The sequence below is a fragment of the Streptomyces albiflavescens genome (genome assembly GCF_014645835.1).
GTDB classification, from domain to species: domain Bacteria; phylum Actinomycetota; class Actinomycetes; order Streptomycetales; family Streptomycetaceae; genus Streptomyces; species Streptomyces albiflavescens.
Map to the genome: position 1 here is coordinate 341,162 of NZ_BMMM01000010.1, position 48,341 is coordinate 389,502.

At 70.2% G+C, this 48,341-nt stretch carries 45 protein-coding genes (1 of these 45 cut by a window edge); 17 read left to right on the top strand and 28 right to left on the bottom strand.

The window, feature by feature from the left end:
- Positions 1 to 354, top strand: the 3' portion of a protein-coding gene (locus IEY95_RS27125; protein ID WP_189188736.1) for a TetR/AcrR family transcriptional regulator. 273 nt of this gene lie to the left of the window's left edge; only the last 354 of its 627 coding nucleotides appear in the window; the start codon falls outside the window, past its left edge; its stop codon occupies positions 352 to 354.
- A 420-nt stretch (positions 355 to 774) separates the two neighbouring features.
- On the opposite strand, the gene kynU is transcribed toward IEY95_RS27125, so the two are convergent.
- The 13 genes from kynU to IEY95_RS27190 form a co-directional block, all read right to left on the bottom strand.
- Entirely contained in the window at positions 775 to 1,959 is a 1,185-nt protein-coding gene (kynU, locus tag IEY95_RS27130; RefSeq protein ID WP_189188737.1) for a kynureninase, read from the bottom strand.
- Positions 1,952 to 2,800, bottom strand: a complete 849-nt coding sequence (locus tag IEY95_RS27135; protein ID WP_189188738.1) for a tryptophan 2,3-dioxygenase family protein — start codon at positions 2,798 to 2,800, stop codon at positions 1,952 to 1,954. Before IEY95_RS27135 ends, kynU begins: the two co-directional genes overlap by 8 nt.
- Positions 2,801 to 3,051: 251 nt before the next feature.
- A complete protein-coding gene (locus IEY95_RS27140; protein ID WP_189188739.1) occupies positions 3,052 to 3,465 on the bottom strand; it encodes a DUF3151 domain-containing protein in 414 nt (137 codons plus the stop codon).
- A 152-nt stretch (positions 3,466 to 3,617) separates the two neighbouring features.
- Positions 3,618 to 5,156, bottom strand: coding sequence for an MFS transporter (locus tag IEY95_RS27145; protein ID WP_189188740.1), 1,539 nt, complete (start codon positions 5,154 to 5,156; stop codon positions 3,618 to 3,620).
- Positions 5,157 to 5,226: 70 nt separating this feature from the next.
- Entirely contained in the window at positions 5,227 to 6,249 is a 1,023-nt protein-coding gene (fbaA, locus tag IEY95_RS27150) for a class II fructose-bisphosphate aldolase (protein WP_189188741.1), read from the bottom strand.
- A 193-nt stretch (positions 6,250 to 6,442) separates the two neighbouring features.
- Positions 6,443 to 6,991, bottom strand: a complete 549-nt coding sequence (gene pyrE, locus IEY95_RS27155; protein ID WP_189188742.1) for an orotate phosphoribosyltransferase — start codon at positions 6,989 to 6,991, stop codon at positions 6,443 to 6,445.
- 10 nt (positions 6,992 to 7,001) lie between these two features.
- Entirely contained in the window at positions 7,002 to 7,796 is a 795-nt protein-coding gene (locus IEY95_RS27160) for an aldose epimerase family protein (protein ID WP_189188743.1), read from the bottom strand.
- Between the two features lie 172 nt (positions 7,797 to 7,968).
- Positions 7,969 to 8,874 carry an SRPBCC domain-containing protein gene (locus IEY95_RS27165; protein WP_189188744.1) on the bottom strand — a complete coding sequence of 302 codons (906 nt, stop codon included), beginning with the start codon at positions 8,872 to 8,874 and terminating at the stop codon, positions 7,969 to 7,971.
- 67 nt (positions 8,875 to 8,941) lie between these two features.
- Entirely contained in the window at positions 8,942 to 10,597 is a 1,656-nt protein-coding gene (locus IEY95_RS27170; RefSeq protein WP_189188745.1) for a polyamine aminopropyltransferase, read from the bottom strand.
- A 197-nt stretch (positions 10,598 to 10,794) separates the two neighbouring features.
- Positions 10,795 to 11,337, bottom strand: a complete 543-nt coding sequence (locus IEY95_RS27175; protein WP_189188746.1) for a DUF2617 family protein — start codon at positions 11,335 to 11,337, stop codon at positions 10,795 to 10,797.
- A 345-nt stretch (positions 11,338 to 11,682) separates the two neighbouring features.
- The gene (locus IEY95_RS27180) at positions 11,683 to 11,979 is read right to left on the bottom strand and encodes a hypothetical protein (RefSeq protein ID WP_189188747.1); all 297 of its coding nucleotides are present in this window, start codon (positions 11,977 to 11,979) and stop codon (positions 11,683 to 11,685) included.
- A gap of 170 nt (positions 11,980 to 12,149) precedes the next feature.
- On the bottom strand, positions 12,150 to 12,413 hold the full coding sequence (locus IEY95_RS27185) for a hypothetical protein (protein ID WP_189188748.1): 264 nt from the start codon (positions 12,411 to 12,413) through the stop codon (positions 12,150 to 12,152).
- 76 nt (positions 12,414 to 12,489) lie between these two features.
- Positions 12,490 to 13,605, bottom strand: coding sequence for an SMI1/KNR4 family protein (locus IEY95_RS27190; RefSeq protein ID WP_189188749.1), 1,116 nt, complete (start codon positions 13,603 to 13,605; stop codon positions 12,490 to 12,492).
- 284 nt (positions 13,606 to 13,889) lie between these two features.
- Here IEY95_RS27190 and IEY95_RS27195 point away from each other — a divergent pair, with 284 nt between their 5' ends.
- Positions 13,890 to 15,077: a pyridoxal phosphate-dependent aminotransferase gene (locus tag IEY95_RS27195; RefSeq protein ID WP_189188750.1), complete on the top strand. Its 1,188-nt coding sequence runs from the start codon at positions 13,890 to 13,892 to the stop codon at positions 15,075 to 15,077.
- A 282-nt stretch (positions 15,078 to 15,359) separates the two neighbouring features.
- Positions 15,360 to 16,562 (top strand): putative hexosyltransferase, encoded by a 1,203-nt coding sequence (locus tag IEY95_RS27200; RefSeq protein WP_189188751.1) that lies wholly within the window; start codon positions 15,360 to 15,362, stop codon positions 16,560 to 16,562.
- A gap of 12 nt (positions 16,563 to 16,574) precedes the next feature.
- Here IEY95_RS27200 and IEY95_RS27205 read toward each other — a convergent pair whose 3' ends face one another.
- Both IEY95_RS27205 and clpB read right to left on the bottom strand, forming a co-directional pair.
- Positions 16,575 to 17,105 (bottom strand): YbjN domain-containing protein, encoded by a 531-nt coding sequence (locus IEY95_RS27205; RefSeq protein ID WP_189188752.1) that lies wholly within the window; start codon positions 17,103 to 17,105, stop codon positions 16,575 to 16,577.
- Between the two features lie 240 nt (positions 17,106 to 17,345).
- On the bottom strand, positions 17,346 to 19,955 hold the full coding sequence (gene clpB / locus IEY95_RS27210; RefSeq protein ID WP_189188753.1) for an ATP-dependent chaperone ClpB: 2,610 nt from the start codon (positions 19,953 to 19,955) through the stop codon (positions 17,346 to 17,348).
- 135 nt (positions 19,956 to 20,090) lie between these two features.
- On the opposite strand from clpB, the gene IEY95_RS27215 reads away from it, so the two are divergent.
- On the top strand, positions 20,091 to 20,504 hold the full coding sequence (locus tag IEY95_RS27215) for a pyridoxamine 5'-phosphate oxidase family protein (protein WP_189188754.1): 414 nt from the start codon (positions 20,091 to 20,093) through the stop codon (positions 20,502 to 20,504).
- A gap of 134 nt (positions 20,505 to 20,638) precedes the next feature.
- Here IEY95_RS27215 and IEY95_RS27220 read toward each other — a convergent pair whose 3' ends face one another.
- On the bottom strand, positions 20,639 to 20,935 hold the full coding sequence (locus tag IEY95_RS27220; protein WP_189188812.1) for a Rieske (2Fe-2S) protein: 297 nt from the start codon (positions 20,933 to 20,935) through the stop codon (positions 20,639 to 20,641).
- 363 nt (positions 20,936 to 21,298) lie between these two features.
- Between IEY95_RS27220 and IEY95_RS27225 the strand changes: the two genes are divergently transcribed.
- Positions 21,299 to 22,282 (top strand): helix-turn-helix domain-containing protein, encoded by a 984-nt coding sequence (locus tag IEY95_RS27225; RefSeq protein WP_189188755.1) that lies wholly within the window; start codon positions 21,299 to 21,301, stop codon positions 22,280 to 22,282.
- Between the two features lie 99 nt (positions 22,283 to 22,381).
- Here the strand turns inward: IEY95_RS27225 and IEY95_RS27230 are convergent, their stop codons facing one another.
- Positions 22,382 to 23,425: a helix-turn-helix transcriptional regulator gene (locus IEY95_RS27230; RefSeq protein ID WP_189188756.1), complete on the bottom strand. Its 1,044-nt coding sequence runs from the start codon at positions 23,423 to 23,425 to the stop codon at positions 22,382 to 22,384.
- A gap of 404 nt (positions 23,426 to 23,829) precedes the next feature.
- On the opposite strand from IEY95_RS27230, the gene IEY95_RS27235 reads away from it, so the two are divergent.
- Positions 23,830 to 24,015 carry a hypothetical protein gene (locus IEY95_RS27235; protein WP_189188819.1) on the top strand — a complete coding sequence of 62 codons (186 nt, stop codon included), beginning with the start codon at positions 23,830 to 23,832 and terminating at the stop codon, positions 24,013 to 24,015.
- On the opposite strand, the gene IEY95_RS27240 is transcribed toward IEY95_RS27235, so the two are convergent.
- Both IEY95_RS27240 and IEY95_RS27245 read right to left on the bottom strand, forming a co-directional pair.
- Positions 23,985 to 24,644, bottom strand: a complete 660-nt coding sequence (locus IEY95_RS27240) for a M15 family metallopeptidase (protein ID WP_189188757.1) — start codon at positions 24,642 to 24,644, stop codon at positions 23,985 to 23,987. The genes IEY95_RS27235 and IEY95_RS27240 overlap by 31 nt on opposite strands.
- Complete coding sequence (locus tag IEY95_RS27245; protein ID WP_229703408.1) at positions 24,641 to 25,825, bottom strand: MFS transporter; 1,185 nt, start codon at positions 25,823 to 25,825, stop codon at positions 24,641 to 24,643. Before IEY95_RS27245 ends, IEY95_RS27240 begins: the two co-directional genes overlap by 4 nt.
- Before the next feature lie 83 nt (positions 25,826 to 25,908).
- Between IEY95_RS27245 and IEY95_RS27250 the strand changes: the two genes are divergently transcribed.
- Complete coding sequence (locus tag IEY95_RS27250) at positions 25,909 to 26,862, top strand: AraC family transcriptional regulator (RefSeq protein ID WP_229703409.1); 954 nt, start codon at positions 25,909 to 25,911, stop codon at positions 26,860 to 26,862.
- Here the strand turns inward: IEY95_RS27250 and IEY95_RS27255 are convergent.
- Positions 26,840 to 27,331 carry a hypothetical protein gene (locus tag IEY95_RS27255; RefSeq protein ID WP_229703421.1) on the bottom strand — a complete coding sequence of 164 codons (492 nt, stop codon included), beginning with the start codon at positions 27,329 to 27,331 and terminating at the stop codon, positions 26,840 to 26,842. The two genes, IEY95_RS27250 and IEY95_RS27255, sit on opposite strands and share 23 nt — an antisense overlap.
- Before the next feature lie 113 nt (positions 27,332 to 27,444).
- Positions 27,445 to 28,572, bottom strand: a complete 1,128-nt coding sequence (locus IEY95_RS27260) for a sugar ABC transporter substrate-binding protein (protein WP_229703410.1) — start codon at positions 28,570 to 28,572, stop codon at positions 27,445 to 27,447.
- A 281-nt stretch (positions 28,573 to 28,853) separates the two neighbouring features.
- On the opposite strand from IEY95_RS27260, the gene IEY95_RS27265 reads away from it, so the two are divergent.
- A complete protein-coding gene (locus tag IEY95_RS27265) occupies positions 28,854 to 30,560 on the top strand; it encodes a fibronectin type III domain-containing protein (RefSeq protein WP_189188759.1) in 1,707 nt (568 codons plus the stop codon).
- 178 nt (positions 30,561 to 30,738) lie between these two features.
- On the opposite strand, the gene IEY95_RS27270 is transcribed toward IEY95_RS27265, so the two are convergent.
- From IEY95_RS27270 to IEY95_RS27290, 5 genes are all read right to left on the bottom strand, one after another.
- Positions 30,739 to 31,188: a heat shock protein transcriptional repressor HspR gene (locus IEY95_RS27270; protein WP_189188760.1), complete on the bottom strand. Its 450-nt coding sequence runs from the start codon at positions 31,186 to 31,188 to the stop codon at positions 30,739 to 30,741.
- 5 nt (positions 31,189 to 31,193) lie between these two features.
- On the bottom strand, positions 31,194 to 32,375 hold the full coding sequence (gene dnaJ / locus IEY95_RS27275; protein ID WP_189188761.1) for a molecular chaperone DnaJ: 1,182 nt from the start codon (positions 32,373 to 32,375) through the stop codon (positions 31,194 to 31,196).
- A 33-nt stretch (positions 32,376 to 32,408) separates the two neighbouring features.
- A complete protein-coding gene (grpE, locus tag IEY95_RS27280; protein WP_189188762.1) occupies positions 32,409 to 33,062 on the bottom strand; it encodes a nucleotide exchange factor GrpE in 654 nt (217 codons plus the stop codon).
- On the bottom strand, positions 33,059 to 34,903 hold the full coding sequence (gene dnaK / locus IEY95_RS27285; protein ID WP_189188763.1) for a molecular chaperone DnaK: 1,845 nt from the start codon (positions 34,901 to 34,903) through the stop codon (positions 33,059 to 33,061). Before dnaK ends, grpE begins: the two co-directional genes overlap by 4 nt.
- Positions 34,904 to 35,043: 140 nt before the next feature.
- Complete coding sequence (locus IEY95_RS27290; RefSeq protein ID WP_189188764.1) at positions 35,044 to 36,123, bottom strand: MraY family glycosyltransferase; 1,080 nt, start codon at positions 36,121 to 36,123, stop codon at positions 35,044 to 35,046.
- Between the two features lie 255 nt (positions 36,124 to 36,378).
- On the opposite strand from IEY95_RS27290, the gene IEY95_RS27295 reads away from it, so the two are divergent.
- The gene (locus tag IEY95_RS27295) at positions 36,379 to 38,646 is read left to right on the top strand and encodes a (Fe-S)-binding protein (protein WP_189188765.1); all 2,268 of its coding nucleotides are present in this window, start codon (positions 36,379 to 36,381) and stop codon (positions 38,644 to 38,646) included.
- 62 nt (positions 38,647 to 38,708) lie between these two features.
- Here IEY95_RS27295 and IEY95_RS27300 read toward each other — a convergent pair whose 3' ends face one another.
- The gene (locus tag IEY95_RS27300; RefSeq protein ID WP_189188766.1) at positions 38,709 to 38,999 is read right to left on the bottom strand and encodes a hypothetical protein; all 291 of its coding nucleotides are present in this window, start codon (positions 38,997 to 38,999) and stop codon (positions 38,709 to 38,711) included.
- Positions 38,999 to 39,301, bottom strand: coding sequence for a hypothetical protein (locus tag IEY95_RS27305; protein ID WP_189188767.1), 303 nt, complete (start codon positions 39,299 to 39,301; stop codon positions 38,999 to 39,001). Before IEY95_RS27305 ends, IEY95_RS27300 begins: the two co-directional genes overlap by 1 nt.
- Before the next feature lie 154 nt (positions 39,302 to 39,455).
- On the opposite strand from IEY95_RS27305, the gene IEY95_RS27310 reads away from it, so the two are divergent.
- The 8 genes from IEY95_RS27310 (at position 39,456) to IEY95_RS27345 (ending at position 48,169) form a co-directional block, all read left to right on the top strand.
- Positions 39,456 to 39,695 (top strand): GntR family transcriptional regulator, encoded by a 240-nt coding sequence (locus IEY95_RS27310; protein ID WP_189188816.1) that lies wholly within the window; start codon positions 39,456 to 39,458, stop codon positions 39,693 to 39,695.
- 10 nt (positions 39,696 to 39,705) lie between these two features.
- The gene (locus IEY95_RS27315; protein WP_189188768.1) at positions 39,706 to 39,969 is read left to right on the top strand and encodes a GntR family transcriptional regulator; all 264 of its coding nucleotides are present in this window, start codon (positions 39,706 to 39,708) and stop codon (positions 39,967 to 39,969) included.
- Positions 39,970 to 40,074: 105 nt separating this feature from the next.
- Entirely contained in the window at positions 40,075 to 41,376 is a 1,302-nt protein-coding gene (locus IEY95_RS27320) for an FG-GAP repeat domain-containing protein (protein ID WP_373294554.1), read from the top strand.
- 111 nt (positions 41,377 to 41,487) lie between these two features.
- Positions 41,488 to 42,948 (top strand): FG-GAP-like repeat-containing protein, encoded by a 1,461-nt coding sequence (locus IEY95_RS27325; protein ID WP_189188769.1) that lies wholly within the window; start codon positions 41,488 to 41,490, stop codon positions 42,946 to 42,948.
- A gap of 237 nt (positions 42,949 to 43,185) precedes the next feature.
- Entirely contained in the window at positions 43,186 to 44,691 is a 1,506-nt protein-coding gene (locus tag IEY95_RS27330) for an FG-GAP-like repeat-containing protein (RefSeq protein ID WP_189188770.1), read from the top strand.
- A gap of 66 nt (positions 44,692 to 44,757) precedes the next feature.
- Complete coding sequence (locus IEY95_RS27335) at positions 44,758 to 46,125, top strand: FG-GAP-like repeat-containing protein (RefSeq protein ID WP_189188771.1); 1,368 nt, start codon at positions 44,758 to 44,760, stop codon at positions 46,123 to 46,125.
- A 34-nt stretch (positions 46,126 to 46,159) separates the two neighbouring features.
- A complete protein-coding gene (locus tag IEY95_RS50415; protein ID WP_189188772.1) occupies positions 46,160 to 46,522 on the top strand; it encodes an integrin alpha in 363 nt (120 codons plus the stop codon).
- A 210-nt stretch (positions 46,523 to 46,732) separates the two neighbouring features.
- Positions 46,733 to 48,169 (top strand): FG-GAP-like repeat-containing protein, encoded by a 1,437-nt coding sequence (locus tag IEY95_RS27345; protein WP_189188773.1) that lies wholly within the window; start codon positions 46,733 to 46,735, stop codon positions 48,167 to 48,169.
- Positions 48,170 to 48,341 lie beyond the last annotated feature (172 nt).

A 48,341-nucleotide genomic window follows, 5' to 3' on the forward strand; every position in this document is an offset into this window, starting at 1 on the left:
GCCGCGCTGGTGCGGCGGACGCTGGCGGATCCTCGGCAGGGGGCGTTGTTTCGGGCGGTCATTGCTGCGGGGGCGTGCGACGTGCGTACGGCGGAGGCGTTGCGGAAGTTCTACGACGTGCGGGTTGCCGAGTGGGCGCCGTGTGTGGAGCAGGGGGTTGCTCGGGGGGAGTTGCCTGCGGGGACCGATCCCGCACTGGTCGTGCGGGCGGTGTCGGCGCCTCTCTACTACACCTTGCTCACCACTGGGGTGGCTCCCGACGACGCCGCGGCCGATCGGGCTGCCGAGGCCGCGGTTGCCGCTGCCGTGGCTGGGGTGTACGTGGTGACCCGCCGCGGTGATACGGGCGAGTAGGGTTTTCGCCCCCTCCGCCCCTACCCAACCCGTACCTGGGGCTCCGCCCCCGGACCCCCGCCAACGGCCTTGACGGCCCTCCAGGGCCGAAGGGATGAAGTGGGAGGCCGCACTGCCCACACACCCGCAGTCGCCAGACCACGGAAGGGGCCGTGCCGGTACATCACATGCCCCGTCGCTTACGCGGTTGCCAACAAGCAGGACCATGAAAGCCAACCGATCTGCCACCGGCGACGGGGCGGATGTACCGGCACGGCCCCGACCCGCCCACCGGCGGACACGCGGAACCACCCACCGGCAGAACCCGCCCCATCCACCGACCGCAGGCGCACCTACGCCGGCGCAGCCCCGACCCGCCCACCAGCCGTAGGTGCCCCTATGCCGGCACAGACCCGACCCACCCACCAGCCGTAGGCGCCCCTACGCCAGCACCTCCCCCAGCACCCGCGCCGCCCTCTCCACATCCCCGAACCCCACGTACAACGGCGTGAAACCGAAGCGCAGGACGTCGGGATGCCGGAAGTCGCCGACCACGCCCTGGTCGATCAGGCTCTTCATCACGGTGCCCGCTTCCGCGCAGCGCAGGGCGACCTGGCTGCCGCGTTCCGCGTGGGCGGACGGGGTCAGGGACTCCACCCGGCCCTCGGGGACGTACGCCGAGACGCACTCCAGGAAGAAGTCCGTGAGGGCGAGGGACTTGGCGCGGACGGAGTCGATCGAGACGCCGTCCCACACCTCCAGCGCCGCCTCCAGGGCCAGCATCGACAGGATGTCCGGCGTGCCGACCCGGCCGCGCAGCGCACCCGGAGCCGGGGCGTACGACGGGCTCATGCCGAACGGGTCCACGTGGGAGTTCCAGCCGGGCAGCGGGGAGTCGAAGCGGGACTGCAGGTCGCTGCATACGTACAAGTACGCCGGTGAACCAGGGCCGCCGTTCAGGTATTTGTACGTGCAGCCGACCGCCAGGTCGACCCCGTGCGCGTCCAGCCCGACCGGCAGGGCGCCCGCGCTGTGGCACAGGTCCCAGACCGCCAGCGCGCCCGCGTCATGGATCGCGGACGTGAGGGAAGGGAGGTCGTGCAACCTGCCCGTGCGGTAGTCGACGTGGTTCAGCAACACCGCCGCCGTACGGGGGCCCACCGCACCGGGGACCTCGGCCGGGTCGAGCGGCCGCAACTCGCACCCCGTCAGCCGCGCCGCCGACGCCGCGATATACCCGTCCGTCGGAAACGTCGTCGCGTCGACGACGATCTCATCGCGACCGTCCTCCGCCAGCCGCACCGCCCCGACCAGCGCCTTGAAGACGTTCACACTCGTGGAGTCACCGACCACGATCTGCCCGGCCGCCGCCCCGACCAGCGGAGCGATCAGGTCACCGATCCGCTCGGGCGCGGTCCACCAACCGCTCTCCTCCCAGGAGCGGATACGCAGCTCACCCCACTGCCGGCGCACGACGTCGTCGACCCGGCCGGGCACCCCCGCCGGCAGCGCGCCGAGCGAGTTCCCGTCCAGGTACACCACGTCGTCCAGCACGAACTGCGCACGCAGCCCCGCCAGTTCATCGGCCGAGTCCAGCTTCTCCGCCTTGAGGATCAGCTCAGACATGAGACCTCGCCGTCCACAGCTCGGGGAACACGTTCTTCTGCGCCCGCTTCTCCAGCCAGGCCACCCCGGCGGAGCCGCCCGTACCCGCCTTCGCGCCCATCGCGCGCCGGGTGGCGACCAGATGGTCGTTGCGCCAGCGCCACACCAGCTCGGCGACGTCCGTCAACGCCTCGCCGAGACGGGCGAGTTCGTCGTCCTCGGGGCCCGCGTACAGGGAGGTCCACGCCGCCTCCACCTCCCCCGAGGGCTCGTACCGACGCGAGACGTCCCGCTGAAGCACGGACGTCGGAATCGCGTGCCCGCGGCGCGCCAGCAGCCGCAGCACCTCGTCGTACAGGCTCGGCTCGTGCAGGGCCTTCTCCAGCTCGGCGTGCACGCGCGGCGCGCCCCGGTGCGGGACCAGCATGGAGGCGGACTTCTCGCCGAGCAGGAACTCCATGCGGCGGTACATGGCCGACTGGAAGCCGGAACCCTCGCCGAGGGCGGAGCGGTAGGAGTTGAACTGGGCGGGGGTGAGCTGCGAGAGCGGCCGCCACGACGCGTTCAGCGCCTCCAGCTCCCGTACGGACCGCTTCAGCGCGGCCACCGCGGTCGGGACGTCATCGGAGCGGAGCGCGTTCGCCGCCGTCTCCCACTCGTGGACGATGACCGTGAACCACAGCTCCATGACCTGGGTGGTCACCAGGAAGACCATCTCTCCGGGGTCGTCGGAGAGGGTGTGCTGGAGGTGGGTGAGCACATCCGCCTGTACGTAGTCCTCGTACGGGGTCGTGCCTTGGAAGTCGAGATGCGGGGTCTCGGGCTCCTGAGCCTCTGCGGGCTGAGCCGGATGGGACGACATCGCTGTCTCCTGATGCGTACTCCGGGTAGCGGTCCGCCCCTGCCGTTATCGACACGGGGGCCCCGGTCCCCACCGCGCATCCTCCACAATCGTCCCCCAAGTCCGCAAGGTCCGCCCGGTCACACCAGGCGGACCTGCACGCACACACGCGGAACCGGCGATCCGGCCGACCACCGAAACCCCCGAACCGGCCAACCAGCGGACCAGCGGACCAGCGGACAGGCGGACAGGCGGACCAACGGGCCGGCGGACTAGCCCAGCGTCTGCGCCGCCGTAGGCGAGGAGTCCTTCAGGAACTGGCTGCAGCGCTCGTACTCCTCCTGCTCACCGATCGCCTCCGCGGCGCGGGCGAGGGCGTGCAGGGCGCGCAGGAAACCGCGGTTCGGCTCGTGCTCCCAGGGCACCGGGCCGTGGCCCTTCCAGCCGTTGCGGCGCAGGGCGTCCAGGCCGCGGTGGTAGCCCGTACGGGCGTAGGCGTACGACTCGACGACGCTGCCACGCTCGTACGCGTCGTCGGCGAGCTGGGCCCAGGCGAGCGAGGAGGTGGGGTACTTGGCGGCGACGTCGGCGGGCGCCGTGCCATTCGCGAGGAGCTCACGCGGCTCCGGATCGTCGGGGAGGTGGGTCGGGGGCGGTCCCCCGAGGAGGTTCTCATGAATCGTCATGGGTTCCAGTCTGCTGCATTGTCCTTGATCGGTAACGGTTGCATACGGTCACTACGGAACGCACGCTTCCGGTGCAGACTTTTCCCCTTGAGCTCACCAGTCATGCTCACAACAACGGGCCTTCGCCTACAAGATCGACACCGTCGGCACCGTCACGAAGCTGGACCAGCGCTGGAAGCCTTAGGCGGTGCCGAGTCCGAAGGCGTGGTCGTGCGCGTCGGCTCCAGCGGCGGTGCCGTCACACACCCGTGCGTACGGCACTGGGGGCGTCGGCAGTCGGGCGCCGGGCGGCGTACGGTCGCGAAGGCCAGCGCCGCCCCGATCACCAGGACACCCGCGCACAGCGGCATCGCCCGCCGGAAGGCCGCGTTGAAGGCGTCCGCCGAGCGGTACGCCTCCGGGCCCATCCCGGCGAGCAGCGGCAGCGCGGCCACGGCGAGGAGCCCGGCCGCGCGGGCGGCCGCGTTGTTGATGCCGCTCGCCAGGCCCGCCCGCGCGGTCTCCACGGAGGCGAGGACGGTGGCGGTCAGGGGCGCGACAAGGACAACCATGCCCAGGCCCATCACGAGCAGCGCGGGCAGCACATCGACGACGTACGAGGCGCCCTTGCCGACGCGGAGCATCAGCAGCAGGCCCGTCGCGCACAGCAGTGGGCCCACCGTGAGCGGGATACGTGGCCCGATGCGCTGGGCGAGTTCACCCGAACGCGCCGAGAACAGCAGCATCAGGACGGTCGTCGGCAGCAGCGCCGTACCGGCTTCGAGCGCCGAGTAGCCCACCACGACCTGGAGCTGGAGCGCGGTGAGGAAGAAGTAGCCGCCGAAAGCCGCGTACACACACAGGGTGACGAGATTGACGGCCGTGAACTGGCGCGAGGCGAAGATGTCGAGCGGCATCATCGGATCGGGCCGCCGCCGCTCGACGACCACGAAGGCCACCCCTGCTGCCACGCCCGCGACGGCCGTGACGGCGACGACCACCGAGCCGCTGCGAGCCTCGATCAGGGCATACGTCACCAGGGCGAGCGCGAGTGCGCCGAGCGCGGCGCCGAGGACGTCGAAGCCGCGGTGCGCGCGCTCGTCGGACGACTCGGGGACGTGGCGCAGGGCGACCGGGGCACACACCAGTGCCACCGGGATGTTCAGCAGGAAGACCCAGCGCCAGCCGGGGCCGTCGACCAGCCAGCCGCCCAGGAACGGGCCGACAGCCGCGCCGACGCCCCCGAAGCCCGACCAGAGCCCGACGGCCCGGGCCCGGTCGTCCGGATGGAAGGACGCCTGGATGAGCGCGAGCGAACCGGGCGTGAGCAGGGCTCCGCCGATCCCCTGCAGGGCCCGGGCGGCGATCAGTACGCCTACGTTGGGCGCGAGCCCGCACAGCAGCGAGGCGGCGGCGAACCACACCACCCCCAGGACGAAGACCTTGCGCCGCCCGAAGCGGTCCCCGAGCGAGCCGCCCAGCAGGATCAGCCCGGCCAGCGTCACCATGTACGCGTTGACGGTCCACTGGAGGGCCGCGAGGCTCGCGTCCAGATCACGGCCGATGGTCGGCAGCGCGACGTTGACGACCGTCGAGTCCAGCATGGCCATGCCGGAGCCGAGGACGGTGGTCAGCAGGATCCATTTGCCCGTAGGGGTGGAGATCCGTACGGCCGGTTTCTCTCCTGATTTCTCCTGCGGAGGGGCAGCCATACCTCGGAGCATACGGAAGGGCTCGGCACCGCGGGGGTGCCGAGCCCGAACCGAACGTGATCGCTGCGCGCTACTTGAGCTTGGTGCCCGTGGAACGCAGCGCGGCGCAGGCCTCGGTGACGCGCTTGGCCATGCCGGCCTCGGCGAGCTTGCCCCAGGTGCGCGGGTCGTAGGTCTTCTTGGAGCCGACCTCGCCGTCGACCTTCAGGACACCGTCGTAGTTGCGGAACATGTGGTCCGCGACGGGGCGCGTGAAGGCGTACTGGGTGTCGGTGTCGAGGTTCATCTTCACGACGCCGTTCTCGAGCGCCGTGGCGATCTCCTCGGCCGTGGAGCCGGAGCCGCCGTGGAAGACGAAGTCGAACGGGTTCGCCTTGCCGTACTTGGCGGCGACGCCCTCCTGGAGGTCCTTGAGGAGCTCGGGGCGGAGGACGACGTTGCCCGGCTTGTAGACGCCGTGCACGTTGCCGAAGGACGCGGCGAGCAGGTAGCGGCCCTTGTCGCCCAGGCCGAGGGCCTCGGCGGTGCGCAGCGCGTCCTCGACGGTCGTGTACAGCTCGTCGTTGATCTCGTGGCTGACGCCGTCCTCCTCGCCACCGGTCGGGGTGATCTCGACCTCGAGGATGATCTTCGCGGCGGCGGCCTTCGCGAGCAGCTCCTGGGCGATGGCCAGGTTGTCCGCGAGGGTCTCGGCGGAGCCGTCCCACATGTGCGACTGGAACAGCGGGTTCTCGCCCTTGGCGACGCGCTCGGCGGAGATGTCGAGCAGCGGACGCACGTAGCCGTCCAGCTTGTCCTTGGGGCAGTGGTCGGTGTGCAGCGCGACCGTGATGTCGTACTTCGCGGCGACGATGTGCGCGTACTCGGCGAGCGCGACGGCGCCGGTCACCATGTCCTTGTTGTACTGGCCGCCCAGGAACTCCGCACCACCGGTGGAGATCTGGATGATGCCGTCGCTCTCGGCCTCCGCGAAGCCGCGCAGCGCAGCGTGCAGGGTCTGGGACGAGGTCACGTTGATGGCCGGGTAGGCGAACTTGCCTGCCTTTGCCCGGTCGAGCATCTCGTTGTAGACCTCGGGGGTTGCGATGGGCATCTGTCCGCTCCTTGTATGTGCGGGTCTGCGTACGGCTGCACTGCCGTACGACGGGACTGGTGCTTACGGCCCTGACCTAGGGGGGCGACGTCATCGTCGGCCCCATCCTCCCAGACGCGGCCCGATGCTCCAGCCATCGTGTCCGACACCCGTCGGTAACCCCTGGGAACATGAGTCCCAGGGGCCTCGTACGTCAGTCCAGCCCCAGCTCGTCCTTCGAGTACGCGAAGAGGTACGGGACCCCGGCGCCCGCCTCGATCTTCTCGGCGGCGCCGGTGGCACGGTCGACGATCGTCGCGACGGCGACGACCTCCGCGCCGGCCTCGCGGACCGCCTCGACGGCGGTGAGCGGGGACCCACCGGTGGTGGACGTGTCCTCGACGACGAGCACGCGCCGGCCCTTGATCTCCGGCCCTTCCACCCGTCGCTGCAGACCGTGCGCCTTGGCGGCCTTGCGCACGACGAAGGCGTCGAGTCGCTTCCCGCGCGCGGCGGCGGCGTGCAGCAGGGCCGCGGCCACCGGGTCGGCGCCCATGGTCAGCCCGCCCACGGCGTCGAAGTCCAGCTCGGCCGTGAGATCGAGGAGGACCTGCCCGACGAGCGGCGCGGCCTCCCCGTCCAGGGTGATGCGGCGCAGGTCGATGTAGTAGTCCGCCTCAAGACCCGACGAAAGGGTCACCTTGCCGTGCACCACGGCCTTGTCCTTGATCTGCTGCAGCAGCGCGCCGCGTACGTCACTCATGTCCGCCAGCTTAGAGGCGCCGCCAGCTCCAGGTCGTGGTCGCCTCCAGGGGCTCGATGGGGGTGACCAGACGAGGATGGGTGTTCAGCCCGTTGGGCGGCCCGGTCTGGGGCTCCACGCACACGGCCGCCTCCTGCTCGTCGTACACGACGACCCACTGCTCGCGGCTGGCGACCTTCAGCTCGAACTGTCCGGGCCAGGTCAGCGTCACGTCGACGCCGTCCGGCATGCCGAAGCAGTCGTCCCAGGGGCTGGGCTTCGGCTCGATCCGCCGCCCGGTGGGCAGGTGATCGTCGCCGCGCTCCTCCTGCCAGGCGGGCCGGAAGTCGACGCGGACGTCCTCGCCGTCTCCTCCCAGGTTCCTGTTGAACCACGGGTGCCAGCCGATCTGGGCCGGGAAGGACGATTCGTACGTCTCCACGGACGTCGTGAGCGTGAAGGCGTCCTCGGTCAGGGTGAAGGCCTGGGCGACGCGGCCGGGGTGGGGCCAGGGGGCGACGAGGTCGTACGTGATGACGGCCTCGTTCTTGGTGGTGCGGGCGGTGCGCCAGGCGCCGTCGCGGGTGGTGCCGTGGATGGCGTGCGGTGGGGAGTTGAGCGGCATCTGCTGGACGGTGGCGCCGTCCAGGAACCGTCCTTCGCGGATTCGGCCGCACCACGGGACCATCGGGAAGCACCCGAACTTCGCGCCCTGCCGTAGCAGTTCGACGCCGCCGATTCGCAGACTTCCGACCCGTCCGCCGTTGGCCGGCGTCACGGTCGCCTCCGCGTCGCCCGCGGTCAGCGTGATGTCTTCGTTACTCACGGAGTTGACCCTACTGGGACGGGGCCGGCCTGCGGGATTTCGCCCCCTCCGCCCCTACCCGTTCCCGTACCTGGGGGCTGCGCCCCCAGACCCCCTGAGTTGTCATTCGACTGCGGGTGGGTGGGGGCTTGTCACGCAGTTCCCCGCGCCCCTGAAGGGGCGCGGGGTGAAATCAGCGGCGCTTGCGGAGGGCTCGGGTCACGGCGATCGCCGAGGCGAGGGCCAAGGCCGCGGCGGGGGCCGCCCAGCGGAGGGTGGCGCGGGCGGCGGTGGCCTCCGGCGGCGGGACGGGTGCGTAGCGGCCGCGGGGCGGGGCGTGGTCGACCTCCTCCGCGCTGCGACCGATCATCGTCCGCCGCGCGTGCGCCGCCTCTGCCATGGCATCCTCCCCGTCCGGCTCCCCCGCCTCCACCACGAACTCCTCCTCGATCTCGTCGTCCACCAGCGGATCGAGCGACGGAGGCGGAACCTCGACGTCGAAGACGGACTCGGGCTCCGATTCGGATTCGGATTCGGATTCGGCCGAAGCCTCGGATTCAGCCGCCGCGTCCGGCTCGGACTCGTCCCGGGACTCGGGCAGAGCCACCGCACCGGGCTCGGGCTCCGGCTCGGCCCGGGGCTCGGGCTCCAGCGCCGACTCCGGCTGAGGCTCCCGCTCGCCTCCCGCCCCCAGGTTCTCCGCGAACCGGCTCAGCAGTCGCACCCCCGCCGAGGACACCGCGTCCGGCGGAAGTTCCGCCACGCGGCCGTCGCCGGAGGCTGTGCCGATGAAGGTGAGGGTGGTGCCGCCGTCGGTGGGGCGCAGGTGTACGGCGAGGGTGAGCTTGACGGAGCCGGTGCCGCGGGCCTCGGTCGCGTCGCCCTCGACGGCGTAGGTGCCGTCGTCCTGGGCGGTGACCCGGAGCGCCCCGCGGTAGGTGATCGTGTGGCCGCCGACGCGGACTTTCAGGCGCCCGGAGACGGGCGGCGTCCCCGCGTCCTGCTGGAGGCCCGGAACGGCACGGGCCACCCGCACGGGATCGGCCAGCGCCTCCCTCAACCGATCGGCCGGAACCGGAACGAACACCTCATGCTCCATGTCAGCCGAGCCTACCCAGCACGGCCCGAAGCGCACCCGCGTATCACGGGATTCCCCCGCCTCCTCCTCAGTCGGCGTACCGCGGATGCACCAGGGTGGAGGGCGCGAGGCCGGCCGTGACGCGCGTTCGGTGAGCCGCCCGCGCGTCCGCGGTCAGGGCCGCCCGGGTCAGCGTGTGCAGCCGTGGCCCGTGCGGGGCGAGGCTCAGGCGTACACCCGTGCGGGAGGCCGAGGCCAGGATGAAACCCCAGTCCCGCGGGGCCTTCGACGTACCGCCCGCCGTACGGTCGGGACCCGCCGCGAAGCCGGAGTCCCGGCCGCCCACCCGGTAGGGGGCGGTGCGGAGGCCGGCCGCCCGGATCGTCCTGTCCACCGTCCAGAAGACGCGGGGGCGGGAGGCGACCGGGCCCGCGTGGACCACCAGGCGCCCGTCGGGGGCGAGGACACGGTGCGCCAGACCGTAGAACTCCTGCGAGTACAGCTTCGTACTGGCGGTGATGCCCGGGTCGGGGAGATCCGAGATCACGACGTCGTACGTCGACGGGGCGCTGCGCAGCCACTGGAAGGCGTCCGAGGTCATGACGTGCACGCGCGGGTCGTCGTACGCGTGGCCGTTCAGGGCGGACAGCGCCGGGTCGCGGCGCGCCAACCGCACCACCCCCGCGTCGAGTTCGACGATGTCGACGCTGCGCACCCCGGGGTAGCGCAGCACCTCGCGCGCCGCGAGCCCGTCGCCGCCGCCGAGGATGAGGACGCGTGTGTGCGGGCCGTTCATCGCGGGGTGCACGAGTGCCTCGTGGTAGCGGTCCTCGTCGCGGCCGCTGACCCGGAGGCGCCCGTCGAGGAAGAGGTGCAGCGGACGGCCGTGCGTGCCGCCGGTGAGAACGACCTCCTGGACGTCCGTCTGGAGCGCGACTCGCACATCCGTCCCGTACACCGCGTGCCGCGCGGCCCGTTCGAAGTCGTCGACCAACACCGCGGCCGAGGCGAGGAGTCCGAGGACGACGAGGTTGGCGACCAGCAGGACCCAGCGCGCCCGGCGGGTCAAGTCGCCCCGGAACAGGCCGAGTACGAGGGCCCCACCGGCCACCGCGTTCACCGTTCCGGTGAGCAGCGCCCCCGTCAGCTGGCCGAACAGCGGGAGAAGGAGGAAGGGAAAGGCCAGACCACCCACCAGCGCGCCCACGTAGTCCGCCGCGAACAGGTCTGCCACCGCCCCACCCGGGTCCTGGCGGCGGATGCGCTGTATCAGTTCCATCAGGAGGGGGACTTCGGCGCCGATCAGCAGGCCGATGGTGAGGGAGAACGCCACCAGCAGATAGCGGGATCCGTTCGCCCAGGCGCCGCCCCAGTCGCCCGTCCACGCGAACACCGCGTACAGAGCCATCGCGCTGCAGCCGCCGACGAGCGCCAACGCCGTCTCGACCGCGCCGAAGCCGGCCGCGGCGCGGGGGCGCAGCCGCTTCGCGGCGAGCGAGCCGATGCCCATGGCGAAGACCATGACGGAGAGCACGACGGAGGCCTGGGTGACCGAGTCGCCGATCAAGTACGAGGCGAGGGCCACGAGTTCGAGTTCGTACACGAGTCCACAGGCCGCGCAGACGAACACTCCGGCGAGGACGAGAAACCGGCCGAAGCCCGGGCGGACGGGCAGCCGCGCCGGGTCCTGGACGCTCCAGGGCGGCGGTGCGCCGGGGGGTGCGGGCGCGTGCGGTTCGATCACCCAGCGAACGCTACGTCACGCCGACGCTACGCTTCGTCACCCACACGTGTGGAACCACGGCGCTTTATGGCATCCCGGGTTGGGGAGGGCGTATCCGGGACTCCGCCCCAGACCCTGCCAAGGGGCCGGGCCTCCTGTGCCCTACCCCCGCCCGGGGCTCCGCCTTTGGACCGCCGTCGGTCTCAACGGCCGGGCCCTCAAAGGCCGGACGGGCTGAGAGCGTCCATCCCCGCTGCCGCCCGAACCCCCACCCTCGTCCTCGTCGCCACCAACTGCCCGTCCTGCGGGTACGCGTGCCACGTGCGCCAGTGGACCTGGCCCTCGTGGCGTTGGGCCAGCAGGGCGGTGAAGGCGTGGGGGCTGCCGGGGAAGACGCCCGCCAGCCCGTTGGGGTGGTCGGAGACCAGGGCCAGCAACTCCTGGGCGCGGCCCGCGAAAGAGCCGGGGGACAGCACTTCGACCCGCGCCGCGAACTCGTACTCCCAGTCCCCGACCCGCTTCGCCACGCCGAGCGGGAGGGGCGTACTGCTGCCGGCGATGCACGCGACGGTCTCCGAACAGCTGCCCTGCTCCTCCTCCAGGAGCACCTGGTGGGACGCGCCGAGGAGTCTCAATTGGAGCTTTGCCCCGGCGAGTTCGAGGTCGAGCGTGGCGAGGGCCGGCAGCGGTTCGCGGCCCAGCGTCCAGGCGAGATCCGCCGCGCGCGTGTCGGTGTACGAGGTTTTCAGGGTCGTGAGCATGGGTCGGCTCCGCAAGCACGCAAAGGGAGGTGGGGGTCCGGCGCACCCGGTCGGTACCAGGGGAACGGCCCGGTCAGCCCGGTCAGGAAGGACAACCCGACGCCAAGATGACGACAGGGCCTCGGGGCTGCGTTGGTGATTTAGAGGGAATCATGAACTGTGGCGCCGCCACAGCGTTTTTACCCAACTTCGTGGGGTTTCCATCCCCTCGAGGGCTCCACAGCTCAACTGTTCAACTACGGCGTGCGCCAGGCGCACGGATGTGCCCGTCGGCAGCCGTTGCCCGACGGGCACTTCCGTGTGCTCCGGATGCGCTTCCCCCACTGGGAGCTCAGCTGCCCCGTGTCAGCTGCCTCCGCCGCATCCGCCCCCGCCGCCACAGGAGGACCCGCCTCCGCAGGACGAGCCTCCGCCGCACGACGAGTGACCGCCGCACGAGTGACCCCCGTGATGACCGCCGGACGAGCCGCTGTCGCCCGCCCCGCCGGCCCACCAGCTGTTGCTGCCGCTGTCCGACGAGGAGCCGCGGTGCGAACGGCGGCCCCCCTTCGAGAGCGTGACCTTCGCCTGGCTCCGGTCGGTGGCCATGAAGACCACGACGACCACGACGCAGACGACCGCCAGGATGATGCCGATGACCATGGCGTCACCCTCCTTTCGTTCCCCCGAAGCGGCCCCCCGTGGGCCTTGCTTCCCGTGTCGCTTCTTGCGTGAGAGGGGGATGCCCCCGCGTCTCGTGACCCAAAGCAGAGTTGAGGAACTTCAGAGGGTTCCTTCGGGGAGATGACCCCTGACCTGCACAGAAGTGCAGTTCAGGGCCGCCCGTGTCTCACTGGGCCGCCTGTGGGCCGTGATTTTGGCCCGTCCACCACCACAGGTTCCCCCCACCACACTTCGCCGTCAGGTTCGGAAAACGGCGGTGGATCCCAGCCGGGATCCACCGCGGCAATGTCGGCGAACAGCCGTTCCATCTGCGGAGAGGCGTGACCGTTGAGCAACATGCCGTTGCCGCCGGGCCGGCGGAACACGGTCCCCTCACCCCATACGAACCACGTCTCGCGCTCGTCGTCCGACATCCCGTCCCGTTCCTCGTGCCGTTCCGCGGCGCGTCCTCCTCTGTCCGCTGGTTCGAACATTCCGCTCACCGGCCGTTCAGGCAGGCTCGAAGAACGGCTCGGGCACGGCATCGGCCACGGAATAGGGCCGGAACCTGGGATCGGTGAGGATCCGGTACAGGAACTCCGTGGCGGCCATCTCGTAACGGTGCCAGTTCTCGGCGTCCTCCATATTGGCGAGGACCGGCCATGCGTCCACCGGGCCGTCCGTGACCTGCCAGAAGAACGTGTCGGCCGCACGCGAATTTCCCCAGGGGATCAGGCCCCCGGTCGTCCCGGGCTCATGGATCCGGTAGGGCGCGAACGGGCCGTCCGAAGGGTCGTCGTTCTCCAGCAGAACGCGCCACTTCCTCAGCAGATCCGCCACGCGGGTCTCATCAGAGCACAGCACCGACACCACCTGCGAGAACTCACCGGCACCGAACGCCTGGCACAACTGCTTGTAGTCACTGGGCAGTTCGGTCCCCAGTTCCGCTTCGATCTCCGCCCAGGGCTGCGCGGCGTCCCGCGCAGCCCAACCTGTGGCACGGAGAAGAGAGTCCACCCAGGAAGTTCCCTCCGGCAGTGCATCCGGCGACGGTGCAGCCCGCTCCGCCACGAGCACCATGCGCCGTGCGCCGTCATCGCCGTCCACGGTCCCGGCCCCGATCCACCAACTCCCGTAGGCCCAGGCCCGCATGTCCACCACGTGTGTGCCGAAGGGGGTGAGCAGGGGCCGTCCTGTCGTCGCGTCCGCCGTCGGATCGGCGTACCCACCCATGGCGAGGTTGCGCGAGGACCCGTACCGAGCGCTGATCCCCTCGACCAGATCGGCCAGCGCGACCTTCCCGGAAACGGCAAGACACAGGTGCCCTGCCCCATGCCCCGCCACGCCGCACTCCAGCGACTGCGGACCGCGGGCGACCAACCGCGCTACGGCATCGAGCAGTTCGTCCCGCCCCATGGACTTCCGCTCCTCCCTGCGCATACGTGCCAGCCTGTTGTCCTCCTTGATTCCCCGGATCTCCCGCATGGCGCGGAAGCCGACATAACCCCACGCCGGGAGCGCAGCGACAAGACTCATCAGCCGGTCCTCGCCGGACGCCCCGGCCCCGAGGGTGATCGACCCCATGACAGCCGCCCAGACCATCGCGAAACCGAGCAGTCGATTCATGGCCCCTCCGGCCCCCTCCGGCCCCCTTGGGGAATCGATCGGCTCTCCTGCACACCGACCCCGTAGCGCGAGCATGGGAGGCTTCGGCCGCATCACCCCGGGCGGCGCCGTCTGCAAAGCCCTGCAATGGCATGGCCCGGGTGCCGTTCCGCAGCATAGCGAGGCAGCGTCTCGGCAGGACAGCAGGAGCTGAACGTCGCGGATGCCCGTTCTGGTGCATTGGGTACTGGCGCAGGTGCTCCTCCGTGAACGTCAGTTGAGGAAGTCCAGGGCTTGGGCGCAGGATGACCGGCATGACCTCCAGCGCACGCCCGTTCCTCAACCGCCGGCTCGCCGAGTTCGGAACGACGATCTTCGCCGAGATGTCGGCCCTCGCGACGAGCACCGGCTCGATCAACCTCGGCCAGGGCTTCCCGGACACCGACGGTCCCGAGGAGATCCGGGAAGCGGCCGTGCGGGCGCTGCGGGACGGGCGCGGCAACCAGTACCCGCCGGGTCCCGGCATCCCCGAGCTGCGCACCGCGATCGCCGCGCACCAGGAGCGCCGGTACGGCCTGTCGTACGACCCGGACACCGAGGTCCTGGTCACGGCGGGCGCCACGGAGGCCATCGCCGCCACCCTGCTCGCCCTGCTGGAGCCCGGCGACGAGGTGATCGCCTTCGAGCCGTACTACGACTCGTACGCGGCCTGCATCGCGATGGCGGGCGGCACCCGGGTTCCGGTCACGCTGCGCCCGCACGAGGGCAGCTTCCGGCTCGACCTCGACGAGCTGCGCGACGCCGTCACCGAGAAGACCCGGCTGCTGCTGATCAACACCCCGCACAACCCGACCGGCACCGTGCTCACCCGCGAGGAGCTCACCGAGATCGCAAGGCTCGCCGTGGAGCGCGACCTCCTTGTGGTCACGGACGAGGTCTACGAGCACCTCGTCTTCGACGCCGCAGAGCACCTTCCGGCGGCCACGTTCCCGGGGATGCGCGAGCGGACGGTCACCATCGGGAGCGCGGGGAAGACCTTCTCGTTCACCGGCTGGAAGGTGGGCTGGGTGACCGCGCCGCCCGCCCTGGTCAGCGCCGTGCGGTCGGCGAAGCAGTTCCTGACGTATGTGTCGTCGGGTCCGTTCCAGTACGCCGTGGCCGAGGCGCTCGCGCTGCCGGACGCGTACTTCGATGCCTTCCGCGCCGACATGCTGGCCAAGCGGGACGTGCTGGCGGCGGGACTCACGGAGGCCGGGTTCGAGGTCTTCCGTCCGCAGGGCACCTACTTCATCACCACCGACATCCGGCCGCTCGGCGAGTCCGACGGCTTCGCCTTCTGCCGCGCCCTGCCGGAGCGCGCCGGTGTCGTCGCCATCCCGAACGCCGTCTTCTACGACCACCGGGAGGCGGGCGCTCCCTTCGTGCGGTTCGCCTTCTGCAAGCAGACGGAGGTGCTTCAGGAGGCGGCGAAGCGGCTCAAGGCGGCGCGGTAGTCCCGCGGGCACCGGTGCGGGAGGCTCCGTCGGCAGCGGTGCGGGAGGCTCTCCGTCGGCAGCAGAGCGGGAGGCTCCGTCGGCAGCAGAGCGGCGTGCCTGTGTGTCCGCCGGGCGCGCCGCCGGTGACTCCATGGGGAGCGCCGCCGTGACTCCATGGGGAGCGCCGCCGTTAGCACTGCGCGCGCCGTCCCTGCGGACGGCGCGCCGGGGTGAGGTGAATCGTACTCGCACGGAGGTACAAAGCTCGCAAATACCCCGTAGGGAACGCACAGTTCGGGTGTGACCCACCCGAGTACCCTCCTTCGCCCCGCCCTCACGGAGCCCGGGGACCGCGCCCGCCCGTCGCCCCGCGCCGCGCACAGCCTGCCGACTGCCACGGTGACCGCGCTCGGGCTGTTCGCCGTCGCACGCCTGACCGGCACCCTCGTGCTCGCCGCGACCGCCTGGGCCACCGGCAAGCACCCGCTCGTGCTGCTCGCGCGGTCCTGGGACTCGATCTGGTACCTGGGCATCGCGGCGCACGGCTACGGCCGGACGCTGTATTTCGAGCCCGCCATCGTCCACAGCGACCTGGCGTTCTTCCCGCTGTACCCGGCGCTGGTGCGCACCGCCACCGCCCTGACGCCGCTGAACGCGGGCACGGCGGGCCTGCTGGTGTCCTGGCTGGCGGCCGCGGCCGCCGCCTGCGGGGTGTACGCGATCGGGGCCCGGCTGCACGGCCGCGCGGTCGGCACGACCCTCGTCCTGCTCTGGGGTCTGCTTCCGCACTCGGTCGTGCTGTCGATGGCCTACACCGAGCCCGTGCTGACCGCCTTCGCCGCCTGGTCGCTGTACGCGGTGCTCAGCGAGCGCTGGCTGTGGGCGGGCTCCCTCGCGGCGCTCGCGGGTCTTTCCCGGCCGAACGGGTTCGCGGTGGCGGCGGCGGTCCTCGCGGCGGCGGCGCACGAGGTCTGGCTGCGGCGCGGACGAAAAGTTCCCCACAGGCTGTGGACGGGCGCCGCGCTCGCGCCGCTCGGCTGGGGCAGCTTCGTGCTGTGGGTGGGGCAGCGGAAGGGCGATCCGCTCGGCGGCTACTTCAAGGTGCAGCGGCTGTGGGGTTCGCGCTTCGACTTCGGGGTGGGCTCGCTCCGCTTCATGAAGCATCTGTTGCTGTACGGGGACCGCTTCGTGTTCCCCGTGACGCTGATGATCGTCACCGCGGCCGTCCTGCTGTACGCACTGCTGATCGCCGACCGCACACCGTTGCCGCTCCTCGTCTACAGCGGCGTACTCCTGCTGATCGCACTCGGCGGCTCCGGCTTCTTCGAGTCGAAGCCCCGCTTCCTGCTGCCGGCCTTCCCGCTGCTGCTGCCGCTGACGCGCGCCCTGGTGCGAACGGCGAAAACCCGGCCCTGGCACGCGACCTTGGTGGTCGGTGCCCTGGCCGGGCTCTCGTTCGCTTACGGCGCGTATCTGGTGGTGATCACACACACGCCGCTGTGAGTCCCCTAAGGGTCACTCCTCGTCGTCTTCGGGCTTCTCCGCCTCATTGATCTCCTGCTCCAGGCCCAGCTGCTCGACAAGCCACTTGTCGAACTCGATGGCGGCCCGCACCCAGCTGACCGTCGACGAGACGAAGTGCTCCAGGCTGACGCCGGTGCCGATCAGCATCTGCGCCTCGCCGATCAGGCGGACGGTGCCGTCGTCATGCGTGTGGCTGTAGACCTTGGGCCACAGCGTGCGGCGGTTCCAGTCGTCGATGGACTCGAGCAGCGCGGCCTTCTCATCGATCTGGTGCGGCCGGTCGTAGAACGTCCGTACCGAGAAGACCTGCTGGTCACCCTCTCCACGGAACATGAAGTACGTACGGAACTGCTCCCACGGCGCCGCGAGGTCACCCTCGTCGTCGACGACGTACTTGAGCTCCATCTGGTCCAGGAGCTGCTTCACGAGGTCCTGATCCGGGACGACGGGGCCCGCGGGGCCGCCGGGCTGCGGCTCGGGCTGGCCCCCGAAGTTCGGAATCGAGGACGGGTCGATGCTCACCGTGTATTTCCCTTCGTACGGATTCTGCCATCCTCCCCCATCCAGGGAGGGGAGTGGCAACCCCTGACGGGGCCTGTCGCCCGGGCGCCGGCAAGATCCGGTCGCGGGCACCGCTCGGGGCCCCTCCGCGGAGCCCCGGCGCTGGTCGTCCGAAGGGTCTTCGCACCGATCATCCGCGGCGCGTCGGCTCACCGGGCCGGGCCGGATCTTCGCCCCGGCCCGGCCCGGTGAGCACGGCCCTTACAGCGTCTTGCCCGTCGCCGGGCCCACGATCAGGCCGTGGCCGAACGCGTCCACCCGTACCGTGTCGCCGTCCTTGACCTCGCCCGCGAGGATCTCCTTGGCGAGGCGGTCGCCGATGGCGGTCTGGACGAGGCGGCGCAGCGGCCGTGCGCCGTACGCCGGGTCGTTGCCCTCGTCGGCGAGCCAGGCCAGGGCCGCGTCGGTGACCTCCAAGGTCAGCCGGCGCTCGGCGAGCCGCTTGGCGAGCCGGTCGATCTGCAGCCCCGCGATGCGCTCCAGCTCCTCCTTGTCGAGGGCGGAGAAGACCACCAGGTCGTCGAGCCGGTTGAGGAACTCCGGCTTGAAAGAGGCCCGCACGACCTCCAGCACCTGCTGCTTCTTCTCCTCCTCGGAGGTCAGCGGCTCGACGAGGAACTGACTGCCCAGGTTCGAGGTGAGGATCAGGATGGTGTTGCGGAAGTCGACCGTCCGCCCCTGACCGTCCGTCAGCCGTCCGTCGTCCAGCACCTGGAGCAGGATGTCGAAGACCTCCGGGTGCGCCTTCTCGACCTCGTCCAGCAGGACGACGCTGTACGGGCGCCGGCGGACGGCCTCGGTCAGCTGGCCGCCCTCCTCGTAGCCGACGTACCCGGGCGGGGCGCCGACCAGCCGCGCGACGGTGTGCTTCTCGCCGTACTCGCTCATGTCGATGCGGACCATGGCCCGCTCGTCGTCGAAGAGGAAGTCGGCGAGCGCCTTGGCCAGTTCGGTCTTGCCGACGCCGGTGGGGCCGAGGAAGAGGAAGGAACCGGTCGGGCGGTCCGGGTCGGCGATTCCGGCGCGGGTGCGGCGCACGGCGTCCGACACGGCCTGCACGGCCTCGGTCTGACCGATGAGCCGGCGGCCCAGCTCCTCCTCCATGCGCAGGAGTTTCTGTGTCTCGCCCTCCAGGAGCCGCCCGGCGGGGATGCCGGTCCAGGAGCCCACGACGTCGGCGATGTCGTCCGGGCCGACCTCCTCCTTGACCATGGTGTCCTTGGCGGCTTCCTCCTCGGCCTCGGAGGCTTCCTCCAACTCCTTTTCGAGGGCCGGGATTTCGCCGTAGAGCAGCCTGGAGGCGGTGTCCAGGTCCTCGTCGCTCCGGGCGCGGCTCTGGGCGAGTTCGGCCTGGCTGCGCAGCTCGTCCAGCTTCTTCTTCAGCTCACCGACGCGGTTGAGGGACTGCCGCTCCTTGTCCCAGCGGGCGTTGAGGCCGCGCAGCTGCTCCTCCTTGTCGGCGAGGTCGCGGCGCAGCTTCTCCAGCCGCTCCTTGCTGGCGGCGTCGGTCTCCTTGCTGAGGGCCAGCTCCTCCATCTTCAACCGGTCGACGACGCGCCGGAGTTCGTCGATCTCGACGGGGGACGAGTCGATCTCCATACGCAGCCGGGACGCGGCCTCGTCGACGAGGTCGATGGCCTTGTCCGGCAGGAAGCGGGAGGTGATGTACCGGTCGGAGAGCGTCGCGGCCGCCACCAGCGCGCTGTCGGCGATCTGGACCTTGTGGTGGGCCTCGTAGCGCCCCTTGAGCCCGCGCAGGATCGCGATCGTGTCCTCGACGGTGGGCTCGGCGACCAGCACCTGCTGGAACCGCCTCTCCAGCGCCGGGTCCTTCTCGATCCGCTCGCGGTACTCGTCGAGCGTCGTGGCACCGACCATCCGCAGCTCACCACGGGCGAGCATGGGCTTGAGCATGTTCCCGGCGTCCATGGCGGAGTCGCCGCCGGCCCCGGCGCCCACGACGGTGTGCAACTCGTCGATGAAGGTGATGATCTGCCCGTCGGAGTCCTTGATCTCGGCGAGGACGGTCTTGAGCCGCTCCTCGAACTCACCGCGGTACTTCGCGCCCGCGACCATCGCGCCGAGGTCGAGCGCGACGAGCCGCTTGTCCTTGAGGGACTCGGGCACGTCGCCCTTCACGATGCGCTGGGCGAGCCCCTCGACGACGGCGGTCTTGCCGACACCGGGCTCACCGATGAGGACGGGATTGTTCTTGGTACGGCGGGACAGCACCTGCACCACCCGCCGGATCTCCTGATCGCGGCCGATGACGGGGTCGAGCTTGCCCTCGCGCGCCGCGGCCGTGAAGTCGGTGCCGAACTTTTCGAGCGCCTTGTACTGGCCCTCGGGATCCGGGGTCGTCACCCGGCGCCCTCCCCTGGTCTTCTGGAACGCCTCAAGGAGCTTCTTCGCACTGGCGCCCTGCTGGGAGAGTACGTCGCCGGTGTGGCCGCCCTTCGCGGCGATACCGATGAGCAGGTGCTCCGTGGAGAGGTACTCGTCGCCGAGCTCCTTGGCGCGCTCGGCGGCGTCGGCGATGACGGCGAGCAGCTCGCGGTTGGGCTGCGGAGGCGCGACGGTGGACCCGGTCACGCTGGGCAGGCCCGCGAGGACGCGTTCGGTCCCGGCGCGGACGGAGGCCTGGTCGGCGTCGACGGCGGCCAGCAGATCAATGATGTTCTCGTTTTCCTGCCCCCCGAGCAGCGCCAGCAGCAGGTGCGCGGGGGTCAGATCCGGGTGCCCCTCGGACACGGCCCGGTTGGTGGCCGCGTTGATCGCATCCCGGCTCCTGTTGGTCAGCTCGGCGTCCACGGTCGTGTTCTCCTCCTTGCGTCAGCGGTCCTGCGTACGTCCCTCGTGCCAGCATCCCTCATGCTGAGTGTGCCAACGGGCACAAAGTTGAGTCTATTCCACTCAAGGGCGCGGCGGGGCGTAGATTCGGGCCTCATGGCTTCGTATCCGGTGGACCCGCGGCAGCCCGACGCCGCCTACCTCAGCTTTTGGCGTGAGCGGCACCTGTGCACGCTCTCGACGCTCCGTCCCGACGGGAGCCCGCACGTGGTGCCGGTCGGGGTGACCTACGACCCCGAGGCGGGCCTGGCCCGGGTGATCACCAACAAGTCCAGCGCGAAGGTGGGCCACGTGCTGGCGGCGGGGGCGGACGGCGCGCGGGTCGCGGTCTGCCAGGTGGACGGCCGCCGCTGGGCGACGCTGGAGGGGCGGGCGACGGTGTCCGTCGACCCGGCGCGCGTCGCGGAGGCCGAACGGCGGTACGCGGAGCGGTACGGACGGGTGCCGTCGCCGAACCCGTCCCGCGTGGTGATCGAGATCGACCTGACCTCGGCGATGGGGCGCGGCTGATTTCAGCCTCAGTCAGTACGGGCCGATACCGGGAGGTTTCACGTAAAACTGCAGCGGCGTCACCGTGTTCAGGTCACGGTGACGCCGCTGCGGGGGGAAGTACCTGAGCGATCTACTACGACGGGGGAATCGCGTCAGGCACTGCGGGGGGTGGCTGCAATGGTCTGCACGTCCGGGGCTTCCGGTTCGGCCAGCCGGTGGTCGCGCTGGTCGAGGTTCACAAAGATCATTCCGTATCGAATGGCACACCGCACTGGCTGCGGCGCCCCCCGAGGCCGCCGCAGACACCGGTACGCCCGCACGTCGTCCTCTTCGTCCCGGGTAACCACCACCGGTTCCCCGAACACGGTCACCATCAGTGAGTCACCGCTGTGGGGGATGGCGGTGGCCAGGTCGATGAAGTGCCAGCCGGAGCGATAGGCGGTGGCCATTTCGCGGCGGAATGAGCGGTCGTCGGGAGGAGTCGTCACGTCAGCTCCACACGCTGTCATCAGTGCCGACAGGAGTGCTGCCATCACCGGTCGTCGCGGATGCGACTGTTATCGACCAGACACTGTCCGCTCGGACGTCGCCCTTCGCATTCGCGAGGCCACTCAGCGCTCCGAAGGCCACAACGGCGGAGAAGGCGGCGACAAGCACCGAGCGAAGCATTTTGTTACCCATAGTCGGCTTCGTCCTCACTTGAAGGTCCCCTCTTCCCCCGTCGAATACGACGATGGCTCATTCGGGCACGTCATGGCCACACAATCGGTGCATCATGTTCCTGCACGTTCAGGACCCTGGGGGGTGGAGATTTGACAGCAAAGCGGACAGAAGCGACACATCCCCATGCTGTAACCGAACTGTGTGAGGAAGGTGGACGCCTCTACGCGAACGCCTTGCGCACAGGACGTATCGCCCGCACGGATGTGGAGCCCGCTCCCTGCCTGATGGAGTTCGCTCTTCTTCACCCTGATCCTGACGATGTGAACTGGCTGCGCCCCGTACCCCCGTCGGTCGCCCTGGCTCAGCGGCTCAACTCGATAGAGCACGAGATAACCGAGCGTCGGCGGTTGTCCATCAACCTCGCCGAAGCTTTCGAGCCGTTCATGGCCCTCAGCGCTCAGGCGACGGCGCCCACTCACTCAATCACGGTGCTGGAGGGCCTCGACCGCATCAATGCGGCACTCGACCTCGCCACGGCCCAGTGTCAGAACGAGATGCTCACGGTCCAGCCGAGTGGACACCGCCCCGAGGCCAGACTCATTGAGGGGCTGGAACGAGACAGGCCGCTGATCGAGCGCGGGGTGAGGATCCGAACTCTCTACCAGCACACTGCCAGGTACAGTCCCGAGAGGCTGGCCTACGTGGATCACTTCGCCAACGGCAAGGTGGAGTACCGCACGATCGATGAACTGGTCGAGCGCCTCATCATCTGCGACGAGAACGTCGCTTTCATCCCCATCCGCGACGACCGGCAGGTCGCCCTGGAACTTCGTCATCCGGGCCTCGTCAGCTACTTGATCAAGGTCTTCGAGTTCATGTGGGGCCGCGCGGTCCCGCTGAGCGCCGGTGCCCCTTATGAAACCGACCCGGACGGCATCACCAACATCCAGCACTCCATTGCCAAACTCCTCGTGGAGGGCCACGTAGACGAGGCCATAGCCCGCCGCCTCGGCATGAACGTCCGCACCTGCCGCGCCCACATAGCCAAGCTGGCCACCGCGCTCGGCAGCGGAAGCCGGGCACAACTCGGCTTTCTCATAGCGCAGTCGGGAATCCTGGATCAGGATCACTGAATGCCGACGGGGGAGAGGGACAGGTCCGCACAGCGCACGTCCACATCGCCAAGCTCGCCGCCACCCTCGGCAGCGAGAGCCGAGCCCAACTCGGCTACCTCATCGGCCAGTCGGGGATCCTTGATCAGGAACACCAGGAGCGGTGACCGGTAGCAGCTCGGGAGAGCGCGGAGGCCCGTCCAGGCCCGCCTGAGCGATACGCACCCCCAACTGCGTGCGGCTCGCCGCCCCCAGCGTCTCCGAGAGGCGGGCGATGTGCGCCCGGCACGTACGGACGCTGATTCCGAGCCGCTCCGCGACCACCGCGTCCTGGTGGCCCTCCGCCAGCAGGGCGGCGATCGAGCGCTCCCGGTGGGTGATGCCCTCGATGCCGGTGGACGGGAGCGGCGACGTCAGCGGGATCGCCAGGCGCCACAGCCGCTCGAAGACCGTGACCAGGTAGTCCACCAGCGCCGGGTGGCGCAGCTCCAGCGCGATGGTGCGGTCGGAGTTCGCCGGGATGAACGCGACCTTGCGGTCGAAGAGGATGAGCCGCTCCACGACCTCGTCGAGGGTGCGGGCCTGCGCCGCGTCGCCCATCAGCTCCATGTAGTTCAGGAGGCCCTGGCCGTGCCGGGCCACATGTGTGTACAGGTCGCGCATGCGTACGCCCCGGCGGCGCATCTCCAGCGCCCGGTGCAGACCCTCGGAGAGTTCGTCCTCGCGGCGGATGCCGCCCGGCTGCACGGCGAGGACCTCGCTCGTGCACTCCTCGGTCGCCTTGTCCATGGCGGCCTGGATCCGCGGCAATCCGTCGAGGACGCGGATCGCCACGCCCTCGGCCGGCGCCTGGACGCGCCCGCCGAGCCCCGCGTACCACTCGAACGCGGACACCGCGTCGCCCACCCGCGCCTGGCTCGCGCTGACCTCCTCGTACACGCCCCGCAGCAGTCGCGTCATGACCTCCTGCGGCGAGGTCGGCACCAGCCAGCCCATGTCGTCGGGGTCGGGGTGCAGCAGCGCCAACTCCAAGAGGCAGGGCACCGGTTCGGCGTCCTCGCGGGGCACGCGGCCGCGCCGCACGGCCCGGGAGTACACCCGGTCGCCGACCTCGCACAGTCGGTCAGCGCCGTGCGGATGCGTGTCCGTCCCGTGCCCGGCCATCTTCCACCTCTGGCTCCAACCCTGGCGTAAGCCCCGCGTTCCAGCGTCTTTCGCAGCGCAACTACTCGCGTTCCGGCGTCTTCCGCAGCGCAACTATGCGCGGACCCGTCCGGCATCGCAACACGGCTGCCCCGCCCGCGCGCCCCCTCTCGCCCTTATTCGCGGGCAAAAGTCCCCACCTCCGCCCCGCCCCTTGCAACAAGCTGACGGTGCCGCCGACCCGGCACCCGGTGCGTCGCGGGTCCGATTCCCGCGGGCGCGACGGCCGCTCCGAGCGGCCCTGGTGGGTCACCCTCCTTTTTCGGCCAGGGCCCCGCGTGCGCCGACGCACGGCGAAAGGCCGCGTGAACCGCCGGAAATCACTGAGTGATCGGTGTGTTGCGAACCGCGCTTGACGTCAATTCATGGCGGACATCATTGACGCATACGCGTTGGCCGAGGCGTGGGACGGGATGTTTGTGCGGCCGGGTGAGGTCAGGACCGCCGGTGAGCCGGTGCCGGCGGCGCTGCAGGCGATCGAGCCGGGTGAACTGCGGTTCCCGGCCACGGTCGGAGGGCGTCAGGAGGCGGCCGGCTCCCAGGGCCCGTAGATCGCCTGGTCGGCGCCCGTCGCGAGGGCCCAGTAGCGGTCGCCGTACGACCAGTGCCACCACTCGGTGGGGTAGTTGACCAAGCCCGCGGCGGTCAACGCGGCGGCGAGGAGCTGCCGATGGGCGCGTGCCGTCGCGCCGATGTTGTCCGCGTCGGTGTAGCAGGCGCCGTCGCTCTCCTCGGGGTTCGCGTTCACGCGCGTGCCCATGTCCAGCTCGTGGCCGTCGGCGTCCACGAGGGTGAGGTCGACAGCGGCGCCCGCGCTGTGCGGGGCGATCTCCGGCGGGGACACGTAACGGCTCGCCGCGTCTCGGACGCGCTCCGGGTCCCAGTCGGGGTGTGCCGCGCGCAGTTCACCGGCGTACCGCTCGAAGTAGAGCCGCTGCAAGGAGGGCGGGCGAAAGCCCTCGACGAACAGCAGCCGTACCCCGTCCGGCAGCAGGGCACCGGCCTCCACGAGCCGGCGCAGAACCCCTTCCCTCAGTTGGGCGTACGCCCCCGAGTCGTCCTGCCTGCGGGCGTCCACGGGGAACGGGGCCTTCGCGCGTACGTCGCGGAGCGGCTCGCCACAGTCCACGACGGGTATCGCGGCGATCTTCGGGTCGGACATCAACACGATCCTGGTCATGAGGAGATCATGGCGGGCTCCCGCAGCGGGCGGAGCAGATACCAGCCGAGGGCGGGCAGCACGACCAGGGGCGCCAGGGCGGTCCGGAGCGTCGTGGCATCGGCCAGGGCGCCGATGAGGGGGCTCGCGAGGCCGCCGACGCTCACGGCCAGGCCCAGGGTGACGCCGCTCGCCGTGCCCACACGGCCGGGGAGATAGTCCTGGCCGTAAGTGATGTGCAGGGAGAACGGCACGTACAGGCCGGCGGAGGTGAGCGCCACGAACAGGTAGAGCGGCGGTCCCGGCACGCAGACCACACCGGCAACGGCGAGGACCGTCAGCGCGTACGACCGCCGTACGACCGTGATGCGGCCGTATCGGGTGGCGAGCCTTCCCCCGGCCACCGTGCCCGCCGCGCCGCCCAGGTAGAGCACGAACAGGGCGGCGGTGCCGGAGACTTCCCCGCCGGAGGTGCGCTGCCGCACGTAGAGCGAGATGAACGTGCTCAGCCCGACGAAGACCGTCGACCGGCAGACGATGGCGCCGGAGAGTCTGAGGAAGGACGGCCAGTCGTCCCCTCGGGCGGGCGCACACGCGGTGGCCGTCGCCGGCGCCCGGGTGGGCGCGTTCGCCTCGGCTGCCGACGCCGGGGTCGGCCTCTTCGCCGCCCGTACCGCCGCCGCGCACAGCGCACCGCCCGCGAGCGCCGGGACGATCAGCAGCGGTGTGGCGCGCAGGCCCCCGCTCATGGCGACGGCGGCGAAGACCGCCAACGGGGCGGCGGCGAAGCCGAGATTGCCGCCCAGCGAGAACCAGCTCATCGCCGTGTGACGTCCCCGGCTGACGTGCCGTGCCACCCGCGCGGCCTCCGGGTGGTACGCGGCGACACCGATCCCGGACACGGCGACCACGAGGAGGGTGAGGGCGTAGGAGCCGGTGACCCCGCTCAGGGCGACACCGGTCCCGGCGAGCAGCGCGCTCACCGGCAGCAGCCACGGCATGGCCCACCGGTCGGTGAGCGCCCCGAACAACGGCTGCACCACCGACGACAGCAGGGAGGCGGCCAGCACGATGCCGGAGGCGGCGGCGTAGGTGTAACTCCGCTCGGCGACGAAGTACGGGACGAGTGCGGCGACCGCGCCCTGGTAGACGTCCACACAGGCGTGGCCCAGGGACATCAGGGTGACGGGTCGGTTGCTCATGGCGGTCGGGACGGTCGGGTTCGTCAACACTCTTCGAGAGTGGCGAACCCACTCCTGTCGCGCTTTCGATAATCTGCCGTGTTGTGCCGAATACCCGCCACACGCCGAAGGCTCCGCACCATCGCGACACCCCGGACGGTCCGCACCACCCCGACACCCAGGACGCTCCGCACCAACGCGACACCCAGGACGCTCCGCAGCTTCACGACACCCAGGACGCTCCGCCCGGCCGGCGCGCCCCGGACGCTCCACACAGTCAGCGCACCCCGGATGTTCCGGACGTCCGCCACAAGCCGGTCGCCCCCACCCGGGCCCAGCCCCTCGCCGCCGGTGAACGCATCGACGCACACCGGCACGACGACCACCAGATCGTCTACGCCGGTTCCGGCGTCCTCGCGGTCACCACGGACGCCGGTACGTGGTTCGCCCCCGGTACGCGCGCCATCTGGGTCCCCGCGGGAACCGTCCACGCCCACCGCGCCCACGGCCGGCTGGATCTGCATCTGGTGGGCCTGCCGGCCGACGACAACCCGCTGGGCCTGGACGCCCCGACCGTCCTGGCGGTGAGCCCGCTGCTCCGGGAGCTGATCCTCGCGTACACCCGGACGCCCGACGACACGAGCGCCGAACGCGGCCGGCTGCTTGCCGTGCTGCGCGACCAGTTGCGGGCCTCGCCCCAGCAGCCGCTACGGCTGCCCGCCCCGGCCGATCCCCGTCTGGCGGCGGTCTGCGCGCTCGTCCACGACCATCCCGCGGACCCGCGCACGCTCGCCGAACTCGGTGCGGCGACCGGAGTCGGTGAACGCACCCTCAGCCGCCTCTTCCGCGCCGAACTCGGCATGACGTTCCCGCAGTGGCGCACCCAGTCGCGGCTCTACCACGCGCTGCGCATGCTGGCCGACGAAGTCCCGGTCACAGCGGTCGCCCACCGCTGTGGCTGGTCCTCCGCCAGCGCCTTCATCGACGTGTTCCGCCGCGCCTTCGGGTACACCCCGGGCACGCACCAGGGGCGTGTCAGCCCGCGACCCAGCTGCTGAGCAGCGCCTCCCGGGCCGGCCGCCACGGTGTCGCGCCGCCGCCGTCGGCGCGGCCCCACTCCAACAGCCGTGCCACGTCCGCCGTCCCGTCCACGAACCGTTCCAACAGCTCGAGCGACAGCTCGTACTCGGACTGCACATAGCCCCCGACGGCGGCGCAGTGCACGGTCAGTTCGGCCTTCTCCTCGTCCGTGCGGACGTGGATCTCGAACGCGGGCGGGGCCTCGCCGCCACCCGCCGCCACGTCGAGGACCGTGTCCATCACACTGCTCACCAGCCACCGGGTGCTCGAACGTACCTGGGCGTAGTGCACGCTGACGTCGCGCACGTCCGCCCAGGCCCAGAACCCCTTCTGGTCCGTGCCCACGGCCTCGATCCCCTCGGGGGTGAGCCGCACGCCGAGCCCGTACCCCTCGGGCTCGGCGCCCAGGTGCACGCTCTCCTCGGTGATCCAGAACAGGCCGATCATGGCCACGGGGTGCCTCCAGCGGGGCGACGGCGGTACGGCATGCGATACGACGTGGGGTCACCCTGTGAGACACCGGCGGACCGCGAACGGTTCACCGGCACTCGGTCCGCGTCCTACTTGATCCCGTTCGCGCTGCAGGCCGCCTTGTAGCTGGCCGTGCAGATCTGCTTGACGGTGTAGATGCTGTCCTGGAGCACCGTGTCCTTGATGTTGTCCTTCTTGAGCGCGACAACGGGCACGAGCTGGGCCGGGACATCCTTGTTCGTGGGACTGTCGACCTTGTCGCGGGTGAGGGCGTCGAACTCGATCGAGCGGCCCTGGACCCTCGCCACGGCCATCTCGGCGGCCGCGGTGGCCTCCTGCGGGTACGACTTGTAGACGCTCATGAACTGGTCGCCCTTGAGGATGCGCTGCACCGCGTCCAGCTCGGCGTCCTGCCCGGTGACCGGTGGCACCTTGCTGACGCCCGCGGTCTTCAGGGCGTCGATGGCGGCGCCCGCGAGGCCGTCGTTGGCGGAGTAGACACCGGCGATGTTGTTGAGGCCGACGGCCGCGATCGCCTTCTCCATGTTGGCCTTGGCGTTGACCGGGTTCCAGTCCTTGGTGTCGTACGACTTGGCGATGACGACCTTGTCCTTGAGCTCGGACAGGGCGCCCGCCTTGAACTGCGCGGCGTTCGGGTCGGTGGTCGCGCCGTTCATCATGATGATCTTCTTCGAGGACGAGTCGCTGCCCAGCGCCCCGACGAGCTCCTTGCCCTGGACCTCGCCGACGAGTTCGTTGTCGAAGGAGATGTACGCGTCGATCGGCCCCTGCGCCAGGCGGTCGTAGGCGATGACGGGGATGCCCGCGTCCTTGGCCTTCTGCACGCCGGGCGCGATGGCCTTGGAGTCCACCGCGTCCACGAGGATGACGTCGACCTTGTCGTCCACCATCTGCTGGAGCTGGGTGTTCTGCTTGGCCGCGTCCTGCTCGGCGTTGGCGTAGACGACCTTGCCCTTGTTGCTGGTGAGCTTCTCGACCTGCTCCTTGATGATGGGGTAGTCGAACTTCTCGTAACGGGTGTTTTCCTTCTCCGGGAGGAGCAGGCCCACCTTGATGTCGTCGCCCTTCGTGGGGCTGGCCTTGGTGTCGCTGCCGCCGATCCCGTCCACGACGCCGCAGCCGGCGAGGGTGACGGCCATGGCGGACGAGGCCAGGGATATGACGGTGCGACGCAGACGGGTGTTACGAGTGTTCACATCAGGTGCCTTCCGGGCGAGGTTGCAGCATTGCGACCCAGGTGGCTGAAAGCCAACGCGGCGATCACCTCAGCGTCAAGGAGTAACCACTTAACGAGATGGCAACAGCGTTCTGTGTTCCCCAAGTGAACACGATGGGAAGAGGTCACGCCCAGTCTTCCACCAATCCCCATGGCTTCACCTTCTGTCATCCACCGTCATACAACCAATTCCCCTGCTCAGGAGTCCTGATCGCCAACGGCTTCGACCGCCGTTGGCGATCAGGACTCCTGAAGGAACGCATGAACCCAGCCAGAGGCACGACCGCGGCGCTCTCCACCGCCCTCGTGCTCGCCACCGCCGGTGGTCTGCTCACCGCGACCGTCATTCCCGCGTCCGCGGCGACGAATTGCGCATCTCCCGTCTACAAAAGGGAGTTCTTCGCGAACACTGCCTTCTCGGGCACACCGAAGAAAACGGACTGCGACGGCGCGGTCGACCAGAACTGGGGCACCGGCGCCCCCGCTTCGGGCCTGCCGAAGGACAACTTCGGCGTCCGCTGGACCGTGACCCGCGACTTCGGCTCCGGCGGCCCCTTCGCCCTCCCCGTGGCGACCCAGGACGGTCTCCGGGTCTACCTCGACGGCAGCCGCAAGGTCGACCTCTGGAAGAACGTGTCGTCGACGGTGAAGAAGACCGTCAACATCACCATCCCGTCCGGCAAGCACACCCTGCGCGTCGACTACGTCAACTGGACGGGCACCGCGAACGTCTCCTTCGCCTACACGCCCCGCACCGCGGCGAGCGTCGACACGGTCAAGCCGCTGGCCCCGACGGGCACTTCGGTGGCATACGACACGGCCACCGGCAAGGCCGGGGTCACCTGGGCCAAGAGCAAGGAGATGGACCTCGCCGGCTACCGCGTCTACCGGCGCCTCCAGGGCAGCACCGCCTGGACGAAACTGACGACCACGACCGGCACCTCGTACACCGACACCCCGCCGCCCACCGGCCAGACGTACTTCTACGAGGTCCGCGCCCACGACAAGGCCGGCAACGAGTCGGCGGGCACCGCCGACCGGCCGGTCACGACACCCGACAGGACCGCGCCGCCGGTTCCCTCCGGGCTCACGGCGACCGACGGACAGCCAGGGGTCGCACTGACCTGGAAACCTGTTCCGGGTGCGACGCATTACGTCGTGTACCGGCGTTGGGAGGAGGACGGGGGCGACGAGCCCACGCTCAAGGTGGCGTCGGTGACGTCCGCCGCGTGGACCGACGCCACGGCCAAGGAGAACCTGTACTACACGTACTGGGTCGCGGCGGTCGACGCCGCCGGCAACCAGTCCGCCAAGTCGGCGCGGGCCGGCCTCGAGCGCGGTGACCACGCGCCCTCCGCGCCCACCGGCCTGACGGCCACGACGGCGCCCACCGGCATCACGCTGACGTGGAGGGCCCCCACCACCCCCGTCACCCAGGACCTGGCGCACTACCGGATCTACCGCGAGGGTCAGCTGGTGGACGAGATCCGCTCCACGCATACCTCGTACACCGACACCGAGGTCCGACAGGGCACCGCGTACGAGTACACCGTGACCGCCGTGGACATCCAGGGCAACGAGTCCGTCGCTTCCGCGCCCACGACGGCCACCGCACCGGCGACGGGACTCGCTCCGGCGCCCGTCACGGGGCTGAGAGGTTCCTTCGACGGCAATGAGATCGGTCTGCTGTGGCAGCGCAGCCCGGAGAACGACGTGGACCACTACGACGTCTACCGGGCCGTGCTGGTCAACGGCGCCTGGGAGTACGAGAAGTGGGGCGAAGCCTACGATCCGGGCTGGGAGGACGAGCCGACGCTGGGCTACTTCCAGGAGCTCTACGAGCCGCAGGGCGAGACCGCGCGCTGGGCGGTGATCGCCGTGGACGAGAACGGCAACTCCCGGTACGGCACCGGTGAGGAGTTCTCGTACATCACCCTGACCGAACCAGTGAGTACGCCGGACGCCTGACCCACGACCGAGTTCCGGTCCCCGCATCTCCTGATCGTCGGCGGTGCTCGCGTGCCGCCGACGATCCCGCGCCATCACCGGCGGCAAGCAGATCAACGGCTCCCGCTGACCCAGGACCCGCGCAACAGGGGCCCGGAGGTTCAGATGAACCTCCGGGCCCTGCGCAGATGTGCTCGCGTCAGTCCGACGACTGCCGCTTCGGCCGCCACACCACCAGCGCGCTCGTCTGCTGGACCTCCTGGTACGGGACCAGGTCGCGGCGGTACGAGGCGTGGACGGCGGCCTCGCGCTGCTGCATGGCGGCCGCCGCGCCGTCGAGGGCCGACTGCAGCTCCGCGACGCGGGACTGCAGCGCGGCGACCTGGTTCTCCAGTTCGATGATGCGCTTGATGCCGGCCAGGTTGATGCCCTCGTCCTGCGACAACTGCTGGACGGTGCGCAGCAGTTCGATGTCGCGGGCCGAGTAGCGCCGGCCCCGGCCCGCGGTGCGGTCGGGGGAGACGAGGCCGAGGCGGTCGTACTGGCGGAGGGTCTGCGGGTGCAGGCCGGAGAGCTGGGCCGCCACCGAGATGACGTAGACCGGCGTTTCCTCGGTCAGTTCGTACGGGTTGCGTCGACGGCCGTCCATCACTCTCAAGCTCCCTTCGCGGCCTGGAACAGCTCCGCCCGCGGGTCCTCACCCGCGGTCGCCTCGCGATACGCCTCCAGGGCGTCACGAGCCTTGCCCGACACGTCCTTGGGGACCGTCACCTCGACGGTGACGAGGAGGTCGCCCCGCGTGCCGTCCTTGCGGACTGCGCCCTTGCCGCGGGCCCGCATCGTCCGGCCGTTGGGCGTGCCCGGCGGCAGCTTCAGGGTGACCGGCGGTCCGCCCAGCGTCGGCACACGCACCTCGCCGCCGAGCGCCGCCTCCGCGAATGTGACGGGCACGGTGACGGTGAGGTTGTCGTCCTTGCGGCCGAAGACCGGGTGGGCGTCGACGTGGACGGTGACGTACAGGTCACCCGCCGGGCCGCCCCGTTCGCCGGGAGCGCCCTTGCCGCGCAGCCGGATCCGCTGGCTGTCACTGACTCCCGCCGGGATACGGACCTGCATGGTCCGGGAGGACTTGGCGCGCCCCGACCCGTTGCAGACCAGGCAGGCGTGCTCCGCGATCAGGCCGCGGCCCTTGCAGTCCGGGCAGGGGTCGGTCAGCGAGAACCCGCCGCCCGAACCCCGCGCGACCTGGCCGGTGCCGACACAGGTCGGGCACACGCGCGGCGTGCCGTTCTTGTCGCCGGTGCCCGAACAGGCCTTGCAGGGCGCCTGCGACGTCATCCGCAGCGGAACCGTCGCGCCGTCCACCGCCTCGGTGAAGCTCAGCGTCACCTCGGTGTCGATGTCCTGGCCGCGCCGAGGCTGCGTACGGGTGCCGGTGGTCGTGCCGCCACGGTTGAACAGGCCTCCGAAGACATCGCCGATGCCGCCGCCGAAGCCGCCTCCCGCGCCCTGTCCCTGGGCGCCGCCTCCGAAGAGGTCACCCAGGTCGAAGTTGAAGGAGCCGCCACCGGCGCCGGGACCCGGACGGAAGCCGCCGTTGCCGAAGAGGGCGCGTGCCTCGTCGTACTCCTTGCGCTTCTTGGGGTCGCCGAGCACGTCGTTGGCCTCGGAGATCTCCTTGAAGCGCTCCTCGGCCTTGGCGTTGCCCTTGTTGGCGTCCGGGTGGAACTCGCGGGCGAGCTTCCGGTACGCCTTCTTGATCTCGGCCTCGGTGGCGTCCTTGGGGACGCCGAGGACCTTGTAGAAGTCCTTCTCGATGAAGTCCTTGGTGCTCATCCTCGACGTCCCTCCTCTCTTATGCGTTCAACGTCAGCCCTCGTCCGGGCCACCGCTCTCCTTGTCGTCGGCCGTCTCGGCCTCGTCGGCCTTGACGGTCTGCGCCCCCGGCTGGGGCTCGGCGACGGCCACCCGCGCGGGGCGGATGGTGCGCTCGCCGATGCGATACCCCGGCTGCAGAATCGCCACGCACGTCGTCTCGGTGACGTCGGGCGCGTACGAGTGCATCAGGGCCTCGTGGATCGTCGGGTCGAAGGGCTCGCCCTCCTTGCCGAACTGCTGCAGACCCATCTTCGCCGCGACGGTCTCGGTCGACTCGGCCACCGACTTGAAGCCGCCGACCAGTTCGCCGTGCTCCCGCGCGCGGCCGATGTCGTCGAGCACGGGCAGGAGCTCGGTCAGGAGGTTCGCGATGGCGACCTCCCGCACCGCGATCCGGTCGCGCTCGACCCGGCGGCGGTAGTTCTGGTACTCGGCCTGCAGCCGCTGGAGGTCCGCCGTGCGCTCGCCGAGCGCCGTGCGTACCTGGTCCAGCTGGGCCGTCAGGCCGGCCGTCTGTGCAGCTGCTGATGCGTCCCCGGCCGGGGCCGCCCCCTCCGTGGGGGCGACCTTCGGCTCGGCGTCGTCAGAGGTGGCGCCGGAGGGGACGTCAGGCTTCTCTTCGAAACCCGGGGTCTCCTCCGTCACGCGGCACCGTCCTTACGGTCCTCGTCGACGATCTCGGCGTCGACGACGTCGTCGTCGGCCCTCGGAGCCTCGGCACCGGGAGCGTCGCCGCCCGCGGCCTGCGCGGCCTGGGCGTCGGCGTACATGGCCTGGCCCAGCTTCTGCGAGACGGCGGCGACCTTCTCGGTGGCCGTACGGATCTCGGCGGTGTCCTCGCCCTTGAGCGCGGCCTTCAGCTCCTCGACGGACGCCTCGACCTCGCTCTTGACCTCGCCGGGGACCTTGTCCTCGTTGTCCTTGAGGAACTTCTCCGTCTGGTAGACGAGCTGCTCGCCCTGGTTGCGGGTCTCGGCGGCCTCGCGGCGGGCGTGGTCCTCCTCCGCGTACTTCTCGGCCTCCTGGCGCATCCGGTCGACCTCGTCCTTCGGCAGCGAGGAGCCGCCGGTGACGGTCATCTTCTGCTCCTTGCCGGTGCCGAGGTCCTTGGCCGTGACGTGCATGATGCCGTTGGCGTCGATGTCGAAGGCGACCTCGATCTGCGGGACACCGCGCGGGGCCGGCGGCAGACCGGTCAGCTCGAACATTCCGAGCTTCTTGTTGTACGCCGCGATCTCGCGCTCGCCCTGGTAGACCTGGATCTGTACGGAGGGCTGGTTGTCCTCGGCGGTGGTGAAGATCTCGGACCGCTTGGTCGGGATCGTCGTGTTCCGCTCGATGAGCTTCGTCATGATGCCGCCCTTGGTCTCGATACCGAGGGACAGCGGGGTCACGTCGAGGAGCAGGACGTCCTTGACCTCACCCTTGAGGACACCGGCCTGGAGGGCGGCGCCGATGGCGACGACCTCGTCCGGGTTGACGCCCTTGTTGGCGTCCTTGCCGCCGGTCAGCTCGCGGACGAGCTCGGCGACGGCCGGCATACGGGTGGAGCCACCGACGAGAACGACGTGGTCGATCTCGGAGAGGTTGATGCCCGCGTCCTTGATGACGTTGTGGAACGGCGTCTTGCAGCGCTCCAGAAGGTCGGCGGTGAGCTGCTGGAACTGGGCGCGCGTGAGCTTCTCGTCCAGGTGCAGCGGGCCCTCGGCGGACGCCGTGATGTAGGGCAGGTTGATCGAGGTCTCGGTGGACGAGGACAGCTCGATCTTGGCCTTCTCGGCGGCCTCGCGGAGGCGCTGGAGGGCCATCTTGTCCTTGGAGAGGTCCACGCCGTGGCCGCTCTGGAACTGCTTCACCAGGTAGTCGACGACACGCTGGTCCCAGTCGTCACCACCGAGGTGGTTGTCACCGTTGGTGGCCTTCACCTCGACGACGCCGTCGCCGATCTCCAGCAGGGACACGTCGAAGGTGCCGCCACCGAGGTCGAAGACGAGGATGGTCTGGTCGTCCTTGTCGAGACCGTAGGCCAGGGCGGCGGCCGTCGGCTCGTTGACGATACGCAGGACGTTCAGACCGGCGATCTCGCCGGCCTCCTTCGTCGCCTGACGCTCGGAGTCGTTGAAGTACGCGGGAACGGTGATGACCGCGTCCGTGACCTTCTCACCCAGGTAGGCCTCGGCGTCGCGCTTCAGCTTCTGCAGAATGAAGGCGGAGATCTGCTGGGGGTTGAAGTCCTTCCCGTCCAGGTTGATCTTCCAGTCCGTACCCATGTGACGCTTCACCGAGCGGATGGTCCGGTCCACGTTCGTGACCGCCTGGCGCTTGGCGACCTCGCCGACGAGCACCTCACCGTTCTTGGCGAAGGCGACGACGGACGGCGTGGTCCTGGCGCCCTCGGCGTTGGTGATGACGGTGGGCTCGCCGCCCTCCAGAACGCTGACGACGGAGTTAGTCGTGCCCAGGTCGATGCCGACCGCACGTGCCATTTCGATTCCTCCAGCAATGACTTGAGTGGAACGGACTCAAGTGTGCACGACGGCTGCCGCTCGGTCAACAGAGCTGAGTCGGAGGGGCTCAACTCTTATCCGTTCCTTACGCGCAGGATGCCTGTGACCTGGGATGATACTCAGCCCCGACCTGCACCCATGAGCCCATCCGGCGCTTGAGGACGAGGCCGTTCAGGCTCATACGGGCCCCTGGGGGCGGAGCGCTGAGGGGACGGGAACGGATAGGGGCGGCGGGGGCGGGACACCGGACGCGCGCCACCCACGACCACGACGAGCGCGGCGCACCCCACCACCCACCATGCCGCACTCGCTCCCACCCACCCCAGGTCGATGAGCAGCCCCACCAGCGCCCCGGCGAACGCGGCGACCCCGATGACGACCACGACCCCCTGCCGGGTCAGCCCGACCCGCCGCAGCCGGTGCGCGAGATGGTCCGGCCCGGACCGCAGCGGCGGCCGCCCGGCGCGCCGCCGCGACACGAGCACGAGCACGGCATCGGCACTGGCCACCGCCGTCAGCGCGAACCCGCCCCCGAGACCCGGCCCGGCCTCCCGCCCGGCCTGCACCAGCACGACTGCGGAGGCCAGCACGAACCCGGCGAACAGCGCTCCGCACCGCCCCGGCACGATCCGGGCCGGCGGCCACCCGTGCATCAGGAACCCGGTGAGTGCCGTGGCCAGCACGCTCAGCAGTGCCGCGAGCCCGTCCATGAGCTCGGCGGCGGCACACCCGCTGAGCGCGAAGGCGGTGATGACGCCGACGGTCCCCATCACCCCGTCGGCGTGATCGAGTGAGCCGAAGGCATGCACGACGAAGACGATCCAGCCGACGGCCAGCACGCCGACCGGCAGCCCGAGTTCGTCGTACGGCACGGTCAGCGCGGCGGCGCCCCCCACGCCGGCGACCCGCACCGCGAGCGGCAGGGCCCAGAGATCACTGACCAGCCCCAGCACGGCGACCCCGATCCCGGCCATCAGCACCCGGCCGGCCTCCGGCCCCAGCGGGGCAAGGTCCGTCCAGTCCCCGATGCCGGCGACGAACGCCGTGCCGGCGACGACGGCCACCCCGCCGAGCAGCGGAACCGGCCGTACGCGGCGCCGCTCGAGCACCCCGAGGCGCAGAGCGAACATCCGCAGCAGCGCGCTGAGCGCGGCGGTGAGCAGCAGGGCGGCCGCGGCGGCGGCGATTCCGTACAACACGACGCCAATTTAGGCGTGAATGTCACAGTATTGTGCGAATAACACGATCGGGTTTACGTGTCGGGGCGTGAGCCCGCTCCGGCCCGATCGAGACACTCCGCTCAGGCGACCCTCAGCGACGCAGATCACCGCACTCCTGGCTACAGTGCGGCGCTAGAAGTGGGTAGTCTCAGACGGACTGCATAAGTTACCGCTTAGTAATCACCTTCGAGGTCACTCTCGGAGCAACACCTCGCAGGCCCGAGGAGCCCCCAAATGCAACTCGCCGCGATCATCGTGTCGCTGGTCCTGACCGTGGTCGGTGTTGCGCTGCTCGCACGCGCCATCGGCCAGTTCGTCCGGTACTTCAAGCTCGGCCAGCCCGCACCCGCCGGCATCCGGACCGACAACCCCTACCAGCGCAGCGTGACGCTGGTCAGGGAGTTCCTCGGCCACACCCGGATGAACCGGTGGGGCATCGTCGGGTTCGCCCACTGGTTCGTGGCGATCGGCTTCCTGACGCTGCCGCCGACGATCATCACCGCGTACGGCCAGCTGTTCGAGGCCGACTGGACGCTGCCGGTCATCGGCGGGTTCCTGCCGTACGAGCTGTACATCGAGTTCATCGCGGCGATGACCACCGTCGGCATCGTCACGCTGATGGCGATCCGTCTGCTGAACCTGCCGTCGCGGCCCGGCCGCAAGTCACGGTTCGCGGGCTCCAAGATGGGCCAGGCGTACTTCGTCGAGTACGTCATCCTCACCATCGGTCTGGCGATCTACGTGCTGCGCGGTCTCGAGGGCACGCTGCACCACGTGGACCACTACGAGGCCGCGTACTTCGCCTCGTACCCGGTGATCCTGGCGTTCAAGGGCCTGAGCCTCACCACGCTCCAGAACCTCGTCTACTTCACCGCGATGATCAAGCTGGGCACCACCATGGTCTGGATGATCACGGTGAGCCTGAACACCAACATGGGTGTCGCCTGGCACCGCTTCCTCGCCTTCCCGAACATCTGGTTCAAGCGGAACGCGACCGGTGAGACCGCGCTCGGTGCGCTCCAGCCCATGACCTCCGGCGGCAAGCCGATCGACTTCACCGACCCCGGTGAGGACGACGTCTTCGGTGTCAGCCAGGTCGAGCAGTTCTCCTGGAAGGGCCTGCTCGACTTCTCCACCTGCACCGAGTGCGGCCGCTGCCAGTCGCAGTGCCCCGCCTGGAACACCGGCAAGCCGCTGTCCCCCAAGCTCCTCATCATGTCGCTGCGCGACCACGCGCACGCCAAGGCGCCGTACCTCCTGGCAGGTGGCGGCAAGACCATGGAGGGTGAGGAGAAGGCGTCCGAGGAGCAGCTGAAGGACGTTCCCGCCGCCGCCCTCGCCGAGGCCGAGCGCCCCCTCATCGGCACCGTCGAAGAGAACGGCGTCATCGACCCCGACGTCCTGTGGTCCTGCACCACCTGCGGCGCCTGTGTCGAGCAGTGCCCGGTCGACATCGAGCACATCGACCACATCGTCGACATGCGCCGCTACCAGGTGATGATCGAGAGCGCGTTCCCGTCCGAGGCGGGCACGATGCTCAAGAACCTGGAGAAGAAGGGCAACCCCTGGGGTCTGGCCAAGAAGCAGCGCCTGGAGTGGACCAAGGAGGTCGACTTCGAGATCCCGGTCGTCGGCCGCGACATCGAGGATCTCTCCGAGGTCGAGTACCTGTACTGGGTCGGCTGCGCCGGCGCCCTGGAGGACCGCGCCAAGAAGACCACCAAGGCCTTCGCGGAGCTCCTCCACATCGCGGGCGTCAAGTTCGCGATCATGGGCGGCGACGAGAAGTGCACGGGTGACTCCCCGCGCCGTCTCGGCAACGAGCCCCTGTTCCAGGAACTCGCCATGGAGAACGTGGCGGCCCTGAACATGGCGTTCGGTGAGGACGACGAGGACGAGTCGACCAAGAAGCCGAGGTCGGCGAAGAAGATCGTCGCGACCTGCCCGCACTGCCTCAACACGATCGGCAACGAGTACCCGCAGCTCGGCGGTGACTACGAGGTCATCCACCACACCCAGCTGCTGCAGCACCTGGTGGACGAGGGCAAGCTGCTCCCGGTGACCCCGGTCGAGGGCATCATCACCTACCACGACCCCTGCTACCTGGGCCGCCACAACAAGATCTACACGCCGCCGCGCGAGATCATGTCCGCCGTCCCGGGCCTGCGCCAGCAGGAGATGCACCGCCACAAGGAGCGCGGCTTCTGCTGTGGCGCCGGTGGTGCGCGGATGTGGATGGAGGAGCGCATCGGCAAGCGCATCAACAACGAGCGCGTGGACGAGGCCCTCAGCCTCAACCCGGACATCGTCTCCACCGCCTGCCCGTTCTGCCTCGTCATGCTGACCGACTCGGTCAACGGCAAGAAGAACGACGGCAAGGCCAAGGAGTCCATCCAGGTCGTGGACGTGGCCCAGCTGCTGCTCGACTCCGTCAAGACGCCGGTCGACCCGGCGGGCGAGGCGGAGACGGAGAGCGCGCCGGAGCCGGAGCCGGTGAAGTAACCGGCCCGATCGGTACGACCGACGCCCCCTGCCCCACCGGCAGGGGGCGTCGCCGTTCCCGGTCAGTTCAAGTGGTCCAGCCTCCGGCCGCGGCTTTCCGCGACGCGAAGTGCGACCAGGAGCGCCTCGGTCAGGCGCTCGGCGAGGAAGCGGAGTTCGCCCGGTGGGCTGTCCGGAAGCATGCTGTGGGCGTGCGCGAGGAGTTCCGTGCCCATGCCGAGCTGGATCGACTCCGTGGCGTCGGCCAGGCGGGACACGGGTCCGCCGTGGTCGTCGCTGACCAGGTAGCAGGGCTTGCCCTCGGGACCGGACCAGGGCAGCAGGCGCGGTACCTGCGGCAATTCCGTCCCCATCAGGCGACCTCCAGCCCATGGATCCAGTAGGGGCCGGGCGTGTCCAGCCCCAGCGTGGCCAGGGCCAGTTCGCGACGCCGCTCGCGCTGTTCGTGGGCGGTCACGTACGGGCGCACGGCGACGGTGGCGGTGCCGTCGAGGGGGAGGTCCAGCCCGTACGGGCTGCGGTTGGCAGGAAGCACCACGACTCGGGGCCATGGCGGGAGGACGGGCGTGGGGTGAGTATGGAGTGCGGGATGCGCCTCGCGCAGGTTGAGCAGGACGCTCACCCACGTGACGAGGCGGCGGATAAGGTCGGTCACGTCATCAGCTCCGATCAGCTGGTGGCCACGCCCCGGGACGGCTCCATCCGTCGCCGGGGTCTTTCGAGGATCAACCCTACTGCGGTCTACTGCCGTATGAGCGGTAAACTGTGAATCGCACAGAATGCCGCCGTCTGCGCATGGTGGTGCGGTGATGGAATTTGTTGCCGACATCCCTCGCTGGCGCCAGGTGGCCGAGGTGATCCGCCGCCGAATCGAGGACGGCACGTACCCGCCGCGCACGCGCATCCCGTCCGTCGTGGAGATCACCGCGGAGTTCGGCATCGCCGCCGTGACCGCGCAGAAGGTGCACAAGGGCCTGCGGGCGGAAGGGCTCATCTACACCGAGCCGGGCCTCGGCTCATTCGTCGCCCAGAAGCCCGCAGAGTCGTAACGACCACCGCATGGCTCACGAGCTCGATCGAACCCGACCCGTCTGGCGGCAGGTCGCCGCCGCCATTGCCACCCGCATCGCCGACGGCGTCTATCCCGTGGGCGCCCGAGTGCCGTCCGTCGTTGAGCTGTCCGCCGAGTTCGGCATCGCGGCATCCACCGCACAGAAGGCGTTGGCCCACCTCAAGGCGGAAGGGCTCATCCGAGCTGAGGTCGGCCTTGGTTCCTTCGTCGCCGAGCAGCCGACCCAGCCCTCTGAGTCGAGCGAGGCGTAGTCCGGGGCCCGCGTGACCCATCCCGCACACCCCACCCCTTAACCCCCCGCTCAAACACGTGCATGATGACCCGCGTTGTTGTCTTCGGGGCGGGTGAGGTGCGCGGTGAGCGGGCGAAGAGCGGGTACGCGGGTGGCGGCAGCCCTGGTGGGATGCGCCCTCGGGGGCAGCCTTCTCGCCGCCTGTGGCCCCGGCACGGAGGCCGGGGCCGCCAAGCACAGCCCTGCACACGTCGCGGACGCCCCGGCCCAACTCCCCATCCCCCAGGGCAAGGGCAGCAAGGTCGCCGACGACTTCAACGGTGACGGGCACCGCGATCTGGTCCTGAGCGACCTCGTCAAGGAACAGAGCCACGTGGACGACGCGGGCATCGGCATCGTCTACGGCAGCGCGCGCGGACTCACCCCCGGCGCCCGGCAGTTGCTCAGCCCGAAGAAGCAGGCCGCACCCACCAAGGGCCAACTCCCCGCCGTCTTCGACGCGGAGGCGAGCTGCGACCTCAACAAGGACGGCTTCACGGATCTGGTCGTGTCGACCGACCCCCCGTACGACGGACAGGGACAGCCACCGGTCCCCCTCCAGATCCTCTTCGGCTCCCCGAAGGGCCTCGCCGGCAGGGCGGTCAAGCTCGCCGTCCCCGCGCAGGCACGTTTCGGCAATGACTGGGCCGACCAGCCCGTGTGCGGCGACTTCGACGGTGACGGCGCCGAGGACCTGGTGGTGCACGCCTCGGCGGGCCGACTCAGCTATCTGCGCGGCCCGTTCAGCCGCAAGGGCACCCCGCGCAAGGCCGGTGCGCCGATCCCGTCGCCGGGCGAGGTCCCCACGGGTCCGGCCGCCGACGTGAACCGCGACGGATACGACGACCTGCTCGTCCGTACGGCGCAGGGCACGGGCAAGTCGGCCGTGGTCCTCGGCGGACCCGACGGCCCCGCCCGCACGGGAGTCGTCCTGCCGGCCGGCGTCGACGTGGCGTTCGGCCGCTTCGGCAAGGGCAAGGCGCTGGACGCGGCGGTCGGCGCGATGGGCGGCACGGCCATGCGCTACGACCTGCCGACCGCCGTGCGCGCCGGCCTCGCCTCCCCCGGTTCGGTGCTCGACGCCGGGGACTTCGACGGGGACGGGCTGAGCGAACTGGTCTCCAGCGGCTCGCGGCTGCATGTGTTCCGGGGCCGTACGACGGGGCTGTCGGCGGCGGGCATGGTGACCGTCGAGCCGCCCTCGCCGGGCACCACACGGGTGCTGACGGTCGGCGACTTCGACGGGGACGGACGGGCGGACCTGGCCGTGCGGACGTACCGGGGCGAGACGAAGGACACCGTCGCCGTCTATCCGGGCGTGAAGAAGGGGCTCGTGGCGGCGAAGCCGTCGGTCACCTTCTCCAGCTCGGAGTTCCTGGTCCCGTAGGCCTCTCTCTTCACAGAAACCTCAAAGATTCGTCGAACGTACGCACAACCCTCGCGCACCGCCGAGGGTCTCCTGATCGCCGATCGATCCGCCCCCTCAGGAGAACCCCGCATGCCCAAGAACCAGCTGCGACTCGCCCTCGCCACGGCCACCGCCGCCGCGCTGACGGGCGGTCTGCTCACCTGCGCGACCGCACCGGCGACGGCTGCGAGCGCTGCCCGCGCCTACAAGGCGGACTTCAACGGCGACGGCTACGGTGACGTGGCCTTCGCCGCCCCGTACGCGACGGTCGGCGGCAAGGGCCTGGCCGGTTACGTGGCCGTGGTCTACGGCAGTTCCACCGGCCTCAACCCCGCCAAGCGCACGGTCGTCAGCCAGAACACCGCGGGCGTGCCCGGCACCGCCGAGGAGGAGGACTTCTTCGGCCGGGCGCTCACCGTGGGCGACCTGAACGGCGACGGCTACACCGACCTCGCGGTCGGCGCCCCCGGCGAGGACGTCGGTTCGGACACCGACGGCGGCTCCGTCACCGTGCTGTGGGGCTCGTCGAGCGGCATCAAGAACGGCACCACGGTCAAGGACCCGGCCGCCGCCTCGCACGACGAGTGGGGCCGCGGGCTGACCGCGGGCGACTTCAACGGCGACGGCAGGCCCGATCTGGCCGTCGGCACCAGCGCCTCGCACGCGTACGTCGTCAAGGGCCGCTTCACCACCACCGGCACGACCGGCTCCGCGCAGAAGACAGGCCTGCCCGACAAGGCGAAGTACGGCATCGACGCCATGGCGGCGGGCGACACCAACGGCGACAAGAAGGCCGACCTCGTCCTCACCTACCGCACCGCCCTCAACTCCGACGGCTCGGGCGACTGGACCAAGGGCGTCGCCTACCTCGGCACCACCTCCGGCCCGGAGACCTCCGTGCCGCGCCCGCTGAACGGCGGCACCTCCATCGCGCTCGGCGACATCGACGGCGACGGCTACGACGAGATCGCCCTCGGCAACGTCTTCACGAAGGAGGAAGGCCACGAAGGCAGTCCCGGCGGCAAGGTCGTCGTCATCCGCGGCTCCGAAGGCGGCCCGGTCAACGGCGACGTCCCGATGGCCGAACTCACCCAGGACTCCACGGGCGTTCCCGGCACCGACGAGGCGGGCGACGGCTTCGGCGCCTCGGTCTCCATCGCCGACGTCAACGGCGACGGCTACGGCGAGCTCGCCATCGGCGTCCCCTTCGAGGACATCGGCTCGAACAAGGACACCGGCAGCACCGTGGTGATCGCAGGGGGCACGGTCATCACCGGCGGCCGCGGAATCTCGCAGGACACCTACAACGTCCCGGGCTCCCCCGAGTCCATGGACTACTTCGGCTCCGACGTCCTCCTGTCGGACGTCGACAAGGACGGCCACGCCGACTTCACCGTGGCCGCCGCCTTCGAGGACGAGGGCGTCGGCGCGGTCACCGCACTGCACGGCTCCTCGGGCGGCGTGACCACCGCCGGCGCCCGCTCGTTCGGCCCCGGCACCTTGGGCCTGTCGCGCACCTACGGCGGGTTCGGCACCGGCCTGATCGGCTGACCGGGCCGGGCCTCCGTGCGGGGAGCCGAGGAAGCTCGGACTCCCCGCACGGGACACACGTACGAATCTCAAAGATTTACCGAACTCACGTACAACCCTTGCGCCTCACTAAAGGTCTCCTGTTCGCCGACCGGCCCGCGAACCCTCGGACAACTCCAGGCAAACGCAGGCGGTCCGCCCCCCTATCGACTGTGGATGTCCGCCAGGCATCCCCCGCATGCCGCAGGAGAACCCCGCATGCACAAGCAGTACCCGCACCACCGGTCCCACCTGCGACTCGCCCTCGCGACGGCCACCGCGGCCGCGCTGACGGGCGGTCTGCTCACCTTCTCGGCCGCGACGGCCACCGCCGCGGACTCGTTCAAGACGGCGAAGGCCGACTTCAACGGCGACGGCATCGGCGATGTCGCCGCCTCGGCGCCCGGTGCCTACGTCAGCGGCCACGCCGACGCGGGCCAGGTCGTCGTGCTCTACGGCACCTCCACCGGCGTATCGTCCGCCCAGCGCTCGACGATCAGCCAGAACACCACCGGCGTTCCGGGCACCGCCGAGGTCGGCGACGGCTTCAGCGCGGAGACGGCGTACGCGGACTTCAACGGCGACGGGTACGACGACCTCGCCGTGGCCTCCCCGTACGAGAAGGTCGGCACCGACACCAACGGTGGCACCCTCGCCGTCCTGTGGGGCTCGGCGTCCGGCCTGACCGGCAAGGGCGTGACCATTGCCGACCCGGCCGCCTCCTCCCACGACTACTGGGGCAAGGACCTGGCCGCCGGTGACTTCGACGGCGACGGCAAGGCCGACCTGGCCGTGGGCAACTCGTCCAGCACGATCTACATCTTCCGGGGCGGCATCAGCGCCTACGGCGAGGCGATCGAGGGCCGTACCGCGCTCAAGCCGCCGATCCACTCGGGCACCAACGACTACCCCTTCGGCCCGATGAGCCTCACCGCCGGTGACGTGAACGGCGACGGCTGCACCGACCTGATCGTCGACGGCTACGAGACCCAGACCGCCTACGGCTGGAACACCAACTACTACCTGCCCGGCTCGGCGAACGGTCTGAGCGCCTCGTCCGCCAAGGCCCTCAAGCCCGGCATCATCACGGCCATCGGCGACATCAACGGCGACGGCTACGGCGACATCGTCAGCGGCGCGGGCTGGGACGGCAAGACGGACGACGGCATCCCCGTCCCGGACGCCGCCGACGGCGGCAAGGTGAACATCACCTACGGCTCCGCCTCCGGCCCGGCCTCGACGTCCGGCATCACCCAGAACACCGGCAACGTGCCCGGCACCTCGGAGAAGGGCGACGCCTTCGGCTGGGACCTCGACATGGGCGACATCAACGGCGACGGCTACCAGGACCTCGTCGTCAGCGCCCCGGACGAGGACATCGACGGCGTCAGCAACACCGGCATGGTCACCGTGCTGTACGGCTCCGCGAGCGGCGTCAAGGTCTCCTCCGGTGTGCAGTCCTTCGCCCAGAGCACGGCGGGCGTCCCCGGCAACGACGAGAAGAGCGACCTCTTCGGCGCGGACGTCAAGCTCGACGACGTCACCGGCGACGGCAAGGCCGACCTGCTCGTCGGCTCCTACGAGAACAGCGCCAACGGCGCGGTGACCTACCTGCCCTCCAACGGCACGACGATCACCACGAGCGGCAGCCGCACCATCTCGCCGAGCACCTCGGGCGTCTCGACGTCGGGCACCCCGGAGTTCGGCGCCCTCTTCGCCGACTGAGCCGTCCCCTTTCTGTTCCACCGGGCCCGTGGACGTCACGGGCCCGGCTTCTCCCTGGAGCCCGCCTTGCGCAAGCGCACTCTTCTGCTGGCCACGACCCTGACGACCGGCCTCCTCACCGCCCTCCCCGCCACCACGGCCGCCGCCGCGCCCTCCCACCTCGTCGGCGATTTCAACGGCGACGGATACCAGGACGCCGCCGCCGGTACGCCCCAGGCCTCGCCCGGCAACACGTCATGGGCCGGGGCAGTAGGCATCGCGTACGGCTCGTCCACCGGCATCGGCCGCACGACGTCGATCACCCAGAACACCTCGGGTATCCCCGGCACCGCCGAGGACAACGACTTCTTCGGCGACGCGCTGGCCGTGGGGGACCTCAACAACGACGGCTACAGCGACCTCGCGATCGGCACGCCGTACGAGCAGGTCGGCGACGACGTGGACGGCGGAACCGTCGTCATCGTCTGGGGTTCGTCGAGTGGCCTGAGCGGCGCCACGACGCTCAAGGACCCCGCCGCCACCGGGCACGACCGTTGGGGCCAGTCCCTCGCCATCGGCGACTTCACCGGCGATGGCAAGGCCGACCTCGCCGTCGGTGCGACCGGCACTACCCAGTGGATCGTCAAGGGCGGCTTCACCAAGGCGGGAGCCACCGGCTCGAAGGTCTCCTTCACCACGTCGTTCACGGCCACGGGCGGCGCACTGCGCCTGACCGCAGGGAAGATCAACGGCGACGGCAAGACGGACCTGATCGTCGGCGGCCACAAGAAGTTGAGCTCCGAGAAGTACCTGGACCGCAACTTCCTCTACTACGGCACCAGTTCGGCCCCCACACAGAAGCTGGAGCTCCCGTACGGGTGGCAGACCGCCACCGGCGACCTGAACAAGGACGGCTTCGGCGACATCGTCGTGGGCCAGACCGAGAACACGACCGACGGCGACTGGTCCTTCGGCACGGGCGTCATCTCGTACGGCAGCGCGACGGGCATCGCGAGCAAGGCCGACATCCCCGACTTCGGGACCGGCCGCCCCTCCATCGGCGACATCAACGGCGACGGCTACCCGGACCTGGCCGTCGGCAACCCGGAGGACTCCAGCGTCACCACGGTCAACGGCGCGGTCCTCGTCCACTACGGCAGCGCCACCGGCCTCGGCTCCCCGGTCACGTACACCCAGGACACCCCGGGCGTCCCCGGCTCCGCCGAGCGCAACGACTTCTTCGGGACGGCCGTGCTCCTCACCGACGTCACGGGCGACGGCAAGGCGGACCTCCTGGCCGGAGCCGACGGCGAGAACGACGGCGACGGCCTCATCACCTTCCTGAAGGGCTCCGCCTCCGGCATCACCACGTCCGGTGCCGCGAACTACGGCCCCAGCGCCTTCGGCATCTCCACGGCGGGGGATCCCACCCTGGGCGGCACCTTGACCGGTTGATCCCCACCTCTTGGATCCCACGGAGAACTCCCCTATGCGCACACGCACTTCAGTGACCCTCGCCGCCCTGCTGACCGCCGGCCTCACCCCTCTCACCCTGAGCACTCCGGCGTCCGCCGCGCCCGCCAAGTACGCCGACGACTTCAACGGCGACGGGTACGGCGACCTCGTCGTCGGTGCTCCCGACGCCACGGTCTCCGGCAAGACGGGAGCGGGTGCCGTCGTCGTGCTCTACGGTTCGGCGTCCGGCCCCGGCACGGCCCTGAACGCCGACGGCAAGGCGGAGCTGGGCGTCGGTGCGGCGGGCGTCGCGCTGGTGCTGCGCGGCACCTCCACCACCCCGACGGCGTCCGGCGCCGTCACACTGCCCGACTTCGGCGGCAGCTTCCTCGACTGACTCCGGGAGGGGCGCGCCAGGCGGAAAGTCCCGGCGCTGCCTTCGGCCGACTCAAAGTCCCGGCCCTCCCATCGGCCGACCGGAAGTCCCGGCCCGCCCCTCCGCCGTCCGGAAGTCCCGGCTCTCCCCTCGCTCCCTCTCTCCCTTCGTGAACCTTCCGACTCTCCCTTCGTGAACCTTCCGATTCCTGCCTCTGAACGGGGAACCCCCATGCGCAAGCGCACCCTCCTGCTGGCCGCGACCCTCACGACCGGCCTGCTCACCGCCCTGCCCGCGGCCACCGCCTCCGCCGCGCCCTCCGGCCTGTCCGGCGACTTCAACGGCGACGGCTACCGCGACCTCGCGATCGCCGCGCCCATCGCCAAGGTCTCCACCAAGTCCGGCGCCGGTTACGTGGCGATCGTCTACGGCACCGCGAGCGGCCTCGACACCTCCAAGCGGCAGATCATCAGCCAGGCCACGGACGGCATTCCGGGCACCCCGGAGTCGTCCGACTACTTCGGCGACCGTCTGACCACGGGCGACATGGACGGCGACGGCTACACGGACATCGTCGTCGGCGTGCACAGCGAGAAGATCGGCTCGACCGACTCGTACGGCACCCTGACGGTGCTGTGGGGCGGCGCGGACGGCGTGAAGTCCGGCACCGACATCTCCTCGCCGCTGCCGCAGTACCGCAACGAGCTCGGCTGGCAGATCGCGGCCGGCGACTTCGACGGAGACGGTCACACCGACCTGGCCGCCGCCAACAACTCCACGCCCGCCCTGAACATCTTCCGCGGCCCCATCTCGCGTACGGGCACGGCGGCTTCACTCGTCGGCGTCGACACGGTCGACCAGACCACGATCTACCCGGACCAGCTGGTCGCGGGCGATGTCAACGCCGACGGCAAGCAGGACCTCCTGGTCATGGGCCAGGAGGAGACCAGCACCGGCGACAACCGCACCCGCAGCGCCCTCTACCTCGGCTCGGCCACCGGCCCGAAGTACAGCAAGAAGCTCGCGGGCGGCTACGCGGGCACCATCGCCGACGTCGACAAGGACGGCTACGGCGACATCGTGACCGGCAACTTCATGGAGAAGTCGACGACCGAGCCGAACGGCGGCCTGGGCGGCGCGATCACGGTGACGTATGGCGCGTCGGGCGGGCTGAGCACCCGTACGCCGGTCCGTATCACCCAGGACACCACCGGCGTCCCCGGCACCGGCGAGAAGAACGACCACTTCGGCTGGAGCCTCTCCTCAGGTGACACCAACGGCGACGGCTATGCCGACGTCGTGATCGGCTCCGACAGCGAGAGCCTCGGCTCGGTGAACGACGCCGGCCAGGTCACGGTCCTGCGCGGCTCCGCCTCCGGGCTGACCGGCACCGGCTCCAAGTCCTACTCGCAGGACACCACGAACGTCCCCGGCACCGCCGAGGCCTACGACTACTTCGGCGACGCGGTCTTCCTCACGGACGCGAACGGCGACGGCCGCGCGGAACTGGCAGTCGGCGCCCGCGGCGAGAACGACGGCGCCGGCGCGGTCTGGCTCTTCAAGTCCACCAGCTCCGGCACCACCGCCACCGGCTCCAAGTCCTTCGGCAGCACCACGCTGGGCGGCCCGTCGGGACTCGCGTACTTCGGCAACGTATTCGCAGGCTGACACCGGTCCGGCCGCCCGAGGCCCGGATTCGGGATGGTGGGTCGGCCCTCGTCCTGCTCTCCCGCCCCGTCATGCGCGGGTCCCCGTAGGGGCGGCCCGAGCATCCCCCTAGACGAGTCATTCCGAATGCTGACGGTGTGTCCGGCAACGCAGACAGGGCGTCCAAGATCGT

Excerpts from the sequence above, each read along its gene's own strand:
- kynU (WP_189188737.1), bottom strand. The coding sequence starts at position 1,959 with ATGTCTGAGCTGATCCTCAAGGCGGAGAAGCTGGACTCGGCCGATGAA.
- IEY95_RS27135 (WP_189188738.1), bottom strand. The coding sequence starts at position 2,800 with ATGTCGTCCCATCCGGCTCAGCCCGCAGAGGCTCAGGAGCCCGAGACC.
- IEY95_RS27140 (WP_189188739.1), bottom strand. The coding sequence starts at position 3,465 with ATGACGATTCATGAGAACCTCCTCGGGGGACCGCCCCCGACCCACCTC.
- IEY95_RS27145 (WP_189188740.1), bottom strand. The coding sequence starts at position 5,156 with ATGGCTGCCCCTCCGCAGGAGAAATCAGGAGAGAAACCGGCCGTACGG.
- fbaA (WP_189188741.1), bottom strand. The coding sequence starts at position 6,249 with ATGCCCATCGCAACCCCCGAGGTCTACAACGAGATGCTCGACCGGGCA.
- pyrE (WP_189188742.1), bottom strand. The coding sequence starts at position 6,991 with ATGAGTGACGTACGCGGCGCGCTGCTGCAGCAGATCAAGGACAAGGCC.
- IEY95_RS27165 (WP_189188744.1), bottom strand. The coding sequence starts at position 8,874 with ATGGAGCATGAGGTGTTCGTTCCGGTTCCGGCCGATCGGTTGAGGGAG.
- IEY95_RS27175 (WP_189188746.1), bottom strand. The coding sequence starts at position 11,337 with ATGCTCACGACCCTGAAAACCTCGTACACCGACACGCGCGCGGCGGAT.
- IEY95_RS27180 (WP_189188747.1), bottom strand. The coding sequence starts at position 11,979 with ATGGTCATCGGCATCATCCTGGCGGTCGTCTGCGTCGTGGTCGTCGTG.
- IEY95_RS27185 (WP_189188748.1), bottom strand. The coding sequence starts at position 12,413 with ATGTCGGACGACGAGCGCGAGACGTGGTTCGTATGGGGTGAGGGGACC.
- IEY95_RS27190 (WP_189188749.1), bottom strand. The coding sequence starts at position 13,605 with ATGAATCGACTGCTCGGTTTCGCGATGGTCTGGGCGGCTGTCATGGGG.
- IEY95_RS27195 (WP_189188750.1), top strand. The coding sequence starts at position 13,890 with ATGACCGGCATGACCTCCAGCGCACGCCCGTTCCTCAACCGCCGGCTC.
- IEY95_RS27215 (WP_189188754.1), top strand. The coding sequence starts at position 20,091 with ATGGCTTCGTATCCGGTGGACCCGCGGCAGCCCGACGCCGCCTACCTC.
- IEY95_RS27220 (WP_189188812.1), bottom strand. The coding sequence starts at position 20,935 with ATGGCCACCGCCTATCGCTCCGGCTGGCACTTCATCGACCTGGCCACC.
- IEY95_RS27230 (WP_189188756.1), bottom strand. The coding sequence starts at position 23,425 with ATGGCCGGGCACGGGACGGACACGCATCCGCACGGCGCTGACCGACTG.
- IEY95_RS27235 (WP_189188819.1), top strand. The coding sequence starts at position 23,830 with ATGGCGGACATCATTGACGCATACGCGTTGGCCGAGGCGTGGGACGGG.
- IEY95_RS27240 (WP_189188757.1), bottom strand. The coding sequence starts at position 24,644 with ATGACCAGGATCGTGTTGATGTCCGACCCGAAGATCGCCGCGATACCC.
- IEY95_RS27245 (WP_229703408.1), bottom strand. The coding sequence starts at position 25,825 with ATGAGCAACCGACCCGTCACCCTGATGTCCCTGGGCCACGCCTGTGTG.
- IEY95_RS27255 (WP_229703421.1), bottom strand. The coding sequence starts at position 27,331 with ATGATCGGCCTGTTCTGGATCACCGAGGAGAGCGTGCACCTGGGCGCC.
- IEY95_RS27265 (WP_189188759.1), top strand. The coding sequence starts at position 28,854 with ATGAACCCAGCCAGAGGCACGACCGCGGCGCTCTCCACCGCCCTCGTG.
- IEY95_RS27270 (WP_189188760.1), bottom strand. The coding sequence starts at position 31,188 with ATGGACGGCCGTCGACGCAACCCGTACGAACTGACCGAGGAAACGCCG.
- dnaJ (WP_189188761.1), bottom strand. The coding sequence starts at position 32,375 with ATGAGCACCAAGGACTTCATCGAGAAGGACTTCTACAAGGTCCTCGGC.
- dnaK (WP_189188763.1), bottom strand. The coding sequence starts at position 34,903 with ATGGCACGTGCGGTCGGCATCGACCTGGGCACGACTAACTCCGTCGTC.
- IEY95_RS27295 (WP_189188765.1), top strand. The coding sequence starts at position 36,379 with ATGCAACTCGCCGCGATCATCGTGTCGCTGGTCCTGACCGTGGTCGGT.
- IEY95_RS27300 (WP_189188766.1), bottom strand. The coding sequence starts at position 38,999 with ATGGGGACGGAATTGCCGCAGGTACCGCGCCTGCTGCCCTGGTCCGGT.
- IEY95_RS27310 (WP_189188816.1), top strand. The coding sequence starts at position 39,456 with ATGGAATTTGTTGCCGACATCCCTCGCTGGCGCCAGGTGGCCGAGGTG.
- IEY95_RS27315 (WP_189188768.1), top strand. The coding sequence starts at position 39,706 with ATGGCTCACGAGCTCGATCGAACCCGACCCGTCTGGCGGCAGGTCGCC.
- IEY95_RS27325 (WP_189188769.1), top strand. The coding sequence starts at position 41,488 with ATGCCCAAGAACCAGCTGCGACTCGCCCTCGCCACGGCCACCGCCGCC.
- IEY95_RS27330 (WP_189188770.1), top strand. The coding sequence starts at position 43,186 with ATGCACAAGCAGTACCCGCACCACCGGTCCCACCTGCGACTCGCCCTC.
- IEY95_RS50415 (WP_189188772.1), top strand. The coding sequence starts at position 46,160 with ATGCGCACACGCACTTCAGTGACCCTCGCCGCCCTGCTGACCGCCGGC.
- IEY95_RS27345 (WP_189188773.1), top strand. The coding sequence starts at position 46,733 with ATGCGCAAGCGCACCCTCCTGCTGGCCGCGACCCTCACGACCGGCCTG.